The organism is Caulobacter sp. LjRoot300, from assembly GCF_964253875.1.
Lineage (GTDB): Bacteria > Pseudomonadota > Alphaproteobacteria > Caulobacterales > Caulobacteraceae > Caulobacter.
The window spans coordinates 853,647-910,589 of record NZ_CAXUSA020000003.1; the positions used below are offsets into that span (position 1 = coordinate 853,647).

The 56,943-nt window shown below is 69.1% G+C and carries 45 protein-coding genes (2 of these 45 running past the window's edge); 30 read left to right on the plus strand and 15 right to left on the minus strand.

The window, feature by feature from the left end:
* From ACSQ2G_RS14005 to ACSQ2G_RS14015, 3 genes are all read right to left on the minus strand, one after another.
* On the minus strand, positions 1–116 hold the beginning of the coding sequence (locus ACSQ2G_RS14005; RefSeq protein WP_436031777.1) for a MipA/OmpV family protein. It extends 685 nt beyond the left edge of the window; only the first 116 of its 801 coding nucleotides appear in the window; the start codon lies at positions 114–116; the stop codon falls past the left edge of the window.
* A gap of 175 nt (positions 117–291) precedes the next feature.
* A complete protein-coding gene (locus tag ACSQ2G_RS14010; protein ID WP_310080592.1) occupies positions 292–912 on the minus strand; it encodes a thioesterase domain-containing protein in 621 nt (206 codons plus the stop codon).
* A 205-nt stretch (positions 913–1,117) separates the two neighbouring features.
* The gene (locus ACSQ2G_RS14015; RefSeq protein ID WP_436031779.1) at positions 1,118–2,350 is read right to left on the minus strand and encodes a peptidoglycan DD-metalloendopeptidase family protein; all 1,233 of its coding nucleotides are present in this window, start codon (positions 2,348–2,350) and stop codon (positions 1,118–1,120) included.
* A 249-nt stretch (positions 2,351–2,599) separates the two neighbouring features.
* Here ACSQ2G_RS14015 and tssK point away from each other — a divergent pair, with 249 nt between their 5' ends.
* From tssK to ACSQ2G_RS14040, 5 genes are read left to right on the plus strand one after another with little or no spacing between them, the layout of a single operon-like run.
* A complete protein-coding gene (tssK, locus tag ACSQ2G_RS14020; RefSeq protein ID WP_436031781.1) occupies positions 2,600–3,943 on the plus strand; it encodes a type VI secretion system baseplate subunit TssK in 1,344 nt (447 codons plus the stop codon).
* Positions 3,940–5,331: a type IVB secretion system protein IcmH/DotU gene (icmH, locus tag ACSQ2G_RS14025; RefSeq protein WP_436031783.1), complete on the plus strand. Its 1,392-nt coding sequence runs from the start codon at positions 3,940–3,942 to the stop codon at positions 5,329–5,331. Before tssK ends, icmH begins: the two co-directional genes overlap by 4 nt.
* A 7-nt stretch (positions 5,332–5,338) precedes the next feature.
* Positions 5,339–8,782: a type VI secretion system membrane subunit TssM gene (tssM, locus tag ACSQ2G_RS14030; protein ID WP_436031785.1), complete on the plus strand. Its 3,444-nt coding sequence runs from the start codon at positions 5,339–5,341 to the stop codon at positions 8,780–8,782.
* Complete coding sequence (gene tagF / locus ACSQ2G_RS14035) at positions 8,764–9,315, plus strand: type VI secretion system-associated protein TagF (RefSeq protein WP_436031787.1); 552 nt, start codon at positions 8,764–8,766, stop codon at positions 9,313–9,315. Before tssM ends, tagF begins: the two co-directional genes overlap by 19 nt.
* 9 nt (positions 9,316–9,324) lie before the next feature.
* Entirely contained in the window at positions 9,325–10,065 is a 741-nt protein-coding gene (locus ACSQ2G_RS14040; RefSeq protein WP_436031789.1) for a PP2C family protein-serine/threonine phosphatase, read from the plus strand.
* Between the two features lie 31 nt (positions 10,066–10,096).
* On the opposite strand, the gene tagH is transcribed toward ACSQ2G_RS14040, so the two are convergent.
* The 3 genes from tagH to ACSQ2G_RS14055 are packed head-to-tail and all read right to left on the minus strand — an operon-like array spanning position 10,097 to position 13,991.
* On the minus strand, positions 10,097–11,467 hold the full coding sequence (gene tagH, locus ACSQ2G_RS14045) for a type VI secretion system-associated FHA domain protein TagH (RefSeq protein ID WP_436031791.1): 1,371 nt from the start codon (positions 11,465–11,467) through the stop codon (positions 10,097–10,099).
* Positions 11,464–12,018 carry a DUF6931 family protein gene (locus ACSQ2G_RS14050; protein WP_436031793.1) on the minus strand — a complete coding sequence of 185 codons (555 nt, stop codon included), beginning with the start codon at positions 12,016–12,018 and terminating at the stop codon, positions 11,464–11,466. Before ACSQ2G_RS14050 ends, tagH begins: the two co-directional genes overlap by 4 nt.
* A gap of 8 nt (positions 12,019–12,026) precedes the next feature.
* Positions 12,027–13,991 carry a type VI secretion system Vgr family protein gene (locus ACSQ2G_RS14055; protein ID WP_436031795.1) on the minus strand — a complete coding sequence of 655 codons (1,965 nt, stop codon included), beginning with the start codon at positions 13,989–13,991 and terminating at the stop codon, positions 12,027–12,029.
* Between the two features lie 202 nt (positions 13,992–14,193).
* Here ACSQ2G_RS14055 and ACSQ2G_RS14060 point away from each other — a divergent pair, with 202 nt between their 5' ends.
* The 10 genes from ACSQ2G_RS14060 (at position 14,194) to ACSQ2G_RS14105 (ending at position 27,729) form a co-directional block, all read left to right on the plus strand.
* The gene (locus tag ACSQ2G_RS14060; RefSeq protein ID WP_436031797.1) at positions 14,194–15,210 is read left to right on the plus strand and encodes an ImpA family type VI secretion system protein; all 1,017 of its coding nucleotides are present in this window, start codon (positions 14,194–14,196) and stop codon (positions 15,208–15,210) included.
* Between the two features lie 85 nt (positions 15,211–15,295).
* Positions 15,296–15,805 carry a type VI secretion system contractile sheath small subunit gene (gene tssB / locus ACSQ2G_RS14065; protein WP_436031799.1) on the plus strand — a complete coding sequence of 170 codons (510 nt, stop codon included), beginning with the start codon at positions 15,296–15,298 and terminating at the stop codon, positions 15,803–15,805.
* Positions 15,806–15,861: 56 nt separating this feature from the next.
* Positions 15,862–17,355, plus strand: coding sequence for a type VI secretion system contractile sheath large subunit (gene tssC, locus ACSQ2G_RS14070; protein ID WP_310080573.1), 1,494 nt, complete (start codon positions 15,862–15,864; stop codon positions 17,353–17,355).
* Positions 17,356–17,392: 37 nt separating this feature from the next.
* On the plus strand, positions 17,393–17,875 hold the full coding sequence (locus ACSQ2G_RS14075; protein WP_028041017.1) for a type VI secretion system tube protein Hcp: 483 nt from the start codon (positions 17,393–17,395) through the stop codon (positions 17,873–17,875).
* Between the two features lie 142 nt (positions 17,876–18,017).
* The gene (locus ACSQ2G_RS14080) at positions 18,018–18,704 is read left to right on the plus strand and encodes a type VI secretion system accessory protein TagJ (protein WP_436031802.1); all 687 of its coding nucleotides are present in this window, start codon (positions 18,018–18,020) and stop codon (positions 18,702–18,704) included.
* A 4-nt stretch (positions 18,705–18,708) separates the two neighbouring features.
* Positions 18,709–19,239 carry a type VI secretion system baseplate subunit TssE gene (gene tssE / locus ACSQ2G_RS14085; RefSeq protein WP_436031804.1) on the plus strand — a complete coding sequence of 177 codons (531 nt, stop codon included), beginning with the start codon at positions 18,709–18,711 and terminating at the stop codon, positions 19,237–19,239.
* A 4-nt stretch (positions 19,240–19,243) separates the two neighbouring features.
* Positions 19,244–21,109, plus strand: a complete 1,866-nt coding sequence (tssF, locus tag ACSQ2G_RS14090) for a type VI secretion system baseplate subunit TssF (protein WP_436031806.1) — start codon at positions 19,244–19,246, stop codon at positions 21,107–21,109.
* Positions 21,073–22,116, plus strand: coding sequence for a type VI secretion system baseplate subunit TssG (gene tssG / locus ACSQ2G_RS14095; protein WP_436031808.1), 1,044 nt, complete (start codon positions 21,073–21,075; stop codon positions 22,114–22,116). The genes tssF and tssG overlap by 37 nt, the downstream gene beginning before the upstream one ends.
* Positions 22,113–24,809, plus strand: coding sequence for a type VI secretion system ATPase TssH (gene tssH / locus ACSQ2G_RS14100; protein WP_436031810.1), 2,697 nt, complete (start codon positions 22,113–22,115; stop codon positions 24,807–24,809). The genes tssG and tssH overlap by 4 nt, the downstream gene beginning before the upstream one ends.
* An 82-nt stretch (positions 24,810–24,891) precedes the next feature.
* Positions 24,892–27,729: a protein kinase domain-containing protein gene (locus ACSQ2G_RS14105; protein WP_436031812.1), complete on the plus strand. Its 2,838-nt coding sequence runs from the start codon at positions 24,892–24,894 to the stop codon at positions 27,727–27,729.
* Positions 27,730–27,913: 184 nt separating this feature from the next.
* Here ACSQ2G_RS14105 and ACSQ2G_RS14110 read toward each other — a convergent pair whose 3' ends face one another.
* From ACSQ2G_RS14110 to ACSQ2G_RS14130, 5 genes are all read right to left on the minus strand, one after another.
* The gene (locus ACSQ2G_RS14110) at positions 27,914–28,282 is read right to left on the minus strand and encodes a hypothetical protein (RefSeq protein ID WP_436031814.1); all 369 of its coding nucleotides are present in this window, start codon (positions 28,280–28,282) and stop codon (positions 27,914–27,916) included.
* Entirely contained in the window at positions 28,269–28,490 is a 222-nt protein-coding gene (locus ACSQ2G_RS14115; RefSeq protein ID WP_436031816.1) for a hypothetical protein, read from the minus strand. The genes ACSQ2G_RS14110 and ACSQ2G_RS14115 overlap by 14 nt, the downstream gene beginning before the upstream one ends.
* Before the next feature lie 318 nt (positions 28,491–28,808).
* A complete protein-coding gene (locus ACSQ2G_RS14120; RefSeq protein ID WP_436031980.1) occupies positions 28,809–30,587 on the minus strand; it encodes a tetratricopeptide repeat-containing protein in 1,779 nt (592 codons plus the stop codon).
* Positions 30,584–30,982: a hypothetical protein gene (locus tag ACSQ2G_RS14125; RefSeq protein WP_436031818.1), complete on the minus strand. Its 399-nt coding sequence runs from the start codon at positions 30,980–30,982 to the stop codon at positions 30,584–30,586. The genes ACSQ2G_RS14120 and ACSQ2G_RS14125 overlap by 4 nt, the downstream gene beginning before the upstream one ends.
* A complete protein-coding gene (locus tag ACSQ2G_RS14130; protein WP_436031820.1) occupies positions 30,979–33,042 on the minus strand; it encodes a TIR domain-containing protein in 2,064 nt (687 codons plus the stop codon). Before ACSQ2G_RS14130 ends, ACSQ2G_RS14125 begins: the two co-directional genes overlap by 4 nt.
* A gap of 37 nt (positions 33,043–33,079) precedes the next feature.
* On the opposite strand from ACSQ2G_RS14130, the gene ACSQ2G_RS14135 reads away from it, so the two are divergent.
* The 4 genes from ACSQ2G_RS14135 (at position 33,080) to ACSQ2G_RS14150 (ending at position 37,553) form a co-directional block, all read left to right on the plus strand.
* Positions 33,080–33,829, plus strand: coding sequence for a Crp/Fnr family transcriptional regulator (locus ACSQ2G_RS14135; RefSeq protein WP_436031822.1), 750 nt, complete (start codon positions 33,080–33,082; stop codon positions 33,827–33,829).
* Between the two features lie 159 nt (positions 33,830–33,988).
* Entirely contained in the window at positions 33,989–34,912 is a 924-nt protein-coding gene (gene kdgD / locus ACSQ2G_RS14140) for a 5-dehydro-4-deoxyglucarate dehydratase (protein ID WP_436031824.1), read from the plus strand.
* Positions 34,913–35,039: 127 nt separating this feature from the next.
* Positions 35,040–35,951: a LysR substrate-binding domain-containing protein gene (locus tag ACSQ2G_RS14145; RefSeq protein WP_436031826.1), complete on the plus strand. Its 912-nt coding sequence runs from the start codon at positions 35,040–35,042 to the stop codon at positions 35,949–35,951.
* Positions 35,952–35,972: 21 nt separating this feature from the next.
* Positions 35,973–37,553, plus strand: a complete 1,581-nt coding sequence (locus tag ACSQ2G_RS14150) for a carboxylesterase/lipase family protein (protein WP_436031828.1) — start codon at positions 35,973–35,975, stop codon at positions 37,551–37,553.
* Positions 37,554–38,443: 890 nt separating this feature from the next.
* On the opposite strand, the gene ACSQ2G_RS14155 is transcribed toward ACSQ2G_RS14150, so the two are convergent.
* Complete coding sequence (locus ACSQ2G_RS14155) at positions 38,444–40,294, minus strand: hypothetical protein (protein WP_436031829.1); 1,851 nt, start codon at positions 40,292–40,294, stop codon at positions 38,444–38,446.
* A 16-nt stretch (positions 40,295–40,310) separates the two neighbouring features.
* Positions 40,311–41,645 carry an MFS transporter gene (locus ACSQ2G_RS14160; protein WP_436031831.1) on the minus strand — a complete coding sequence of 445 codons (1,335 nt, stop codon included), beginning with the start codon at positions 41,643–41,645 and terminating at the stop codon, positions 40,311–40,313.
* A gap of 383 nt (positions 41,646–42,028) precedes the next feature.
* On the opposite strand from ACSQ2G_RS14160, the gene ACSQ2G_RS14165 reads away from it, so the two are divergent.
* The gene (locus tag ACSQ2G_RS14165) at positions 42,029–44,857 is read left to right on the plus strand and encodes a TonB-dependent receptor (RefSeq protein ID WP_436031832.1); all 2,829 of its coding nucleotides are present in this window, start codon (positions 42,029–42,031) and stop codon (positions 44,855–44,857) included.
* An 89-nt stretch (positions 44,858–44,946) separates the two neighbouring features.
* Here ACSQ2G_RS14165 and ACSQ2G_RS14170 read toward each other — a convergent pair whose 3' ends face one another.
* Positions 44,947–45,561 carry a TetR/AcrR family transcriptional regulator C-terminal domain-containing protein gene (locus tag ACSQ2G_RS14170; RefSeq protein ID WP_436031834.1) on the minus strand — a complete coding sequence of 205 codons (615 nt, stop codon included), beginning with the start codon at positions 45,559–45,561 and terminating at the stop codon, positions 44,947–44,949.
* A 144-nt stretch (positions 45,562–45,705) separates the two neighbouring features.
* On the opposite strand from ACSQ2G_RS14170, the gene ACSQ2G_RS14175 reads away from it, so the two are divergent.
* The 5 genes from ACSQ2G_RS14175 (at position 45,706) to ACSQ2G_RS14195 (ending at position 52,002) form a co-directional block, all read left to right on the plus strand.
* Positions 45,706–47,103, plus strand: coding sequence for an efflux transporter outer membrane subunit (locus ACSQ2G_RS14175; RefSeq protein WP_436031836.1), 1,398 nt, complete (start codon positions 45,706–45,708; stop codon positions 47,101–47,103).
* Positions 47,104–47,132: 29 nt separating this feature from the next.
* Entirely contained in the window at positions 47,133–48,308 is a 1,176-nt protein-coding gene (locus tag ACSQ2G_RS14180) for an HlyD family secretion protein (protein ID WP_436031838.1), read from the plus strand.
* A 42-nt stretch (positions 48,309–48,350) separates the two neighbouring features.
* The gene (locus ACSQ2G_RS14185; protein WP_436031840.1) at positions 48,351–49,898 is read left to right on the plus strand and encodes a DHA2 family efflux MFS transporter permease subunit; all 1,548 of its coding nucleotides are present in this window, start codon (positions 48,351–48,353) and stop codon (positions 49,896–49,898) included.
* A gap of 26 nt (positions 49,899–49,924) precedes the next feature.
* Positions 49,925–50,533 carry a TetR/AcrR family transcriptional regulator gene (locus ACSQ2G_RS14190; protein ID WP_436031841.1) on the plus strand — a complete coding sequence of 203 codons (609 nt, stop codon included), beginning with the start codon at positions 49,925–49,927 and terminating at the stop codon, positions 50,531–50,533.
* Positions 50,534–50,631: 98 nt separating this feature from the next.
* Positions 50,632–52,002, plus strand: coding sequence for an FAD/NAD(P)-binding protein (locus ACSQ2G_RS14195; protein ID WP_436031843.1), 1,371 nt, complete (start codon positions 50,632–50,634; stop codon positions 52,000–52,002).
* Here ACSQ2G_RS14195 and ACSQ2G_RS14200 read toward each other — a convergent pair.
* Positions 51,974–52,807: a LysR substrate-binding domain-containing protein gene (locus ACSQ2G_RS14200; RefSeq protein WP_310080525.1), complete on the minus strand. Its 834-nt coding sequence runs from the start codon at positions 52,805–52,807 to the stop codon at positions 51,974–51,976. The genes ACSQ2G_RS14195 and ACSQ2G_RS14200 overlap by 29 nt on opposite strands.
* Before the next feature lie 213 nt (positions 52,808–53,020).
* On the opposite strand from ACSQ2G_RS14200, the gene ACSQ2G_RS14205 reads away from it, so the two are divergent.
* The 5 genes in view from ACSQ2G_RS14205 to ACSQ2G_RS14225 are tightly spaced (at most 12 nt apart) and all read left to right on the plus strand, a layout consistent with a single transcriptional unit that may run on beyond the window.
* Complete coding sequence (locus ACSQ2G_RS14205) at positions 53,021–53,746, plus strand: ABC transporter permease (protein ID WP_436031846.1); 726 nt, start codon at positions 53,021–53,023, stop codon at positions 53,744–53,746.
* Entirely contained in the window at positions 53,743–54,588 is an 846-nt protein-coding gene (locus ACSQ2G_RS14210; RefSeq protein ID WP_436031848.1) for an ABC transporter ATP-binding protein, read from the plus strand. Before ACSQ2G_RS14205 ends, ACSQ2G_RS14210 begins: the two co-directional genes overlap by 4 nt.
* Positions 54,585–55,763, plus strand: a complete 1,179-nt coding sequence (locus ACSQ2G_RS14215) for an acyl-CoA dehydrogenase family protein (protein WP_436031850.1) — start codon at positions 54,585–54,587, stop codon at positions 55,761–55,763. Before ACSQ2G_RS14210 ends, ACSQ2G_RS14215 begins: the two co-directional genes overlap by 4 nt.
* Positions 55,760–56,722: a D-isomer specific 2-hydroxyacid dehydrogenase family protein gene (locus ACSQ2G_RS14220; protein ID WP_436031852.1), complete on the plus strand. Its 963-nt coding sequence runs from the start codon at positions 55,760–55,762 to the stop codon at positions 56,720–56,722. Before ACSQ2G_RS14215 ends, ACSQ2G_RS14220 begins: the two co-directional genes overlap by 4 nt.
* 12 nt (positions 56,723–56,734) lie before the next feature.
* Positions 56,735–56,943, plus strand: partial view of a class II aldolase/adducin family protein gene (locus ACSQ2G_RS14225; RefSeq protein WP_436031854.1) — the 5' portion only. 634 nt of this gene lie beyond the right edge of the window; only the first 209 of its 843 coding nucleotides appear in the window; it begins with the start codon at positions 56,735–56,737; its stop codon lies off the right edge, out of view.

A 56,943-nucleotide genomic window follows, 5' to 3' on the forward strand; every position in this document is an offset into this window, starting at 1 on the left:
CCCGCCGCCCCGAGCGACAGGTGCAGGCCGTCGCGCGCGCCGTCCTCGGCCCAGGCGGCGCCGCCGGCGGCCAGGACAGGCGCTGTGAGACAAACGGTCAGGAGATGCGATTTCATGTCGGTCAGGTCCGGCGACACCGCCTTGGCGCGGTGATTGGCCTATGCGAGCCCAAGCTTGCGCGGACCTTTCGGCAGGTCGGCCCCGTGACCGACGAAGCCGACTAGCCGCTTTCCGTCGAGGCTCGAGAACCGCCGCTCGGCCTTTGACGACCGAGACAGCAGGACTCTCGCCTCAGGCCTTCAGGGTCACGTCGACGCCGTTGGCCTTGAGCTGCCCGGTCATCCAGTCCGCCACCGCCAGGGAGCATGCCCGGTCGCCCACCACATCGGCCCACGGCACGCCGCCGGCCGCGCCGTGGGTGCCGGTGAACTTCTTTTCCTCGAGGACGCCGTCGCCGTCGAGCCAGCGTCCGGTGTTGTAGAAATAGAAGCGCGACTTGACCGGATTGCGGATCCAGAAGGCCAGGTCGCGCGCGGTCCGGGCGTGAGCGACGAAATCGACATTGTCGGGAATGGTCTGCGAAAGGCCCAGTTCGCTGGTCTGCATGTCGACCGCGTCGAACAGAAACATGGCCTTGACCCGCTTGCCCTGGGCCTTGAGCCGCTTGGCCGCGATGATCGCGGTGCACCCGCCGCGGCTGTAGCCCACCAGGATCACCGGTCCGGATCCGCCTTGGGCGGCGCCGACCGCGCGGTCGGCGATGCTGGAAACTTCCTTGCCCGTCAGCGAGGGGCCCCGAAAATAGGTGCTGCCGACGACTTGCTTGGCGATCTGGCTGGGGAACGAGTTCCCCATCTCCTTGGCGTACTCCTGGTCGTTGTCAGGTCCGGTCCCATCGATGATGACGATCATACTCTTTCTCGCTGGCCTGAATTGCGTGGGAGCCTAGCGTTGGCGCACAGCTTACTCAATACAGCCTTGCCACCTTTTGTTGTAATTTGAAAAATCCTCTTGCAAGTCAATCGGATACGTTCCGTCAGGCCATGTAAAACGCCCACGATGCCGAGCAACGTGACACAAGTATATGACTGTGTAAGCTTGGGAACCTTTTCCACCTTCATCCGTTCTGCGCGGCCCTGAGAGCATCTAACCTGTCGCGCGCCTTGCAGAAGGCCACCAAAGCTTCACCATTGAGGCTGCGGCGGCTGGTGGTCTGGAAGGCCATGGGGTCGACCTGCACGTCGCGGACGATCACCTCGTAGTGCAGGTGCGGTCCCGACGAGAGGCCGGTATTGCCCGAAAGGCCGATGGCCTGGCCTTGCCGAACGGCCGCGCCCACGACCACCCCGGACGCGTAGCCGGACAGGTGCGCGTAGGCGGTCTGGAGTTCCGGCGAATGCCGGATCCGGATGAAGTTGCCGTGGCCGCCGTGCGGCCCCACGAAATCCACCACCCCGTCGCCCGACGCATAGACGGTCGTTCCCACGGGAACGGCGAAATCGGTCCCCTTGTGGACCCGGGTATATCCCAGCACGGGATGCACCCGGGGGCCGAAGCTGGAGGTGATGCGGGCGCCTTCGACGGGCGTACGCATCAACCCCCGCGCGACGCTGGCGCCGTTGCCGTCGAACCAGCTGGGCTTGGTGTCGCCCGGCGGCTGGAACAGATAGAGCGCGCGCGACTTGGTCTGGGTCTGCAGCGAGGCGTACACCAGCCGCTCCGCCCCCACGACATCGCCCCGGCCGTCGACCTTCTGCTCGAACGCGGCCTCGAAAATGTCGCCGGGCCGGATCTCGCGTTGGAAGTCGAAGTCGAAGGCGAAGGCCCCGGCGAAGTCGCTGACGAGCGAGTCCACGACGCCGGCCGCCACCGCCGAGGAATAGAAGCTGTTGGCGTCCATCTCGCCGCGCACCACCTTGATCCGGACCTGAAGATCCGAAGCCAGGTCTTCGGCGACTAGGCGGCCGTTGTGGTCGGGGTGAATGACGAAGCCGGAGCCGTCCGGACGCCGCAGTTCGATCCTCTCGACATCGTCCGCCTTGCCGTTCGGAAAGGTCAATGAAACGCGCAGTTCGCCCGGCGCGCCCTCGAGCTTCTGGTTGGCGGCGAGTCCGAAGCGCAGCGCCCGGTCCGTCGCGACGCCTTCGGCGGTCAACGCGCCCGCCAGATCCTGGATTCGCGCGATCACCAGCGTACGATGAAACCCGTTGGAGGCCGCGGGCGCCTTGGACGCGGCGGCGGGACGGGCGGGCGCGGACGGGCGATGCCAGACGCTCCACCCGACCGCCACGAGGATCGCCAGAATCGCCGCGGCCGCCACGGCCGACAGCACTGGTCTTCTTATGCTCAAGCTTGTTTCAGACGAGCGTGGCTTATCCGCGCCCGCGGCGTCCGGCGCGTCAGGTTTCCGTCGCCAGCTGCGAGGATCGAACGACGGTTCGTCTTCCCGTGAGCCCCGCATCCATCTCTCGTTGCTTGCCTTTCGCCAAGCATAACCGCAAGGCGCGGGAGAACCAGGGCCGCAGATGGCAAATGCGTCTTCCGCAGCTCTGCCGACTAGTGTTTAAGTGGTATTTCTAGAGTCCGTTGAGGGAAGCGTATGCAGAGCGACAGCCGCGTCGCATGGCGCGAGGGCCTATTCCTTCGACAACAGCATTTTCAGCAGCAGGATCGGTATCTGGAGGCCTTGGTCGCGGCGCGCGCCAACGGGCTGCGCCCCTATCCGTGGGGCCTGTCGGAGCTGAAGATCAACGCTGACCTCGCGGCCCTGGGCAAGTTCGCGATCGAATCGATGACCGGCGTCCTGCCCGACGGCCTACCCTTCTCGATTCCCGGCGACCTGCCGCCGCCGCCGCCGCTGGACATGCCGCCGGACGCCCGCGACGTGATCGTCCACCTCACCCTTCCCGCCCGCCAGAGCGGCGCGGTGGAGTTCAAGAGCCGCGGCGAGCGGGGCGGCGCGACCGTGCGCTACGTGGTCGACGAGGAGGATGTCGCGGACTCCTTTTCCGACGAACGCGGCCAAGAGCCGATCGAGGTGGCCCGACCCAACCTGGCGTTCGGCGTCACCCAGGACCAGACCTACGGACGGGTGCTGCTGGGGCTGGCGCGCGTGCGCGAGCTGCACAACGGCGCGGTGGTGTTCGACGACCGCTACATTCCGCCCACCCTGGACATCCGGGCCAGCCCGCGGCTGTCGGGCTTTCTGACCGACATCATCGGCCGGGCTTCCCAGCGTGTCGACGAACTGGCCCTGAGAGCGGTCGAGGCCACGGACGGCGGCGCGGAAACCTTCGCCAGCTTCCTGCTCCTGCAGGCGCTCAACCGGTGGGTCAGCCAGCTGCGGCACCTGGCCGCCCTGCCCGCCGTACATCCCGAGCGCCTGTATGAAGCCTTCCTGGGCATGGCTGGCGAACTGGCGACGCTGACCCGTCCCGACCGGCGGCCGCCGCCGTTTCCCAACTACGTCCACGAGCAGCTGCAGCTGACGTTCGAGCCGGTGTTCGAGGTGCTGCAGGCCGCGCTCTCGGCGGTGTTCGACCGTTCGGCGATCCAGCTGCCGTTGCAGGTGGCGGGGCCGGGCGCCTACACGTCCCGGATCACCGATCACAATCTCTACAAGACCGGTTATTTCTATCTGGCCGTCAACGCCCGCGCCTCGCTGGACGACATCCGCGGCCGCTTCCCGGCCATCGCCAAGATCGGCGCGGTGCAGAAGATGCGCGAGATCGTCGACTCCGCCCTGCCAGGCGTGCCCCTGAGGCATACACCGACCCCGCCGCCGCAACTGCGCGTCATTCCCGGCTACGTCTATTTCGAACTCGACCGCTCCGTCCCCGATTGGCGCGACTTCGCCAACGCCGCGGCTCTGGGCCTGCATGTCGCTGGCGAATGGCCCGACCTCAAGCTCGAGCTCTGGTGCGTCAAGGGGACCGGGCGATGACCGGCGACGACGAGGAGAAGAACCCGAACAAGACGGTCTTTCGGCCGTCGCCGCTGCAGAACCTGCGCAGATCCGGCGCCCCCTCCCCGTCACCCGCGCCGGCCTTCGCGTCCGGCGAACCGGCGTCGTTCGCATCCTCGTCCTTCAACCCAGTACCTCCGCCGCGTCGCGCCATTGGCCGCGACGACGACATTCCGGCGGCTCCGCCGGCCGCGCGCGCGCGAAACCCGATGATGATGGCGGCCGCGCCGGTGCTGTCGCTGATCGTCGGCGTCCGGTCCGGCCGTGTCCGCCTGAGCCTACCCGAGCTGCACCAGAGAGCGTCGGCCGCCGTCGCAACCTTCGACCAGGCGCTCCAGGCCGCCGGCTATGACACCGAGACCCGCCAACGGGCGCGCTATGCGGTGTGCGCCACGGTCGACGACATCGCCCAGAACCTTCCCGGCCAGGCGGCCGACGGCGCGGAATGGGCGCGCCGCAGCCTGGTGGTGCAGGTCTTCAACGAGAACATCGGCGGCGACCGTTTCTGGCGCCTGCTCGACGACATGCTGGCCAAGCCGGCGGAGTTCGCCAACCTGATCGAACTCTACCACGCCTGCCTCGCCGCCGGGTTCGAGGGCCGCTATCGCGTCGCGCCCGACGGCAAGCGCCGCCTGCACGAGATCATGGCCAGCGTCTACGCGGCCCTCGACCATGTCCGCACTCTATCGCAAACCGAACTGTCGCCCCGTTGGCGCGGCCAGCCCACGCCGGCCGCCCGTGTCAGTTTCTGGGCGACCCTGGCCCTAGCCGGCGCCGTCGCCCTGGCCGTCCTGCTGGCCCTGTTCATCCTTTTGCGCGTGATCCTGAGCCAGACGGGCCAGCCCTCGCTGAACGCCCTGAGGGCGATCAACCCGGACCAGCCGCTGCGGATGTCGCGCGTCGCGCCCGCGCCGCCTGTCCCGACCAGCACCCAGTTGCAACGCATCCAGGGCTTCCTGGCGCCCGAGATCGCCCAGCATCTGGTGGCCGTCGAGCAGGACAGCCAATCCATCCGCGTGCGCACGACCGTCGGCCAGCTGTTCAGGTCGGGGTCGGACAAGCTGGAACCCGGCCGCGAGGCGCTGTTCGCCCGGATCGGCGCGGCCATCGAGGCCGAGCGCGGCGCGGTTCGGGTGGAGGGTCACGCCGACGCGGATCACCTAGTCAGCGTCACTTTTCCGGACAATTTCGCCCTGTCCAAGGCGCGGGCGGACGCCGCCGCCAAAATCCTGCGCGGCAAGATCACCGACGCCAGCCGCGTCAGCACCGAGGGGTTCGGCGACAGCCAGCCGATCGCGTCGAACTCCACCGCGAACGGCAAGGCGCTGAACCGCCGGGTCGAAATCGTCATTCCGCGCGCTGAATAGGGCCACGATGAAGCGCTTCTTCCTGAACTGGTGGCTGCTGACCGGCCTCGCGGCGATCCTGGTCGCGGTGCTGCTGGTCTTCGTCCTTCCGCTGGTCGCGCCATTCCTGAGACCGTGGTGGGTCAAGACCCTGCTCGCCGTGCTGGTCGCGCTCGTTTGGGGCGTCTTCGCCACCCTGCGGATCCTCAAGGCCCGCAGGGCCGCCGCCGAGATCGCCAAACAACTGGCCGCCGCCTCGCCGGGCGACGTCGAGGCCGAGGCGCTGGCGGGCCGCATGCGCTCGGCGTTGGCCAAGCTGAAGACCGCCACGGGCGACAAGCGCGACTATCTTTACGCCCGCCCCTGGTACGTGATCATCGGCCCGCCCGGGGCCGGCAAGACCACCGCCCTGCTGAAGTCCGGCGTCCAGTTTCCGTTCGCGGATTCGGCGCTCAAGGGCGTGGGCGGAACCCGCAACCTCGACTTCTGGTTCGCCGACGACGCCGTGTTGATCGACACCGCCGGTCGATACACCACCCAGACCTCCGACGCCGCCGTCGACCACAAGGGCTGGGACAGTTTCCTTAAGCTGCTTCGCCGCACCCGCCCCCTGCAGCCGATCAACGGGGTCCTGGTCGCGATCGGCCTGGACGAACTTCTCAATTGCGACCGGGCGGGACTGGACGACCACGCCGCGGCGGTGCGGCGTCGCCTGCTGGAACTGCGCCGGGCGCTGGAGGTCTCGGCGCCGGTCTATGTGCTCTTCACCAAGGCCGATCTGCTGGCGGGCTTCGGCGAGTTCTTCGACGACCTCGATGTCGAGGGGCGACGCGCCATTCTCGGCGCGACCTTGCCGCTGGAAGCGTCGACCAGCCTTGAGGCCGTGCTGGCCGAGTTCGACGGCGTGGTCCAGGCGCTGGCCGATCGCGTCGCCAAGCGCCTGCAGGAAGAGACCGACCCGCATCGTCGCAGCCTGATCCTGGGCTTCCCCTCGCAGGTGGCCTCGCTGCGGGCCAGGCTCAGCCGGTTCCTCGACGGGGCCCTGCTGGCCGAAAAGGACGCGCCGCCGCTGTTCCGTGGCTTCTATCTGACCAGCGGCGTCCAGGAAGGCGCGCCGCTGGACCGGATCCTGGGCGACGTGGCCGCCGTCTACGATGCGCCCGCGTTTTCATCCGGTTCGGGCGGCCAGGGCGGAAGGGCCTATTTCCTCAACCGGTTGCTCAAGGAAGTGGTCTTCGCGGAGGCGGGGCTCGTCCAGAGCGATCCGGCGGCCCGCGCCCGACGGCGCACGGCGCTGATCGCCGGCGTCGCCGGCGTCGCCGCCCTGTCCTTGCTGATCGCCCTGCTGTGGGGCGTCAGCTTCACCAGGAACAGGGCGCTGCAGGACCAGCTCCTGGTCGGCGCCCAGAACGTCAGCGCGGAGGTGCGCGAGACCGGCGTCGACCTGGTCGAGGTGCGCGAGGGCGATCCGGACCTGGAGCAGGCGCTGTCGCTGATCCGGGCCCTGCGCGACCTGCCGCGCGGCCACGGAGACCAGGCCAAGGGCGGGCCGCCCCTGCTGATGCGGTTCGGCCTGTTCCAGGGCGGCCACGCCAAGGCCGCCGACCAGGCCTATCGCGAAGCGCTCCAGCGCATCCTCCTGCCGCGCATCCTGCTGCGCCTGGAACGCTACATGCAGGATCACGTCCAGGAGCCGCTGAAGGTCTACGAACCGCTCAAGGTCTATCTGATGCTGGGCGGCCAGGGTCCGTTGGACCCAAAGGCGGTCAAGGCGTGGGTGACCGACGACTGGGCCGAGAACGCTCTGCCCGGCGCGGATCGCGCCGAGGTTCGCGAAGAGCTGGCCAAGCACCTGGACGTCCTGCTGGCCGACCCGCAACTGGGCCGCGTCTGGCCGGGCCGCGAGGCGCCGCTCGACGGTGCGCTGATCGAGTCGACGCGGGCGGCGGTGCAGACCCTGTCCCTGGCCGACCGCGCCTATGCGATCCTCCGCCAGAAGGCGGCCGCGGCCGACCAGCCGGACTGGCGCGCCGACAGCGTTCTGGCCAGCGGCGATCGCCAGGCCTTCCTGAACGGCGATGTGGTCCTCGAGGCCAGTGTGCCGTACTTCTTCACCCGCGCGGGTTTCGAGCGCGCCTATCAGCCGGGGCTGCAGACCGTCGCCTCGGACCTGGAAAAGGACCTGTGGGTCATGGGCCAGGACGCCGACAAGGCGGCGATCCGGGGACAGATCGCCCAGGTCAAGCCAGGCGTCGCGGCGCTGTACGCCAAGGAATATATCGCGGCCTGGGACGGCGTGGTCCAAGGGCTGAAACCGGCCGACTACTTCACCAACCCCGCCGCCCTCGGCGCCTTCACCCGCACGCCGTCGCCGCTGAAGGTGCTGCTGCTGGAGGTTCGCAAGAACACCACCTTCGGCAAGCCGCCGGCGATCCGGGCGCCCAGCAAGCTCAAGACCGCCGCGCGCGTCGTCGGCGGGGCCGTGCTGGACTCCGGCGGCGTCGACGCCGGCAAGACCATCACCGACTATTTCCGGCCGCTTGCGACCTATGTCGGCGACGGCAAGGGCGCCGCGCCGGTCGACGAGTTCCTGGCGGCCGTGAAACAGGCCGCCTCGGCTAACATGGCCGCCGGGATCGCAGGCGGCGGGTTGGGCGGCGTCGCGGCGCAGGGCGAACTGGCCTCGGCGCTCGGACAGGTCGCCACCACCAGCGTCGTGGCCCCGCCGCAGCTCCAGGGCTTCGTCGCCCAGGCCACCCAGAGCGGTCGCGGCGCCGTGGTGTCCTCGGCCCAGAACGCCATCGGGCAGGAGTATGCAACCAATCTGGCCGGCGCATGCCGTAGCGTCAGCGACAATCGCTACCCGTTCTACGGCGCGGCGCAGAACGACGCGACGGCGGCGGACATGATGCGGGTTCTGGGCTTGAACGGCCAGTTCGACAGCATGATGCGCGACCGTCTGCAGCCGTTGCTGCTGACCTCCGGTCCCGTCTGGCGCTGGCGTTCGGACGATCCTGTGGCCGCGGCCTTCGACCCGGCCAGCGCCGAGCAGTTCCAGAAGGCCGCCCAGATCCGCGACCTGCTCACCTCGGGTCTGCCGATCCGGGTGGAAGCGGCGGGCTTCGGCGGCGCGGTCACCGCGGCCGAGTTCTCGGCCGGCGGCGCGACCTATCGCTTCGAGCCCAACAGCGTCGGCGCCAAGCCCGTGATGTGGGCGATCTCCGGCCTGCCCGAGGCCCACCTCATCCTCTACGCCGGCGCCAAGGAGGTGCGGCGTTACGATGGCCAGGGCGTGTGGGCGCTCTTCCGCCTGATGGACGCCGCCCAGAAGGAAAACGCCGGTCCCAACGCGATCAAAGCCACCTTCGGCCAAGGCGCGCAGTACTTCACGCTCAAGGTCAACCTGCCGTCCGACAAGAACCCGTTCGGCCGCGGCGGCCTATGGTCATTCCGATGCCCGGCCAAGCTTTGACGCCGCCGCGCGCCTTCGCGTTCGGCAAGCTGCCGGCCCACGGCGACTTCGTGGCCCGCGGCCTTTCCGGCCCCGAGCGGGACGCCTGGGACGCCTGGGCGAGCGCCGGACTGGCGCGGGCGCGAACGGTCCTGGGTTCGGATTTCGAGGGCCGGCACGACACGGCCCCGCCGCTGCGCTTCTCGTTCGGACCGGGACCGTTCGGCGAGGGCTGGCGGACGGGGGCGCTTGCGCCGTCCATCGACGCGGCGGGACGCCGCTTCATCATCGTTCTTGGCGGCCGCACCGAACAGGCGCCGGCGACGCCGGCGGTCGACCGCATCGCCACGGCGGCGGAGGACGAGATCCACCGCGCGTTCGAAGACGCCGCCGACATCGACGCGATGGTGGCCAGCGCGCAAAATATCTTTCAAACTCTGGAATCAGAGGGCGGAGCCGAAGCGCATGGCCGCTTCTGGTTGCCGGACTCGCCGTTCGATCTGATTGCCAGCCAACCACCCGCCGACCTGATGACCCAGGTTCTGACGACATAGGAGCTGTCCATGGATGACGGGAGTTTGCGGTTTCACGACGCCACCCTGACCCATCCCGGGAAGGTGCGGCGCGACAACGAAGACCAGGTGCTGGCGCGCCCGGACCAGGGCCTGTGGGCTGTCGCCGACGGCATGGGCGGCCACGCCAATGGCCAATGGTCGTCCAAGACCATCACCACTACCCTGGAAGCGGCCGTCCTGCCGGCCAATTTCGACGACGCCGCCTCGGCCGTCGCAGCGGCGGTGCACGAAGCCAACGAGCGGATCTGGACCAAGTCGGTGGGCCAGCCCATGGGCTCCACGGTCGTGGCCCTGCTCCTGCGCGACCGCAGGTTCGTCGTACTGTGGGCCGGCGACAGCCGCTGTTACCTGCTGCGGGGCGGCGAACTCTACCAGCTGACCGTCGACCACTCCCAGGTCCAGGACATGGTGATGTCGGGGCGGCTCACGCCGGAGGAAGCCGAGAACCATCCCATGTCGCACGTGCTATCGCGGGCCGTGGGCGTCGCGCCTCGGCTCGAACTGGACGCGGTCTCCGACGAGGCCAGGGTGGGCGACGTCTTCCTGGTCTGCAGCGACGGTCTGACCCGCACGATCCCCGATGCCGAGCTGGCCACGATCCTGGCCCAAGGCAATCCAGCCGCGGCCGCCGACGAGTTGGTGAAGATCTGCCTGGACCGTGGCGCGCCGGACAATGTCAGCGTCGTCGTGGTCAATTGCGACGAGACCACCCTGCTCGCCCTGTCCTGATCGCTGGAGCCGTAGCAAGCGGCGGCAGGCTTTACGGCCTGCGCTTGGCCTTCATGTCGGCGGCGATGCGCTCGTAGGCGTCGCGGAACTCCTTGGCGAAGACCTCCATGAAGGCTTCGTCCGATCCCCGCGTGACCCCCTCGAACTCCCGTTCATAGGCCTGCCAGAGCGCCGCGGCGCGCGCGCCCGGCAGGATCTTGGCCAGCAGCCCGCGCGTCTCGGCTCGGCCGCGAATGGCCGAGGGCGAGAAGCGGTCGAGCGTGGCGGCCAGGGCGCCCTGCATGGCCGTCAAGGTGGCCAGTTGGTGGGCCTGCAGGTCGCGGAAGGCGTCCTCCACGGCGAGGTCGGCCGGCATGAAGCCGCGATCGGGCCGATTGAGCATCTGCGCCATGGCCTTGTCGGCCGACCGCGTGAACTTCAGCGGATTGTTGCCGTCGAATTCCAGGCTGGTGTTCTGCGCGCCGAGCTGCGCCTTCGCCCTGGCCCGCGCCTCCATCATCACGACCATGCCGCCCAGGAGCCGCCGCAGGACGCCGCCCGCGGTCGACAGCACCTCCAGGGGCGAGCTGCTGAAGTCCTCGGACTTGAGGCCTGCGCCCTGCAGGAAGGCGCGCCATTCGGCGCCGTCGCTGGCCGCGGGCGCCGGGCGCGCCTTTCGCGCAGGCTCTGGCGCCGGCGCGGGGGTTTGGCCCCAAGGCGCCGTGGAGGGCGGGGCCAAGGATGGCGCGTCGAACGCCGGCGTGGCGGGACCGCCGAAACCTCGGGCCCAATCCACTTCGTTGGTGGCCGCCAGCTGCCCCCAGACGTCGACCGCCGAAGGCGTGGCCTGGGCCGGCGGGTCGCTGGACCAGGCGGACGGCGGCGGCGCTTCCGGTCGAGCCGGGCTCCAGGCCGAGGCGGGTTGGGGCGCGGGGTCCATGCGCGGCGGCGCCCAGGCTCCGGACACCGAACCCTGGCCAGTGACGGCCGCCCGTGGCGGCGGCTGGTCCCACCGCGCTGGGTCGTCGGCGACCTCGCGCGCTCCATGGCTATCCCAGCCGCCCCAGGCGCCGACGGACGCCGGCTCTTCGACGTTTGCCCCGCGGCCCTGCTCCAGCCTGGCCTCGATCTCGTAGTGGCCGATCAGGATCACGTCGCCGTCGACGATCTGGTGCGGGGCCGTCAGCCGTGACGTCGCGCGGTTCACGAAGGTGCCGTTGGTGCTGCGGTCGACGAGCAGATAGGCGCCGTCGCGATACTGGATTTCGCAGTGGGCCGAGGAGATGTAGCTGCGAGGATCCGGCAGGCACCAGTCCATGTGGGGCGATCGTCCGATGCGCGCGCCGTGGCGGTCGAGCTTCAGACGCGCGGCCTCCCCGTTGTCGAGACGATCCAGCGCCTTGATGGTCAGGACAAGGGTCATGGGCGCGCGGCTTCGCGGCCACTGGCGAGCGCGTCGCCGAGCGTTAGCGCCGAGCGAAGACCTTCCGCTCTGCGCCCGCTCTCGGCCGCGGCTGTGAGCACGGCGCCCGAGGCGAAGGCGCCGGCCACATCCTTGGGCGGCAGGACGGGTTCGACATCCGTCGACGTGATCGAGCCGCCCGAATAGAACACCGCCAGGGCGCACATCCTCTGCGGGCTGGCCCCTCGCGAGTGTTCGGCGATCTCGGACGCCGCACGACGCCGGGCGTCGCTGGGCTCCTGCAGCCACAGCAAAGTCGCCTTGAGCGCTTCGGCGTCTTGGACGCCGGAGGTCGGGGACAGGTCCTGGACGGTCCGGGCCGCCCAGGCGACCGCTTCGAAGCGGGGCAAGGCCTGGCCGAGGAACAGGGCGGCGTCGTCTACACGCCCCTCCTCGATCAGACGATCGAAAAAGATTTCGGGCGGATCGGCGTCATGATCCGACTTCGGCCATCCGAGAATCGCGGTGATCTGGCCTGCTTCGGCCCACCTAACCTGCTTCCAGCGTCCCATTCGCGGTCCTAGTTGATCTTGACGACGCCGCCCGTAATCGTCGTTCCGCCTGTCCCGTGAACCTCGGTCTGCGGACCGTTCACGATGTTCAACACATGCGCGTTGCTGAGGATCGTCAGGGCGTCCAGCGTGATTTGGGAAGGGGTCATCACGATCGAACTCTTCCCCACCCTGAGCGTGATGCTCTGCGCGGCTTCGATCGTCACCGTCCCCTTGTCCACCTTCAAGCTATAGCTGCCAGAGCGCACGGTGGTTCCATCGTCAAGCTCGATCGTGGTCGTGCGCTTGCCCTTGCTGACCTCGTGGGTCTCGTCACCGGTCTCGATCGTGGTGGTTTCGTTCCGCTTGACCGCGGTCTTGCGGTCGCGGCCCACTCGTGTGGCGCGGTCGCGCTGGACGGTCAGGGTGTCGTCGAGCAGCACGTCGCGCACCATCTCGCGCTGGGCGTGGATATAGATCTCCTCCGCGCCGCCCTTGTCCTCCAGCCGGATCTCGTTGAAGCCCGCGCTGTTGGGCGGCGGCGTCTTCTCGGCCCCGGCATAGTCGCCCGAGCGCCCGATCGTCTGGGTGCGCCACAGCGAGCGGGTCTTCTGGGCCGGCAGGTCGTAGGCGTGCTTGCGCTGGCCGTTATAGACCCGCCCGGTGATGATCGGCCGATCCGGATCGCCGTTCAGGAAATCGACAATGACCTCCTGTCCCACGCGCGGCAGGTCGACATTGCCGAAACCCGCGCCCGCCGAGTGGTGGGAGACACGCATCCAGCACGACGTCTTGCCGGGCTGGTCGGGCGAGCGATCCCAGTGGAAGCGCACCTTCACACGGCCCCATTCGTCGACATAGACCACTTCGCCGGCCGGTCCGGTCACCGTGGCGGTCTCGACGCCGCTGGAGATCGGCTTGGTGGCGACCAGCGGCGGGCGGAACAGCGTGTCGCTGGGGATCGCCACGACATTGACGCGCCGGGCCTGGCGGTCGTCGCCGCTGCGATGGCTTTCGGCCTCGACGACATGGTTGAGGCCGATGATCAGATATTCCTGGTTGAAGCGGTCGACCCCCGCTTCGGTCAGGGTGAACAGACTGCCGCAAGCCAAGCCCAGGACGTCGCCGCCGCCGCTGTAAAGACGCCGGGGCGCACGGCTGGCCGCCAGACGCGCCTGGCCACGGGCCTCGCCCTCGCTCTTGTCGGTGAAGTCGCCGAGATATTCGTAGACCTCCAGCGCGTCGCCGGGATGTTGGCCAGCGCCCTGGCTGACCGCTTCGACGGGGTTCTGCGGCTTGGTGAAGTCGAAACTGCGTAGGGTCACACTGGCCTGGCTGACCGAACTGATCCGCTCGTTCCAGTCGGAGAGGGTGTCGGGCGTGCTCGTCTCGTCGCCGGCGACCGGAAGAAAGCGGATGCTCTCATAGCCCTGCTCCGGCTTGTGGGCCGACTTTCCATCGCAGAGGACCAGCTTGTGCGCGGCTTCTTCATGCCGGAAATAGTAGTAGATGCCCTCGTCTTCGAACAGGCGCGAGACGAAGTTGAAGTCGCTTTCCTTGTACTGGACGCAATATTCGCGCGGCTTGTAGCTGCCGGTCAGCCGGTCGAACTCGACGTCCTTCATGCCGGCGTCGGAGAACACCTGCTTGGCGATATCGACGACGCTCTTGTCCTGGAAGATCCGGTAATTTCGGTTCTGGTCCAGAAGCGACAGCCAGGGCCTGACGGTCAGCCGGTAGTGCGCGCCGTTGATGTCGACCTTGATCAGGGCGGCCTCGGTCAACAACCCATGGAAGAAGCGGACGTGGTCCATCTCGTCGCCGGCGTCCAGCGAAACCGGCTTGCCGAGGTGCGGCAGAAAATCGATCTCGTCGGCGGAAAACCCTTCCACAACAATCACAAACGGCTCGCTCAAGCGCTCAATGGACTCGAAACGCTCAAGGTGAAGCTTAGCCGCACCAAGAGCGACAGATATCGTAGCCTGCCGATCCATTAATCGCTCCCGTTACTGTGCCTGAAACCTACGGCCCGCGGCTCGCATTGCATAGGTGTAGCGATCAATTTCAACATCTCAACCAGACACACTTGCCAAAACGATTTCTTGGGCCACACTCCGCGCCCGCCCCCACCGTCGATTTTCGCGGGTTCGAGAAAAAAGGCGTGGGCGCTGCATCAACGTTGAGGCGAACGCGAACATGGCGCTTGATCCGAGTCGATTGTTGGCGCCGGTTTCCGACGACGACCCGACCGGCCCTGACCTCGCCTACGATCCGCAGCGCTACGAAATCGAGCAGGCCTTCGAGACCGAGGTGTCGATCGACGCGTCCGGCGTCGAGGCCCAGGCCTCCGACGTCGATTGGCGGGCGATCATCGCCAAGATCGGCGAGCAGAGCGCGCGCACCAAGGACATCTGGCTGCCCATCTATCTTTGCCGCGCCGGCGCCCGCGCGGGCGACCTGGAAACCGTCGAGGTCGGCGCCCAGTACCTGGCGGGCCTGCTGGAGGCCTATTGGCCGAGCCTGCATCCCCGGCTCGAGGAGTATGGCTTCCAGGGGCGCAAGGGCCCGTGCGATTCCCTGATCGGGAGCTCGCAGTTCATCCAGCCCCTGCGCAGGATCACGCTGATCCGCCATCCTCGCCTCGGTGACTATTCGATCGACGACTTCGAACGCTTCCGCTTGGGAGGTGAAACCGAGGAAGGCTACGGAATGTTCCGGGCCGCGCTCGAAGATGTGAGCCAGGACGGCCTCGCGGAGATCGTCCAGCGGCTGAATACGATCGAGGACAGCCTTCGCCGCGTGGATCTGACGCTGACCGCCAACGCCGACGACGGCGGTTCCACGAATTTTCGGCCGACTTACGAAGCGCTCGGCCAGATGCGGCGCGCGGTGCAGGCGTTCGTTCTAAATCCTACCGCGCCAGAAAACGGGGAACCAACCGCGGAACCGGACGTTGCATCGCCAAGCTTCTCGAACTCCACGCCTGGCTTGGGCGCGCGGATCGAGACCCGGGACGATGTCGTCCGCGCCCTCGAGGCGTTGGGCGACTACTACCGGCGCAGGGAACCGGGGCATCCGATCCTGACGTTGCTGCAGCGTGCGCGTGAATGGGTTGGATTGGACTTCATGGCAATTCTCGAAGATATCGCGCCCGGCAGCGTGGACGAAGCTCGCAACGTTCTGCAATCACGAAAACATCGCGAACAAGCTTGAGCTATCGGTTGAACAGCGCCATTATGTAGATCTATGATGGTGGTGATTATAGCGGCACATAACGTCTAATTGCGGGTGGATAGCCATGGCGTCAAACAAAGGTGGGCAGCGTTTCATCAAGGAGAATCGCGCGCCTCGTGTTCATATCGAATACGAAGTGGAAACTTTTGGTTCCCGCCAGAAGATCGAAATTCCATTCGTAGTCGGAGTTATGTCTGACCTGTCCGGCAAGTCGAACGTCGAGAAGAAACCGCTCGACAAGCGCGACTTTGTCGAGTTCGACATGGACAACTTCGAACAGAAGATGGAAGCGATCGCGCCCCGCGCCGCTTTCACGGTCGAGAACACCTTGACCGGAGACGGCAAGATCGGCGTCGACATGACCTTCAAGTCGATGGAAGACTTCTCGCCGGGCCAGGTCGCCAAGAATGTGCCGGCCCTGGCCAAGTTGCTGGAAGCTCGGCAGCAACTGAACGACCTGATGCTTTACATGGACGGCAAGGACGGCGCCCAGGACCTGCTCGACAAGGTCCTGAAGGATCCCGAGCTGATGAAGGCCCTCGCGGCCGCCAAGCCGCCCGCCGATAACGCCTAGACAATCTACGGTAGATCTACGATGCTTTCCCCTACCCTGCCCGTTGGGAGACCTTGATGGCGCAAGAAACGCTTCAGCAGACTGGCGCCCCCGCCGCGGAAACCGTCACCGTCGATGATTTCGCCTCGCTGCTGCAAAGGGAGTTCAAGCCCAACACCGACGCCAAGCAGGCGCGGATCGAAGAGGCGGTGAAGACCCTGGCGCAGCAGGCGCTCGAGGACACCCAGGTCATCGGGGCCGACGTCTTCTCGACCGTGGACGCCCTGAAGGCCGCGATCGACCGCAAGCTGACCGAGCAGGTCAACAAGATCATCCACCACAAGGACTTCCAGACCCTGGAATCGGCCTGGCGCGGGCTTTGGTACCTCGTCGGCAACACCCCGACCGGCAAGGACCTGAAGGTTCGCGTCCTGAACGTCTCCAAGGACGAGACCCGCAAGATGCTGCGGCAGTTCCGCGACGCGGCCTGGGACCAGAGCCCCCTGTTCAAGAAGATCTATGAGGCCGAGTTCGGCCAACTGGGCGGGCAGCCCTATGGCGCCTTCATCTGCGACTACGCCTTCGACCACACCGCGCCTGACATCGAGGTGATGAAGGGTCTGTCGAAGATCGGCGCGGCGGCGCACGCCCCGTTCATCGCGGCGGCGGACTCCCAGCTGCTCGGCATGGAAAGCTGGCAGGAACTGGCCAACCCGCGCGACATCGCCAAGCAGTTCGACGCCACCGACTACATGGCTTGGCGCTCATTCCGGGCCTCGAACGACAGCCGCTACATGGCGCTCACCCTGCCCCGCTTCCTGGGACGCCCGCTCTATGGCGCCAACAGCGAACCGGTCGAGGAGTTCGCGTTCGAGGAGGACACCGACGGCGGTCAGCACGACAACTATCTTTGGCTGAACGCCTCCTACGCCCTGGGCGTGCGCATCACCGAAGCCTTCAAGACCTATGGCTGGTGCACGCGCATTCGCGGCGTGGAGTCGGGCGGCACCGTCGAAGACCTGCCGACCGCGATGTTCCCCACCGACGACGGGGCGATGGACGCCAAGTGTCCGACGGAGATCGCTATTTCCGATCGCCGCGAAGCCGAGCTGTCCAAGGCCGGGCTGATGGCCCTGGTGCATCGCAAGAACACCGACCAAGCCACCTTCATCGGCGCCCAAACCCTGCACGCCCCGAAGGCCTATGAGGACGCCGACGCCACCGCCAGCGCCAATCTGTCGGCGCGCCTGCCCTACATCTTCGCCAGCTGCCGCTTCGCCCACTATCTGAAGTGCATGGTGCGCGACTGGATCGGCAGCAGCCGCGAGGCCCCGGTCCTGGCCAGTGATCTGCAGTCCTGGATCATGCAGTACGTGGACATGCAGCCGGACTTCTCGACCGAAGAAGACAAGGCTCGCAAGCCCCTGAAATCCGCTTCGGTGGATGTCATCCCCGACCCCGAGAACCCCGGCTACTACCGCGGCGTCTTCCGCATGGTGCCGCACTACCAACTCGAAGGGATGGACGTGTCGCTCAGCATGGTCTCGCGCCTGCCCAAGGGGCCGAACTAGCTGTCAGTAAAATCATTTTTCGTGAGGAGAACGCCTTATGGCCGTTGATATGTTCCTGAAACTTGAAGGCATCAGTGGTGAGTCCAAGGACACCAGCCACAAGGGTGAGATCGACGTTCTGGCCTGGAGCTGGGGCATGACCAACTCGGGCACCGCCCACGTTGGCGGCGGCGCCGGCGCCGGCAAGGTGAACGTCCAGGACCTGTCCTTCACCAAGTACGTCGACCTGGCGTCCTCGCCGTTGATGCTGGCCGCCGCCAACGGCAAGCACATCAGCAAGGCCACGCTGGTGGTGCGCAAGGCCGGCGAGACGCCGCTGGAATACATCACCATCACCATGACCGACTGTCTGGTCAGCTCGGTGTCCACCGGCGGCAGCGGCGGCGAGGATCGCCTGACCGAAAACGTCTCGCTCAACTTCGCCAAGGTCGAGGTCGCGTACAAGGAACAGAGCTCGGCCGGCAAGGCGGCCGGGACGGGCGACTTCAAGTGGGACATCGCCGGCAACGCCAAGTTCTAGGCGAGCCGCGCCGGTCTTCGGCCAATCATAGAAGCGAAGAATGCCTAACGCCGACGACCTCCTACGCGCTGGCGATCTGGACGGCGCGCGCCAAGCCCTTGTCGAAAGGGTCAAGCGCGCGCCGGACGATCAGCCTAGCCGCATGTTTCTGTTCCAGCTGTTCTGCATCCTGGGGGAATGGGACAAGGCCAAGGCGCAGCTGAAGGTGCTGACCCAGCTGTCTCCCGAAGCCCAGATGCTGGCCGTGGCCTACAACCTGGCCATCGAGGCCGAGATCCAGCGCGAGAAGACCTTCGCGGGAGAGGTTCCGCCGGCCCTGCTGGTCAATACCAGCCCGTGGGCGGGCGATCTCGCGGTCGCTCTCGGCGCGGGTTTGCAGGGGCGTGCGGACGACGCCGAGGCCGCCCGGTCGCGAGCTTTCGACGCCGCGCCCGATACGCCCGGCCGTTTCAACGACCAGGACTTCGACTGGATCGCCGACGCGGACCCCCGCTTCGGTCCGGCCTTCGAGGCCGTCATTCATGGGCGCTGGGGGCTTGTCCCCTTCGACGCGGTGCGCAAGATCACCAGCGACGGGCCGCGGGACCTGCGCGACCTGGTCTGGCTGCCCGTGGAAATCGAGTTCAAGACCGGACAGGGCGTGGCGGCGATCCTGCCGGCCCGCTATCCCGGGACCCAGACCTCGACGGACGCCAACCTGCTGTTGGCCCGCGCCACCGACTGGCGCGAGGGCCCGAAGGGCGCCGAAGGCCTGGGCCAGAAGCTCTGGTCGTTGGGAGACGGTGAAGAGGCGGGCGTCCTGGCGCTTCGCCATCTGGCCTTCGCCTGACGCCATGCCAGCCCGGATCAATCCGACCCTGTTCGACAAGCTCGTCGCCGATCTCGACTTCGACGACGTCCGGGACGATCCGAAGGTCGAGGGCCAGGTCAGCCGCGCGGCGACGCGGCGGCTCTATCCGATTCTCAAGATCGAACGCTTCAACGAGGCCGCGCTGCGGGCCACGGTCCTGCGCGAGCTGAACTGGATCCTGAACACCACCCAGTTCGGCGCGGCCCAGAACCTGAAGCCCTATCCCGAGGTGGCGACCTCGGTCCTGAACTACGGCGTGCCCGACATGGCCGGCAAGCTGCTGCAGCGGCGGGCGGTCGAGAACCGGGCGCGCGAGATCAAGCAGGCCATCCGGCGCTTCGAGCCGCGCATCGCCCCCCAGCGCCTCGACGTCACCGCCACCGCCAAGGACGCCAAGCCCAACGCCGTGACCTTCGTCATCCGGGCCGACGTCACCAGCGCCGTCATGGCGCTGCCCGTCGAGTTCAAGACCGACGTCGAGATCGACACGGGCGCGGCGACCCTCCGGGAGTAGACGGATGGATCCTCGCCTCCTCAGAGCCTATAATGAGGAACTGCTCTATCTTCGCGAGACCGCGCGCGAGTTCGGCGAGGAATACGAGACGGTCGCGGGGCGGCTGGGCCTCAACGCCCCCTCCGACACCGACCCTTATGTCGAGCGGCTCCTGGAAGGCGTGGCCTTCCTCGGGGCCCGCGTGAAGCTGAAGCTGCAGGACCAGTTTCCCGATTTCACCCAACACCTGCTCAACGCCATCCAGCCGCACTACCTGGCGCCGACCCCGTCGATGTGCGTGGTGACCCTCGAACCCCAGGACAGCGACCACGCGATCGCCGCCGGGTTCGTGGTCCCTCGTCTGACCGAGATGTCCGCCACCTCGGGCGACGAAGCCGCCACGCCGGTGATCTTCCGGACCGGACAGGACGTCACGCTCTGGCCGCTGAAGATCAGCGAAGCCGAATACCTGCCGACCCGGGCGGCCGTCGCCGCCTATGCCGGGGCCGCGGGGGTGCGCGCCGAGGCGGGACTGCGCCTGAAGTTCAGCGCCTTGGGCGGAGTCCCCCTGTCGGCGATCGCGCCGGACGCCTTGCCGATCTATCTGGACGGCTCGGAAGTGGCGCCGGGCGAGCTCTACCGGCAACTGATCGGCGACGCCGTGGCGACCGTGGCCCGCTCGGTGGACTCCGCGGCCGGCGCCGCGGCCTGGGTCAAGCTGCCGGCGGCCGAGCAGCATGGGTTCGAGGAGAACTGCGCCCTTCTGCCGACGGGCCGGCGGTCGTTCCGGGGCTATCGTCTGTTGTCGGAATATTTCGCCTGCCCGGAACGCTTCCTGTTCGTCCGCCTGCGCGAGCTGGCCCAGGTCTTCGCCAAGTGCCGGACCGAATGCGAGGTGGTCTTCCTGTTCGACCGGGCGTCTACGGCCCTGGCGGGCGCCGCGTCGCCGGCGAACTTCAAGCTGTTCGCGACGCCGGCGATCAATCTGTTCGAGAAGCAGATCGACCGCGTGGCGATCAGCGAGTTCGACCACGAACACCAGTTGATCGCCGACCGTACCCGGCCGCTGGACTTCGAGATCTTCCGCCCGCTGGAAGTGACGGCCCATTCGCAGAAGAACGGCGACGCCCGGCCGGTCGCGCCGCTGCACGCCTTCGGCAGCCTGCTCTACGACTGGACCGAGGCACTGTTCTACGTCACCCGCCTGCGGCACCGTCGCCTGTCCACCAAGGAGCAGCGCCTCCGGCGCCGGACCGACTATCTGGGCACGGAAACCTGGATCAGCCTGGCCGCCCCTGGGGAGCCCCGGCGGCTGGAGGGGATCTACGAACTGGCCATTCGCGCGCTGGTCACCAACCGCGAACTGGCCGAGACCCTGCGCACCGGCGGCGCGACGGACTTTCGGATCAGCGGCGTCCCTGTCCGCGCCGTGACGATCGTGCGCGCCCCGACCAAGCCCCGGCCGCCGATGGGCATCAGCGACGGCGCCTGGAGGGTCATCGGCCATCTGACGCCCAACTACGCGTCCTTCGCCCTGGGTGACGACGACGACCCCTCGGTCCTGCGCGATCACCTGGCGCTCTACGGCCGGATCGACGATCCGGCCTTGCGGCGTCAGATCGACGGCGTGCTGGCCATCCGCTCCGAACCGGTGACGCGGCGGGTGTCGGGCCCGGGACGCAGCGCCTTCGCCCGCGGCCAACGCCTGCGCCTCAAGCTGGACGACGCTCCGTTCGAGAACGGCCGGATGTTCCTGTTCTCGGCCGTCCTGGAGCGGTTCCTTGGCGAGTTCGCGACCGTGAACGCCTTCACCGAATGCATCTTCGAAAGTCCCCAGGAAGGAACCTTCGCGCAATGGCCGCCGAGAATGGGCGAACATCGCAACATCTAGAGTTTCTTCGCCAGGCGGCGGGGAATGCGAAGCGGTACGGCCTGTTCGGCCTGCTGCGCGCCGCGGAGGCGCGCGCGCCGGATTTGCCGCGCATCGGCGACGCCCGCCTTCCCGCGCAGAACCTGGTCGACCTGGCCCAGCTTCCCGCCCTGGGCTTTCCGGGCTCGACGCTGGAGGCGATCACCGTCAAGGGCGGGCGCGCCAAGGTCGAGGGCTACTGGTTCGGGCTGACCGGGCCGATGGGCCCCTTGCCTCTGCACCTCAGCGAGTTCGCCCATTTCGAGCGCCGTTACGCCAAGGGCCGTCCGTTCGGGCACTTCCTCGACATGCTGGCCGGACGGATGCTGCAGTTCTTCTACCGCGCCTGGGCCGAATCCAATCCGGCGGCCAACGCCGACCGTCCCGGCGACGACCGTTTCGCCGGCTATCTGGGCGCCCTGACCGGCGCGACCGCCGGGGTTCCCGAGAACGCGGCCTTTCCCGCGCGAGCCCGCCTCTACTATGCGGGCCTCTATGCGTCGCGACGCAGCGCGGCGGGCATCGAGGACGCCGTCGCCGACCTGGTGGGCGCGCCAGTGCGGCTGAGGGAATACCGTCCGGTCTGGCGCGACATCGAGCCGGCGGACCAGACCCGCCTGGGCGGCGCCTACAGCCGCCTGGGCGGCGACGCGGTCTGCGGGCGGCGCACCAGCACCGTTTCGGACGCCTTTCGCATCGCCGTGAAGGTCGACACGTTCCAGGATTACGAGAACCTGCTGCCGGGCGGGCCGCGCTTCGCGGTCGTCGCAGAGGCGCTGGACTCCTTCGCCCCGTCCCATCTGGAATGGGACCTCGAGATCGAGGCCAGCGAAGCCGCGCGGCGTCCCGCGTCCCTGGACGGCCGCGCCCGGCTGGGCTGGACCAGCTGGATCAATCCGCCGGCCGGCAGCGGTCCGCGTGCCGAGACCCGTCTTGGCCCGAGCTCGCGTCGCGTGGCTCGAGCCGCCGCCAAGAGAGATGCCGCATGACCGAGATCAACCGCTCCGCCCTGTTCGGCCGCCTCAGCCCGACCGGCCTGAAGAGCATCGAAACCGCGACCGGCTTCTGCAAGATGCGCGGCAATCCCTATGTCGAGCTGGTGCACTGGATCCATATCCTGCTGCAGGATCCGCAGAACGACCTGGCCGCGATCCGCACGCGGTTCGCCCTGGACGACACCAAGCTGGCCCGCGACGTCGTAGCCGCCCTCGACGGCCTGCCTCGCGGCGCGACGGCGATCTCGGACTTCTCGCCGCAGATCGAGGAGGCCATAGAGAAGGGGTGGCTCTATGCGTCGCTGATGTTCCAGGCCGGCCGCGTGCGCACCGGCCACCTGGTCTTCGGCATGCTCAAGACCCCAATCCTGCGCAACGCCCTGTTCGCCATCTCGCCGGAGTTCCGCAAGGTCTCGGCCGACGCCCTGGGCGACGAGTTCGCCCAGATCGTCGCCAGCTCGGCCGAGGTCGGCGGCGCCCCGGTGATCGACGGCCCCTCGGACCAGGCCGGAACGGCCGGCGCGCCGTTCGCCGGCGGCTCGGGCGAAACGCTGGCCAAATATTCCGTCGACCTGACCGAGCGCGCCAGGACGGGCGAGATCGATCCGATCGTCGGTCGCGACGCCGAGATCCGTCAGGTGATCGACATCCTGCTGCGCCGTCGCCAGAACAACCCGATCCTGGCCGGCGAGGCGGGGGTCGGCAAGACGGCGGTCGTCGAGGGCCTGGCGCGCCGGATCATCGACGGCGACGTTCCGCCCGCGCTCAAGGACGTCACCCTCCGCGCGCTGGACATCGGGCTGCTGCAGGCCGGCGCCGGCGTGAAGGGCGAATTCGAGAAGCGGCTGCGGGAGGTGATCGACGAGATCGAATCCTCGCCCAAGCCGATCATCCTGTTCATCGACGAGGCCCACACCCTGATCGGGGCCGGCGGCCAGGCCGGCACCGGCGACGCCGCCAACCTGCTCAAGCCCGCCCTGGCGCGCGGCCGGTTGCGGACCATCGCCGCCACCACCTGGTCGGAATATCGTCAGTACTTCGAAAAGGACCCCGCCCTCACCCGCCGGTTCCAGACGGTCAATGTCGGAGAACCGGACACCGGGGTGGCGATCGCCATGCTGCGGTCGGTGGCCTCGGCCATGGAGAAGCACCATAAGGTGGTGATCCTCGACGAGGCGGTGGAGGCGGCCGTCAAGCTGTCCCAGCGCTATGTGCCGGCCCGGCAGCTCCCCGACAAGGCCGTCAGTCTGCTCGACACCGCCGGGGCCCGGGTGGCCGTGTCGCAGCACGCGACCCCCGCGCCGGTCGAAAGCCGCCGTCGCCGCGTCGAGCTCCTGAACGTCGAGCTGGAGATCGCCACCCGCGAGGCCGAGGGCCAGTACGCCGGCGTGGAGCGCATCGAAAAGCTGAAGGAGGCGATCGAGGAGGCGCAGGTCGCGCTCGATGCCGTGGAAGCCAAGTGGGCGGCCGAGAAAGACGCGATCGCCAAGGCCTACGAAACCCGCCAGGCCGTGGCCGCCGCGGCGGCCGCCAACACCGACGACGTCTCCGCCCTGAAGGCCGCGCTCGACGCCGCCCTGCTGGCGGTCGCGCAGGCCCATGGAGACGATCCGATGGTGTTCGGCGAGGTCGACGCCGACGCGGTGGCCACGGTCGTCGGCGACTGGACCGGCATCCCGGTCGGCCGCATGGTCAAGGACGAGATCGCCTCGGTCCTGACCATCGCCGACCAGTTGAAGAAGCGCGTGGTGGGGCAGAACCACGCGATGGACGCCGTGGCCAAGCGCATCCAAACCAGCCGCGCCAAGCTCGACAACCCTAACAAGCCGGTCGGCGTGTTCATGCTGTGCGGTCCGTCCGGCGTGGGCAAGACCGAGACCGCCCACGCCCTGTCCGAACTGCTCTATTCCGGCGACGACAGCCTGATCGTCATCAATATGAGCGAGTTCCAGGAGGCCCACACCGTCTCGACCCTGAAGGGCGCGCCGGCGGGCTATGTCGGCTATGGCCAGGGCGGCGTCCTGACCGAGGCCGTGCGCCGCCGCCCCTATTCCGTGGTGCTGCTCGACGAGGTCGAGAAAGCCCACCCGGACGTCCACGAGATGTTCTTCCAGGTGTTCGACAAGGGCTACATGGACGACTCCGAAGGGCGTCACATCGACTTCAAGAACACGCTGATCCTGCTGACCTCGAATGTCGGCTCCGACCTGATCGCCTCGCTGTCGGAGGACGAGGAGATGAAGCCGGAGGCCGAGGTCCTGGCCCAGTCGCTGCGGCCGGAATTGCTGAAAGTGTTCCCGCCCGCCCTGCTGGGCCGGCTGATCGTCCTGCCCTACTATCCGCTGTCGCCGGACATGTTGCAGGGCATCGTCCGCCTGCAGATGGACCGCGTGAAGAATCGCGTCGCCGAGAACCATGGCATCGTCTTCAGCTACGATCAGGCGGTCGTCGAACTGATCGTCTCCCGTTGCACCGAGGTCGCCTCGGGCGGGCGGATGATCGACGCCATCCTGACCAACACCATGCTGCCCGAACTGTCGATCGCCCTGCTGGAACGCCAGATGGCCGGCGAGGAAGTGGCCAGGATCACGGTGGGAGTCGCGCACTCGATCTTCACCTACGCGTTCGAAGGAAACGAAGCGTCACCGCAGGCGCAGGCGCCCTCGATCCCGGAAGCCGCGGCCTGATGCTCGAAGCCTCGCATAACTGCTTGCAACCGACGCGCGTCCGAGGCGAGGTTGTGGCCGGAGTTGGAAAGAGACCTCCCCAGTGAGCATACCCGACGATCCCTCCGACGAAGACGTCGCGTCCGTCACGAGCCCGCCCGCCGGCTCCTGGAGCAAGCGCGGTCCGCGCAAGCCCGCCCAGCCCCGCGGCATCCTGCCCGTCGGCTTCGTTCTGAACGGCATCTACGAGATCAAGCGCTTCATCGCCCGCGGCGGCATGGGCGAGGTCTACGAAGGCGCCAACGTCAACGCCGAGGAGCGGGTGGCGGTCAAGGTCATCCTTCCGCACCTGGCCGCCGATCCCAAGGTCCAGGCGCTGTTCCGCAAGGAGGCCAAGACCCTCACCAGCCTGGCCCATCCGGCCCTGGTGCAGTACCGCGTCCTGGCGCGCGAACCGCGCAAGGACCTGCTGTACATCGTCACCGACTTCATCGACGGCGAGCCGCTGACCAATCTGATCGGCCGCCAGTCGCCGACCACGGGCGAACTGGTCATGCTGACCCGTCGCTTGGCCGAGGGCCTGCACGCGGCGCACAGCCATGGCGCCATCCACCGCGACATCTCGCCCGAAAACGTCCTGCTGCCGGATGGCGTGCTCAGCCGCGCCAAGATCATCGACTTCGGCATCGCCAAGAGCATGGAGATCGGCGCCCAGACCGTCGTCGGCGACGGCTTCGCCGGAAAGCTCGGCTATGTCGCGCCGGAACAGTTCGGCGACTTCGACCGACGCATTGGTCCATGGACCGACATCTACAGCCTGGCCCTGGTGGTGCTGGCCCTGGCCGGTGGACGGGCGCCGGACATGGGCACGACGCTGGTCGAAGCGATCGACCGCCGCCGGGCGGGCGCCGACATCACCGCCGTCCCGCCGCTGCTGCAGCCGCTGTTCGCCCGGATGCTCAGCCCGGATCCTCGGGGGCGCCCCCAGACCATGGCCGAGGTGATCTCGGCGCTGGATGCGCTGGACGTTCCGTTCGAGCCGCCCTCAACGCGATCCTGGACGCCGGACCTCGGCGACGCGACCTTGGGGGAGATCGGGCCCGATCTCGAGCGAACGGTGATCCATCTGGGGTCCGAACCACCCTCCTGGCAGAGCGCCGAGCCGCGCGGAGAAGATAGCGTTCCGCCTTCGCCGGCCGCTGCCTCAAGCGATGAGATCGCGCCCGAGGGGCGGACGATCTTCGCGCCCAGCGAGCCCGTCGATCTGGCGGCGACCGCATCGAAGCCGACGGGCGGGCCGATTGTCGATGACGCCTCGCGGCCGATCGCGGATCCGGCGCCGTTGTCCGCATCGACCCTTCCGCCGGTCGCCGCGACATCGTCGCTTCCTCCGCTTGTCGCCGCGCCAGAGGACGAGGAGGTCGTCACTTCCGAGGCCACGATCTTCGAACCCAGCGTCGAGCCTTCCCGGGATCCTGATGTTGATCCGCCCTCGGGCGCGGTCGAGGTCGAGGCGCGGAACGCTCCCTTGCCGCAGGCCGCTCTGATCTCGGTCAGGCCGGGCAAGGAGGACGAAACCGCGTCGCCCATCCCGCCGACCATGGACGTGGCATACAAGTCTCCCAGAAAGTCTCCCAGCAAGGCCCCGGGCCTTGTCCAAGCCGAGGCGGAACGCGAAGCCCAGGACGCCGCGGCGCCCGCGCGCGCTCCCTTCAAGGGCAAGGGCGTGGCCGTCGGCGTGATTGGGGCGGTCGTCCTGGTCGGCGTCGGTTTCGCCGTGCTGTCGTCCCAGAAGAAGGCCGCCTTGCCCGCCTTGGCGCCGACCACGACCAGCAGCGCGCCGCCGCCGGTCGCCAGTCGGGCCGACGAACTGATCGCCGCGGCGCTGCCGAACGTTCCGTGCTCCTGGCTGACCCTGAGCCACGGCCAGAACGCCGACGGCTCGGCCAGCCTCAAGATTTCCGGCGCGGCCGGAGATCCGGCCGGCGCCAACCGGGCGGTGGCGAGCGCCGCGCGCGCCGCTGGCGCGGCCGGACTGCAGGTCGACACCACCGAGATCCTGCCCGCCGACCAGGGGTCCTGTCCGCTGCTCGACACGGCCAACCGGTTCCGCGGCCAGGCCGGCGCCGTTCCCAGCCTCGTCGCCCAGCAGGCGCGCTTCGAAATCGACCGCGGCATCCAGGGTTGCCCCAAGGGCCTCTGGTCGCAATCGATGATCAATGTCGCGCCCGATCCCGCCAAGGGCTTCAGCCTCATCGCCATACAACCCTCCGGCCGGCTGCAGCAGTTCACGACCAATCGCGAACAATTCGCGGCCCTGGCGGCCCGTAATCCCGACCTCTACAAGGATCTCGGCGGCGGCCGCTATCGGGTGTCCATGTGCCAGAACGCCACCGGACTGGCCGGGGTCCTGATGATCGAGGGCGACGGGCCGTTCGACATCGGCCTGCGCCCCGGCGCTATCGAACGGCCGACGCGGGACTTCCCGGCCCACCTGGCGCAACTGGCCCAGGCCCGCGGCTGGACGATGCAGATGGCCTGGTTCCAGCTGGCCAACGACCAGCCGGACCTGCCCGAGCAGGCCAGCATGGACGAAGCCGAGCGCCATCGCCGGGCCATGGCCGAAGCGGCCAAGACCGCCGCGACCGCCGAAGCCGCCAAGGCGGCGGAGCCGGCCGAGGTCGCTATCCCGGCCGCCGAGCCTCAAAAGCTGCCCGCCGACTACGTCGCCTGTCGCCGGTTCGTCGGCGGGGCCTGGGAGGAGCTGGGCTATGCGCCGCGCGCCGCCTGCGTGGAAAAGGTCTTCGCCGGCCGCTGCGACGTGCTCACCGGTCAGTCAGGCGATATCGCCCTGCGGCGCTACAATGATCGACTGCAAGCCAAGACCGGGCGCGGCTTCAAGAAGTGGGACAATGTCGGCAAGTCCGAATGCGCCAAATAAGTCCGATTGCGCCAAATAGAAGCGCCGAGGCCGCTTCGAGATTTTAGTCGGATGAGCGTCGGTCATTCGCTGATCTGACGGCGAAGCGCCGACGCCCATCCGACCGCCCTCCCCCAAGGGCGAGGCGTGGCGGTCGACAGCTGTCGAACCACCCCGCCTGAACCTTATCGCCAAAGGGCGAAGATCATGATTTCTCCGCGTCCAGGGCCTCGGTGATCACCCGCTTGGCGGTCTCGCATCGGCTCTCGGCGAACTGGACTTCCGGGATCGGCGGAGCCTTGGCGTTGACTTCGCGAGCGATCACCTCGGCGGCGGCCTGATCGATCGCACGCCGCAGTTCGGCCAGTCGCCTGTCGGCGGCGGCCATGCAGGCCCAGAAGCTCTTGTCCTGCGGCGTCGACGCCCACCCGCCGCGCGCTTCCGATCTTGGCGCGAACAGCGGATCCTCCGCCATCGCCGACGCGGCGGTCGTCTCGCGGCCGGCGATCAGGTTTTTGGCGTGAGTCAGAATCGCGCCCGGGATCCTGAATCGCGGCAGGCTAGGCGACGACATGGATCTTGCGCTCGCAATCGCGGATCGCCGACTTGGCGAAGCTCACCACCATCTCGGTCACGCGGCAGATGTCGTTTTCGGCGACGCCATGGTCGCGAGCCCAGATCTTCACGGCGTGCTTGAGAATGCTCGCGGCGGGATCGGAGGCCAGCGCGCCGCGGACCGTGTCGTCCGTGGGTTCCTTGAGGACAGCTGCGTCGAGAGACATGGCGAGGTTCCTGATGCAACGTGAGCGCCGCGCCAGGGTGTTGGCGCGGCTTCGATGGGCGGTCGGCAAGTCGGACCCGACCGATGGGGATGGCCGGGCCCGAAAGGCCGCGTGATCGGCCCGCGGTGACAGGCCAAGTGCGGTGCAGGTCGTGGCGGCGCTCCCGGCGATGGCGATCGACGGAGACGTTCCGCGGCCGCCTGGACCGAGGTCGTCGCGACCTACGAGTCGAAACATGTGAGAGGGATCGGCGCGCGCACTGTGCGGATCTGCACACCGCCGGAAATAAAGGTTTCTGATCACCCTCGAGGGAGACGGTCAGGCCCGGGTCAGGTTGAAGATCGGCGTGGCCGGGAAGCCCTTGCGCCCCTGGGTGCGTCCGACATAGCCGCACCGCACGCGGTCGCCATGGAAGGTGGCCAGAGCTCCGGCCAGGGCTTCGCTGACGCAGGCCGAGCCCGGGGCGACGTCGGGCTCGATGCGAGCCGCGACCACCACGTGAGCGCCGACCACGGCCGGGGCCCTGGTCAGCGGATTGGCGCCCAGGTGCACGGGTCCATAGTGGCCGCCGATCCGCAGGCCCAGGCCGCGTGGCAGGCCCAGGGCCCGAAGATCCAGAGCGCGGTGGGCCTCCTGCAAGGCCAGCGCCGCGAGGGCGGCGTCGATCGGCTGGTCGAACACCAGGAACAGGCCGTCGCCCCAGGTCTCGACGTGTCGCGGGCCGGCGTCCAGCCCCGCGAGAACGCCGGCCATCTGGCCCATCACCGTCGCGAAGAAGGCCGGAATCTGGTCATCGCGCAGGGAGCCGAAGCCCTTCACGTCGGCGAACAGCATGGCCTTCATGGCGCGCGAGCTGGAGGCGCCCGCGCTCGGCGGCGGCGGTGCGCGGCGCGGCGGCGGGCGGCGCACTGGAATGACCACCTGTCGACGGCCGCCTTTCGCCCAATAGGTCAGGTCCACCGCTGCGCCGGCGAGTCCCGCCGAAGCGTGACCGTCCCAGACCGCCACCTGGATCGCTTCGGTCGCCAGGGTCTGGGCGCGCAGCACCGCGCAGCCCATGGCGATCTGGCTGGCATAGGCGAAAACCTGCTCATCACCGACATAGGGGTCTTGCGAGGCGTAGCGCACCGACGCGGCGCGGGCGAAACAGCGCTCGAAGCGCTCGGTCCAGTCGGTCCCGAAGGGCGCGACCGACACGGCGACGAAGGAGGCCAAACTCACGGGCAAGACCAGATGCAGTTCGGCGCCGGCCTCCAGCAAGGCTTCGGCGAAGACGATGTCGGCGCCGGCGGCCAGGCCGCCATAGGCGAAGCCGATCCTCTGCTCCCGCACCACGCGGTCCGCTTCCGCGCGCAGGTCGCCGTCCGCTCCGTCGTTCAGGGCGCCTTCGCGCGTCGCGTCGAGGATGTGGCCGGTAAAGTGGGCGCAGGCCGGCGGTCGGAAGGCGGACAGCCAGGCGGGATCGAGGCCAGTCTCGCGGCACAGCATCTCCAATTGGCGCAGGGTCGAGGCGTGGGCCGCGAAAGCTCCTGGCGCGTGGCTCAGGGCCTGGGACATCGTCGCGTGCGCGGCGTCCAGCTCGCCGGTCAGAAACCGCGCCTCAGCCCGGCTGGCGGCTTCGTAATAGGCAGCCTCCCCCGCCAATCCCGGCGGCGGCGCGATTTTCAGAGCGGCCGCCGCCAGTGCCCACCCCTCCGCCCGATCGCCCGCGACGAGGGTCATGGTCGCGGCGTTGACCGCGCCATAGAGGCCGCCGAACCGCTCGAAGAGGGCCCGGTAGCGGCGCGTGGAGGCCTTGGCGAAAGCTGTCCGGCGGAGGCCGTGCGCCGCCAGGGCGACATCCTTCAGGAGGCGCGCGCCCAAGGCGATGGCGTCGGGATCGTCGTCGATCCGGTCCAGCCCCAGGCGGACATATTCGGCGCGCGCGAAATCGACGGCGCCGGCCCGCGCCAGGCAGAGCACGGCCAGATAGGTGATCTTGTGCGAGATCTCGCCCGCTTCCAACGCGGCGCGGGCGAGATCGTAGGCGGCGAGAATCTCGCCGCGCTGGATCAGCGCGGCGATCTTGTTCTCGCTGAAGGTCGCGGCCTCGATCAGGGAACGTGACCCGCGCCGTTTTCGATCTTTGGATCCAGAATGATGTTCTGTTTGTGCGAGTCCATCATGTACAGGCTGTAGATGTATTCGCCGACCCGTTTGTCTTCATAATCGATCATGAAGCACGTGAAGGGCTTTTGCGGCACGCCGTAAAGCATTTCGATCCAGGTGTAGCTGGAGAAGTTGATCCCGAAGTCGTCGGTAAAGACGATCGGGCGTTTCTGGAACGTCCAGTCGACGCCGATGAGGGCGTCGCTCAGCCGAAAGACCAGACGGCTCGGTGCGTCAAGTTTCAGCGACAGCGGAACCGGGTTCTCCGGATCCAGAACGTTCATGAAGTTGACGTTGTCGGCGATGCCGACGACCAATTGGATGATCGGTAGTAACTCTGTCATGTGGAACCCCCTTTGACGGTGGCGCCAGCTAGAGGCGAATCTCGCCAAAATGCAAGGAAGCCGGGATGAGCATAGCCATTCTTCCTCAAGTTGCGAACGATCGGATCGGCCAGATCTCCCCGTCCTTGAGCCAGATAAGCGCGGGCTAGGACATCGCGGCCAGCCGGAGAAAGCGATCCACGCCGAGGCGACAAGGCCAGGACAGCCTCCGCCAGCTGCCCGGCCCCCAGCCGCGCCACGCCATTGAGCACCGCCCGCTCGGCCACGGCTTCGCGAGAGCCGGGGGCAAGGCGCAGGCGCTCCAGCTGGGCCAGCGCCAGACCGCGTGCCTGCGCCGGATCGCCGCCAAGCTGGGCCAGCAGAACCCCCTGCTGGTCCAGGCGGCCGTCGAGGTCCGCGCGCCAAGCCTTGGCCTCGTCGCCGGTGCGCAGCTTGGCCAGGGTGGCGGCGGCCTGGGCGTGGGCGGCGCGGGCCTCCGGCAGGCGGCTCGACCAAGCGGCGAAGTCGACAGCGTCCATCTGCCCGACCAGCAGATATTCCAGCCATCGGGCGTTGGTCGGGTCGAGGGTCACCAGCTTGCGCAACCCCTCCATGGCCTTGTCCGACCGCACGCGGGCCTGGGCCATCCGGCCCAGGTCCAGCTCCAGCCGCGCCAGAGCCAGTTGGGCGGCCAGGTTACGGGCGACCAGCGGCTTGTCGGCGGGCGTTCTCGCCGAAGCCTCGGCCAGCAGGTTCGCCGCGCCCTCGCGCTCGGCATAGGCTTCGCGCGGACGCCCCAGCCTGACCAGGGAGTCGGCCACCCAGGCGTGGGCGTCCACCGCGTCGACCAGCCGGTCCTGGTCGTCCGGCGCCCGAGCGCGCTCGGCCTCGAAGGCGGCCAGGGCGGCGCGAAAGGTGGCCAGCGCCTCCTCCGCCCGTCCTTGTTCCAGCAGCAGGGTGCCAAGGTTGCTCTTGGCGTAGGCGACCTCCAGCCGCCAGTCGGCACGGGTCGGATCCAGTTTGACGAGCCTCTGGGCCAGCTCGCCATAACGCTTGAAGCCCCGCTCAGCGGCAGCGGTGTCGCCCTGGCGCCATTCCATGTAGGCCAACCAATAGACGTTCTGGGCCTCGTCGAAGAGCCGCTCGCCGTTGCCGGGCGCGCGGGCCGCCAGTTCATGAGTGGTGGACGCGGCTTGGCCGAAGGCGTCGCGGGCGCCGGCTAGGTCGCCGCGCTGTTCCCGGATCGTGCCCAGCAGGGTCTGGGCCTTGGCGCGCTGGGCCAGGGCCCGGTCGTCCAGCCGGTCGGTGCGCGCCTTTCCATAATAGGCCAGCACCTTGGCGCTGACGCCGTCCAGGACGTCCAGCCGTCCCACGGGCTCCAGCTGTTCGCGCAGGTCGCCCAGCATGTAGGCCACCAGGGCCTCGGTCTCGTCGCGCTGGTCGCGGGCGATCTGGCGAGACTTCAGCGTGGTCACGGTCATCGCGCCCATGGCCAGGGTCACGACCAGGGCCAGGGCGGTGAAGGCCGCCATCACCCGCATGCCGCGGCGGGCGTCGCGCTGGACCAGTTGGTCGAGGCTGACGTCGAGCAGCCGGGCGGCGATCTTCAACCGCGTCAGGCGCGGTCCGTCGGCGTCGCGCCGCGGATCCACGGCCAGGGGCTCGACGCCCGTCGGCAAGGCCGCCCGTAGGGCCGGCGGCAACAGCTCGGCCAGGGGCGCGGCCTTCGGCGTGGAGGGCGAGATCACGCAGATGATCTGGCCAAGACCGTGGTCCTTCAGGAAGTGGGCGGCTTCCTGGTCCACCCAGCGCGAGGCCGCGGAGGCCGGGGAGCAAAGTACGATCAGCGCGTCGGAGCGGTCCAGGGCGTCACGGATCACGCCGCCCAGATCCGGCGAGGCGCTCAGGTCGTCCCGGTCGCGGAAGATCGGCGTCAACCGCCGAGTCGACACCTCGCCGCCAGTGGTGGCCAGGCGACGCGGCGCGCGGTAGGTCTCCAGGGCGCGATGCAGCCATTCGGCGGCTTTGCGGTCCTGGTGGCTATAGCTGATAAAGGCCCGGTAGCGCGGTCGGCTGTCCATTCGTCGTCCCCGGATCGACTGTGCAGGAGCGTTTTCGATGGCCGTGCCCCCTCCCTCGTCCCCGCTCGCCCCGAGCCATGCGCCCATCGCGTCGCCGCTCGAAGGCGACTTCCGCGCCAATCGGCTGTTCCGGCACATGGCGCGCGACGAGATCGAGGCCCTGTCGTCGCAGATCGAGCACCTTCACTATGGCAAGGGCGAGCTGATCGTCCAGCGGTTGGATGACAGCGGCGGCATCCATCTGCTGCTGAAGGGCGCGCTGCTGGCCAACCAGTACGCCCGGTCGGGCCGCGAGGTCGGCTATCGACGCATCTCGGCGGGCGGCTATTTCGGCGAGATCTCGGCCATCGACGGCTTGCCGCGCTCGGTGAACATCGTGGCGCTGGAGGATGTGCGCGTCGCCCGCTTGCCCCAGACCCTCGTCCAGGACCTGTTCGAGCGATCGCCGCGCTTCATGCGGGCGATCCTGGAAGACCTGGCCAACCTGACGCGCGCCCTCACCGATCGGTTGTTCGAATTGAACGCCGTCTCGGTGGCCTGTCGGGTCGACATCGAGCTGTTGCGCATGGCGGCGTCGATGGGGGGAGACGGCCACGAAGCCGTCATCCAGCCCTGCCCCACCCATGCCGAACTGGCGGTGCTGGTGGGCAGCCAGCGCGAGCCGGTGACGCGGGAGCTGAATCGCCTGGCCGGGCTCGGCATCGTCTCCCAGTCCGGCCGCACCCTACGGATCCTGAACCTGCCGGCCCTGGCCGACGAGATCGAGCGCATCGGCGGCGAAGTCTAGCCTCGTCCTCTATCAAGCCAAAACCCGCATCGGTCGATAGCGCCTTTGGCTTAGACCCTGGGGGCGGCGCCCCCTAGCCTTTGCTGGAACGAACGGTCACGCGGCCAGGACGACGCGACGCCTCCCCGGCGAGAAGGACCGACGACGAGCGAGGACTTGATGAGCAGGATGACGCCGACCGAGATGGCCCGGCAGATCGGCGGAGGGCTGCTGTCGTTCCCCGTCACCCCTTTCGACGCCCAGCACCAGTTCGCCGAGGCCTCGTATCGCGAGCATTGCGCCTGGATGCTGCAACATGAGCTGGCCGGCCTGTTCGCGGCGGGCGGCACCGGCGAGTTCTTCTCGCTGACCCCGCCGGAAGTGGCCCGGGTGGTCAAGGCCGCGGTCGAGGAGACGGCCGGCAAGATCCCCGTCGTCGCCGGCTGCGGCTACGGCACGGCCATCGCCGTCGACCTGGCCAAGGCCGCCCACGCGGCCGGAGCCGACGGCCTGCTGCTGCTGCCGCCCTATCTGATGAACTCCACCCAGGAGGGCCTGGCCGCCCATGTCGAGGCGGTGTGCAAGGCCACGCCCCTGGGGGTGATCGTCTACAACCGCGATAACGCCATCCTGACCGAGGACACGCTCGAGAGGCTGTGCGACCGCAATCCCAACCTGGTCGGCTTCAAGGACGGGGTGGGCGACATCGAGCTGATGATGCGGGTCTACGCCCGGATGGGCGACCGGCTGACCTATGTCGGCGGCCTGCCCACGGCCGAGACCTTCGCCCTGCCCTATCTGGAAATGGGGGTGACGACCTATTCTTCGGCGATCTTCAACTTCATGCCGGAATGGGCGCTGGCCTTCTACAAGGCCGTGCGGGCCCAGGACCGGACGGCCGTGATGGCCGGCCTGCGCGACTTTGTCCTGCCCTACATCGCGCTGCGCAACCGCGGCCGCGGCTATGCGGTGTCGATCGTCAAGGCCGGCATGAAGGTGGTCGGCCGCGACGCCGGCCCGGTCCGCACGCCCCTGACCGACCTGACCTCGGCCGAGATGGCCGAGCTGGAGACGCTGATCCGCCGCGCCCAGGGCAAGGCGTAGGGAGGTGCCGCCCGCCGCGCGCCTGGCCGTCGGCGGCTCGCGGGCCAGGGTCCTGGCGACGGCTACCGCTTCACCGCCCAAGCGCCTAACCTCGCCGGCCCACGGGATCACGAGCGGGCGCTATCCGATGTTCGAACTGAGTCAGCTGCGCTGTTTCGTGGCCACGGCCGAGGAGCTGCATTTCGGTCGCGCCGCCCAGCGGCTGAACATGACCCAGCCGCCGCTCAGCCGGCAGGTCCAGCTGTTGGAGCGCATCCTCGGCGTCACCCTGCTGGACCGCACCAGCCGCTCGGTGCGGCTGACCCCCGCCGGCCGCGCCTTCCTGCTGGAGGCCCGCCGGATCCTACGGCTGGCCGAGAGCGCGGCCCTGGCCACTCGCCGCATCGCCGTGGGCGACGCCGGCCAGATCGCCATCGGCTTCACCGCCGCCTCCGGCTACAATTTCCTGCCCAGCCTGGTGATCCTGTCGCGGGCCCGGCTGCCCAACGCCGACCTGACCCTGCGCGAAATGGTCACCCGCGAGCAGGTCGAGGCCCTGCTGACCGGCCGCATCGACATCGGCCTGGTGCGCCCGCCGATGGAGCGCGCCGAGTTCGCCACCGCCCGCGTGCTGACCGAGCCTCTGGTCGCCGCCCTGCCGACCGGCGACCCGCGCCTGGCCAAGGCGTCGCTGGCCCTGGCCGACTTCGACGACGCGCCGCTGATCATGTATTCGGCCGAGGGCGCGGGCTATTTCCATAACATGCTGACCACGCTGTTCGACGCCAACGGCGTGACGCCGCACTACGTCCAGCACGTCACCCAGATCCACTCGATGCTGGCCCTGGTCCATGCCGGCCTCGGCGCGGCCCTGGTGCCCGAGGCGGCCATGAGCCTGCATTTCGACGACGTGCAGTTTCGCCCGGTCGAGACCACGCCGGACCGCCCGGTCGAGCTCTACATGGCCTGGCGCAAGGATAATGACAGCCCGATCCTGCAGTCGTTCATCGACCTGTGCATGGCCGAGGCCTCGCCCGCCGAGGCCCTGGTCGACGGATAGGCCAACGTCCTGGGAGGGACCATGAGCACCGATCGCCGCGCCGTGCTGGCCGGGGCCGCCGCCGCGACTCTGACCGCCTTCACCAACGGCGCCGCCCGCGCTCAAGCCGCGCCCAGCGGCCCGATCGCGACCACCCGGTACGGCAAGGTTCGCGGCGCCGAGGTCGACGAGATCAAGGTGTTCAAGGGCGTGCGCTACGGCGCCGACACCGCGCCGCGCCGCTTCAGGCCCGCCCTGCCGCCCGAGCCGTGGACGGAGGTGGCCGACGCCCTGGCCTACGGCCCGGCCAGCCCCCAGACCAAGATCCAGGAAAGCACCAGCGAGGACTGCCTGTTCCTCAATGTCTGGACCCCAGGGCTGGACGGCAAGAAGCGGCCGGTGATGGTCTATGTCCACGGCGGGGCCCACGCCAGCGGCTCGGGCTCGGACCCGCTCTATGATGGCGTAAGACTGGCCCGGCGCGGCGACGTGGTGGTGGTGACGGTCAATCACCGGCTCAACGTGTTCGGCTACAGCTACCTGGCCGAACTGGGGGGGCCGGACCTGGCCGACAGCGGCAATGTCGGCAATCTCGACCTGGTGATGGCCCTGGAATGGGTGCGCGACAACATCGCCGCGTTCGGGGGCGACCCCGGCAACGTCACCGCCTTCGGCCAGTCGGGCGGCGGGGCCAAGGTGGTGACCCTGATGGCCATGCCGGTCGCCAAGGACCTGTTCCACAAGGCCGCGACCATGAGCGGCCAGCACGTGACCGCCATGGGCCCGATCCACGCGACCATCCGCGCCAGGACGTTCATGGAGGCGCTCGGCCTGCGTCCCGACCAGGTCGACCTCCTGCGCGCCCTGCCGGCCGAGCGGCTGGTCGCCGCCTTGAAGACGCCCGACCCGCTGGAGCGCAAGGGCGCGATCATCTTCTGGTCGGTGATGGACGGCGGGGTGCTGCCGCGCCATCCGTTCTATCCGGACGCGCCCCGGCAAAGCGCCCACATCCCGATGATCATCGGCAACACCCACGACGAGACCCGCGCCTTCCTCGGCGGCGATCCGAGGAACTTCGCCCTGACCTGGGAGGACCTGCCGCAGCGCCTGGCGCCGGAACTGGTGCTGGACGTCGCGCCCCGCCGGGTGATCGCCCGCTATCGCGAACTCTACCCGCAATACACGCCGTCCGAGGTGTTCTTCGCCGCCACCACGGCCGGGCGCTCGTGGCCGGGCCACCTGATCCAGGCCGAGCAGCGGGCGAAGATCGGCGCGCCGGCCTGGATGTACCAGCTGGACTTCGGCTCGCCGCTCGACGGCGGCAAGCTGCGGGCGTTCCACAGCTTCGACATCGCCCTGGTGTTCGACAATCTGAGCGCGCCGGGCTCCAAGACCGGCACCGGGCCGGCCGCCCGCGCCGTGGCCCGCCAGATGAGCGAGGCCTTCCTGGCCTTCGCCCGGACCGGCGATCCCAACTGCGCGGCGATCCCGGCGTGGGGCAAGTACGCGCTGCCGAAGCGGGCGACGATGGTGTTCGACGCGACCTCCAGGATGGTCGACGACCCGCGCAAGGAAGAACGCGAGCTGTTCTCGGCGGCGCCGTTCCTGAAGGAAGGGACGTAGATCAAGACCCTCCCCCTGTGGGGGAGGCGATCGCGCAGCGATCGGTGGGGGGAGTTGTGGGATCGTTGATCCGGGTCGTGGCCATCGGCCGATCACTCCCCCCTCCGTCGGCTTCGCCGACACCTCCCCCACAGGGGGAGGATCTGGGAGGCGGAAGGGGACAGGCGCATGCGCCTGTCCCCAGTCATGAGGCGGCGACCTCGGCCTTTCGCGGCCGAGTTGATGGGAAGGGTGCGAAGCGCCCGGGCCTCGCCCGGAGTAGCTTTGATGTTTTGTACCGTTTCGACGAAGACGAGCGCTTCGCGCGGCCGTTATCCGGAAGCCTTCGGGTCGCGGATTTTTAACCCGCTCCGATGGAGGCCCCCGACGGGCAGGACGTTGGCTCCGTCCTGGACCGCACGGGCGATTTCAGCCCATGCCTGCCGCGCTTGCCGATCCCTCGCCGCCTGGGTTTCGTCCTGTGTTGCAAGGAACCTGCCCAGGACCGTCGCGAAAGGTTGTCACCCAAGACCACCAACAAACGCTTCCCGCTCGACCACCCCCGAAAGCCGCATCGGTCGCCGTACGTGCGCCCTCCCCATGCCTTCAGGTGCAAACAGAATACGGGCGGTCTGAAGGGGTGAGGATCAAATCGGGTCGAGAAAGTTTAGGGCGTTGAAATCGCTAAACTCTTCTTCCTGAGCGCCGAGCACAAACCCCTTCCCTCCCCCTCGTGGGGAGGGTGGCCCTGGCAGCGCCAGGGTCGGGTGGGGGGCTGCTGAGTCAGCAAGCAAACCCATCAGACGCCCTGCACCGCTCCCCACCCGACCCGCTACGCGGGCCACCCTCCCCGCAAGGGGGAGGGAAAGAACGGTGGGCGTTGGGACGATATTCTGCCCCCCAACCGCGGATCAGGCCCGATCCCACGGGAAGCTCAGGGTCGGCGGGTTCACGTGCCGCTTCATCGTCAGCACCAGCCGCGCCCCCGCCCCGGCCGCCAGCCGCACGGTGAAGGCCGAGGCGTCGACCGCCACCGGCGCCGCGCCGTCGACCGCCACGCTCAGCACCCGGTGCTCGCCATAGGCGCCGCCCTGCACGGTCACCGTCCGGGCCTGAACCAGGTTGGTGTTGACCAGGGTCACGGTCGCCCCGTCGTCGCTCAGGGCCTCGACCAGAGCGGCGACGTCCTCGGGGACGCCGGCGCGTCGGCGTTCGGGGTCGAAATAGCGCAGGCGGGCGTAGAGCAGCGCTCCGCCCTGGGCCGGCGAGGTCGGCGACCAGGGCGGCCGGGCGATGTGGATCCCGCCCTGCATCAGGTGGATCAGGGCGTTGGCGCTGGCCGGATTGATGTCCAGGGCCGCGTCGGCCAGGCGGGTGTCGGGCGTGGAGCGGTCGTCGCGCTGGGCCTGGGCCCGGGCCCGCACCTGCTCCAGGTCCTTGCGCAGGATCTTCACCGGGAAGTCCGGGTCCTTGCCGTCCAGGAACGCCAGCCACGGATGCTCGGCGGCCCGAGCCCGGTCCGAGGCCTTCATGGAGAGATACCAGATCTCCAGGCCGTTGACCCGATAGTCGCCGGGCGCATAGCCGTACCAGCCCTTGTCGCCGTACATGCGCGGCGTGTGGACCTTGCCGTCGATGGTCTTGCGCTGGGCGTTGATCACGTCGGCCTGCCGGCGCCAGACCTCCAGGTACTTGTCGTCACCGGTCAGCAGGTAGGCGTTCATGAACCCGACGATGGCGCGCGGCACGCGGTTGCGGTCCTCGCGCTTGCCAGTCTGGGGCACGACCGGGCTGAAGCCCCAGCCATAGACCCCGCCCCACCACTTGCCGTCCGGCCCGCCGATCCTGCCGTCCAGGCCGACATGGCTGGGCAAAACCCCGCCGCTGGCCTGGGCCCGCTCGACCCAGGCGTCGACATAGGAGAGCAGCCAGTCGCGGTACTTGGGCTCGTGGTCCAGCATGTAGGCGTTCAGCACCAGGCTGGTGACCTGCAAGTTCAACGGTCCGTCGCCGATCACGTCGGTGTATTCGTCGTAGTGGCGCAGGGTTTCCGCGTAGGTCCGCTCGCCGTGCTCCATGAAGAAGTCGCCGACCTCGAACGGGTCGCCGGCCCAGTCCAGGGGCGTGGCCATGCGCAGCATCGGGCCGCGGCTGCCCGTGATCATGCTGCGGATGATCCGGTGCTCGGGATCGTAGTTCGGCGCGCCCGGATCCTCGTTCATGTAGAAGCCGGAGAACCGCCTGACCCGGTCGCGATAGCGGGCGTCGTAGGGGTCCGACAGCCCCAGCAGGTTGAACACCGACAGCCCCTCGGACAGGTGCTGCCAGTCGGTCATGACCGAGAACTCCTTGTAGTACATGCCCTCGCGCGCGAACGGCACGTCCTTGGTCTTGGCCAGGGTGTACTGGCGGACATTGCCTTCGTAGGCTTTCTTGGACAGCTCCAGCAGCCGGTCGCTGGCGCCCAGGGCGTGCAGGTGCGGCCAGTCGTTGACGTTCTCGATGGCGTCGTCGGGACCGTCATTGGCGCCCCAGCGCTCGACCGCCAGCAGGAAGCCGCGCTCGTCGAAATAGCGGGCGAAGAAGGCTTCGCAGGCCTCGGCGTTGGCCTTCAGCAGCTCACGTTCCAGCAGCGCCCATTCGGGCGGGGCCATCAGCGTGCGGATCTCCAGGGTGGTCGCGGGCACGGCCATCGCCGGCGTGGCGGCGGTCGCCAGCAGCAGGGCCGAGGCGTTGCGCAGGAAGCGGCGGCGGCTGGTCATCGAGGCCCTCTCCCGCTCACGCCGCCGGCTTCAGCACGAGACGCTGGATCTTGCCGACGATGAGGAAATAGGCGGCGATGGTGATCAGGCAGTGGACGCCCACGAAGATCAGCGCCCCGTCGAACGAGCCGGTGCCCTTGACGATGTAGCCGATGACGATCGGCGTCACGATGCCGGCGATGTTGCCGAACGTGTTGAAGATCCCGCCCGTCACCCCCGCCATCTCCTTGGGCGAGGTGTCGGCCACCACGGCCCAGCCCAGCGAGGCCACGCCCTTGCCGAAGAAGGCGACGGCCATGATCACGATGACCAGCCATTCCTGTTCGACATAGTTGCAGCCGATGATCAGCGAGGCCAGCAGCATGCCCACCAGCAGCGGCGTCTTGCGGGCGATGTCCAGCGAGCCGGTCCTCTTCAGCAGCCGGTCGGAGATGATCCCGCCCAGCAGCCCGCCGACGAAGCCGCACAGGGCGGGCGCCGCGGCGGTGAAGCCGGCCTGCAGGATCGACAATCCGCGCTCCTTGACCAGGTAGATCGGAAACCAGGTGACGAAGAAATAGGTCAGCACGTTGATGCAGTACTGGCCCAGATAGACCCCCAGCAGCATGCGGCTGGTCAGCACCTGGCGCACGTTGGGCCAGGTGAAGGCCGCGCCGTTGCTGGCGGCCTTGTCCTCCATGCGGACCAGGCCGCCGCCGGCCTCGATATAGTCGAACTCGGCCTTGTCGATGGCCGGGTGCTCGGTCGGGGCGTGGACGAACTTGACGAACACCACGGCGGCCACCAGGCCGACCGCGCCCATCACGAAGAACACCGAATGCCAGCCGAACTGGTGGACCAGCCAGCCCATCAGCGGCGCGAAGGCGACCAGGGCGAAATACTGGGCGGCGTTGAAGATCGCCGAGGCCGTTCCCCGCTCCGAGCCCGGGAACCAGGCGGCGACGATGCGGGAATTGGCGGGGAACGACGGCGCCTCGGCGACGCCCACCATGAAGCGCATGGCGAACAGCGCCACGGCCGCGGCCAGGCCGGTGAAGATCCCCGCCAGCCCCTGCAGGGCGGTGAAGAACGACCAGGTCACCAGGGCGATGGTGTAGATCTTCTTGGAGCCGAAACGGTCGAGCAGGATCCCGCCGGGGATCTGGCCCAGCACATAGGCCCAGGCGAAGGCCGACAGGATGTAGCCCATGGCCACCGGGTCCAGGCCCAGCTCCTTGGAGGCCGACTGGCCGGCGATCGAGAAGGTGGCGCGGTCGGCGTAGTTGATCGTGGTGATGATGAACAGCAGCAGGATGATCAGCCAGCGGACGCGAGTCCTCTTGGCGGCGCCGTCGGCGTTCTGCGCGGTCATCGCGTTCCTTCCCGGTCTTATCGTCGCGGCTCTTGGCAAGTCGCGCGGAGCCCGTTCGCGGTCTCCATGGGTCGGAAGCTAGAGGCGCGATGCGGCGGGGTCTAAGTCAAATCGCCTATCGACCGATCCAACCCCAACATCGATGACGACGGCCAGGCCAGGGTCCCGCCGCTTTGGACGCCTTGTTTCGTCGGGGTTTCCCGTCAGAAGGGGCGGATCGCGGGCGCGTCGCGGCCGCATCGGTGCAGATCCTGCATCGGTCCATGCCCGATTGGGATTGGCCGCCGTCGCGACGCCGCCCCTATCCTTTTCGACACACCAGAGGCTGGCGCAGACCGGCCTCGACAAAAAGAAGACCCGCGATCGCGGGCTTGGGAGGGAACATGACGTCCACGGACACGTCGAATCTTCGCACCATCCTGCGCTGCGGCGCCTCAAGCCTGGCCGTCAGCCTGGCCGTCGCAACCGGCGCCGCCCACGCCCAGGACGCCGCTTCGCCGGCCCAGGCGGTCGAGCCCGACAACGCCGTCGAGGAGGTGGTCGTCACCGGCTTCCGCGCCAGCCTGGCCAGCGCCATCAACGTCAAGCGCAACGCCTCGGGCGTGGTCGACGCCATCAAGGCCGAGGACATCGCCCAGTTCCCCGACCTGAACCTGGCCGAGTCGCTGCAGCGCATTCCCGGCGTCGCGATCTCGCGGATCAACGGCGAGGGCCGGCAGATCTCGGTGCGCGGCCTCGGCTCGGAATATACCCGCGTGCGGATCAACGGCATGGAGGCGATCACCACCACCGGCGGCACCGCCAACAGCGGCGGGACCAACCGCGGCCGCGGCTTCGACTTCAACATCTTCGCCTCGGACCTGTTCAACGGCATCGCCGTGCGCAAGACCGCCTCGGCCGACGTCGAGGAAGGCTCGCTGGGCGCGACCGTCGACCTCAACACCGCCCGCCCGTTCGACTCCGGCAAGCCCCAGCTCGTGCTGTCGGCCCAGGCCAGCTACAACGACCTGGCGCGCAAGGCCGGCCCCCGCCTGTCGGCCCTGGCCAGCCGGACCTGGCGCGACGGCACGATCGGCGCCCTGGTCTCGGTGGCCTACGAGGACCGCCGCCTGCTCGAGGAAGGCGCCAACATCACGCGCTGGACCTATGGCGGCAGCAACGGCGGCTTCAACGCCGCCTCCACCCTGCCCGGCTACACCCTGGCCCAGATCAACTACACGCCGACCAGCGCGGCCACCGCCGGCAACGCGATCTACCACCCGCGCATTCCGGCCTATGTCAGCTACGACATCGAATCCAAGCGCTTCGGGGCCAGCGGCTCGCTGCAGTGGAAGCCCGCCGACAACACCACAGTCTCGCTGGACGCGCTCTATTCCTACCTGGCCGGTACCCGCAAGGAGGCCCAGCTGCAGGCGATCGGCCTGTCGCGCTCGGGCACGGGCAAGCCGCAGACCATCATCCGCGACGGCGTGGTCGACGCCAACAACAACCTGGTCTACGCCAAGCTCGACAATGTCGACCTGCGCACCCAGTCGGCCTATGACGAGCTGAACACCGAGTTCAAGCAGTTCACCCTGTCGGCCGAGCACCGGTTCACCGACCGGTTCAAGGTCAGCGCCCTGGTCGGCTACGCGGACTCGACCTTCACCCAGCCGGTGTCGACGATCATCACCTTCGACCGGGCCAACAGCCAGGGCTATTCCTACGACTTCCGCGGCGACCGCCTGCCGACCATCCTGCTGGGCTTCGACCCGACCAGTCCGGCCAACTGGAGCGCCATCAACGGCACGTCCGAGGTGCGCCTGCGGCCGCAGTTCGTCGAGAACCAGTTCACCACCGGCAAGCTGTTCGGCGAGTACGAGTTCAACGAGCACCTGACCCTCAAGGCCGGGATCGACTTCCGCAAGTTCGAGTACGACAGCTACGGCCAGTACCGGACCAGCGAGACCGTCTCGCAGACCCTGACCCCGGCCCAGCTGGCGGCGGTGTCCAAGGTCTATTCCGGCTTTGGCCGCAACCTGGGCCTGCCGGAAGGCAACGCCACGGCCTGGCTGGTGCCCGACATCGACGCCTACGCCAAGGCCTACGGCATCTACAGCAACAGCGGCATCTACGCCCTGACCAACACCAACAACAGCTCGGCCCGCGGCCAGTACGGCACGGTCGAGGAGAAGGACGCCGGCGTCTACGCCGAGGCCGAGTTCAAGTTCGACGCCTTCGGCCTGCCCTTCCGCGGCGACGCCGGCCTGCGTCAGGTCAACACCCAGCAGGAGTCCGGCGGCTACGCCGTGGTCAACGGCGCGGTGCGGCTGGTCAATGTCCGGCGCGACTACAACCTGACCCTGCCGTCGTTCAACCTGGCCGCCGACCTGACCGACACCGTGGTGGCCCGGATCAGCGCGGCCAAGACCATCGCCCGTCCCGGCATCGGCTCGCTGTCGCCCGGCGGCGACGTCAGCGTCCAGGGCGCCAACCGGACCTTCTCGTCGGGCAATCCGGACCTGGACCCCACGCAGTCCAAGAACCTGGACCTGTCGCTGGAATGGTACCCGACCCAGGGCGCGATCCTGGCCGGCGGCTTCTTCTACAAGAAGATCGACACCTTCGTGGCCACGCTGCGCACCCAGGTCCCCTACAACACCCTGGGCCTGCCGGACTCGCTGATCGCCGGCACCAGCGCCTCGTCCACCGACATCTTCGACGTCACCCAGCCGGTCAATTCCAACGGCGGCAGTCTGAAGGGCTTCGAGCTGAACTGGCAGCAGCCGCTGACCTTCCTGCCCGGCGCCTGGCGGCACTTCGGCTACATCCTCAACTACACCTATGTCAGCTCCAACGTGGAGTATCTGACCTCGACCGCGGCCGGCGCGCCGACGGTCAGCGCCGCCCTGGTCGGCCTGTCCAAGAACGCCGCCAACGCCACGCTCTATTACGAAACCGACCGCTGGAGCGTCCGCGGCTCGGTCGCCTATCGCGCCGGCTACCTGGCCCAGGTGCCCGGCAACGACTTCAACTCGGTGCACGGCACCAATTCGACCCTGAACGTCGACGCCCAGGCCAGCTTCAACATCCGCCCGAACCTCAAACTGAGCGTCGAGGGCGTCAACCTGACCGACGAGTTCAACGACCAGTACGTCGGCGCCAGCGACCGGTTGAACGTCAACACCCACAGCGGCCGGACCTTCTTCGTCGGGCTTCGCTACAACTTCTAGGGCGCGTCCTTCCTCCCGAAAGCGCCCTGGTCACGGCGTCGGCCTCCTCCGGTCGACGCCGTTCTTCGTGGAGCGGTCCGTGTCGCGGCTCAGCCGGTGGGCGACGTCAAATCATAGGCGCGAACGAAGACGTCGACCGCCGCATCGGCGGTACGGACCAGATCCGCCTCCGAGATCGACGCCGCCGCCCCCTCCATGAGCCTCTGGACGGGGCCGGCCTCGCACAGGGCGAAGAAGTGCGCCACGGCCTGCCAGGGATCGGCCTGGCGCATGCGCCCCTCGTCCATGGCGCGGCGGAAGTCGGCCGCCATGCGCGTCCAACCGCGTTTGGGGCCGTTCTCGAAGAAAAGTTGGCCCAGGTCGGACTTGGCGCCCTCGGCATAGATGATCCGACGGAACGCGACGATCTCCGGATCGCTGATGAACCTCATGAACTGGACCGCGAACTCGCCCAGGCCGGCGGGAAGATCGCGATTGTCGTGGAAGCGGTTGAACAGCGGATCGATCATCCGCGCCCCCTTCTCCAGCATGACCGCGACCAGAAGATCCTCTTTGGACGCGAAGTAGCTGTAGAGCGTCTGCTTGGATCCCCCGACCCGGGCGGCGACCTCGGACATGCTGGCGGCCACGTAGCCGCGCTCGAGAAACACGCCCTTGGCGGCCTCCAGGATGGCCCGTCGTTTTTCCTCGGTCTTGACCCGCATGCGGCGTCTCTCGGCCTCCTGATCTTTTCTGGACCAACCCGTACACTTTTCGCTTGACCCGGTCACGTGGAAATATAAATGGACCATACGGTACGGTTTGAGAAAGACCCCTGAATGTCCACCCCCGCCTCCCGACGCGTCCTGATGGCGTGCCTCCTGTCGGCCAGCTGCCTTTGCGCCTGCGCCGCCGTTCCGAAACTTCCGCCGGCCCAGGCGATCAAGGCGCCGGAGGCCTACGCCGCCACGGCCAGCCTGGCCGCCCCGGCCGCCGACTGGCCTTCGGACCGCTGGTGGACCACCTATGGCGACCCGCAGCTGGACGCCCTGATCGACGAAGCCCTGAGCGGCTCGCCCGACCTCGCCGCCGCCCGGGCGCGCGTCGCCAAGGCCCAGGCGCTGGCCGGCCAGGCCCGGGCCGCCACCCTGCCCAGCCTCACGGCCAACGGCTCCTACGCCTCGGTCAAGCAGAGCTACAACAACGGCGTCCCGCCCGCCTTCGTGCCGCAGGGCTATAATGACAGCGGCCGCGTCAGCCTCGACTTCGCCTACGAGCTCGACTTCTTCGGCAAGAACCGCGCGGCCCTGGCGGCGGCGACTTCGGAGGCGCAGGCCTCGAAAGCCGAGGCGGCGCAGGCGCGTCTGACCCTGTCGACCAGCGTGGCGGCCGCCTATGCGGACCTCGCCCAGCAGTTCTCCGACCGCGACGCGGCCCAGGACGCGGTGCGCACCCGCGAACAGACCGCCCAGCTGACCGCCGACCGGCGCGAAAACGGCCTGGAGAACCAGGGCGCGTCCGAACAGGCCAAGGCCAACCTGGCCTCGGCCCGCGCCAGCCTGGCGGCCGCCGACGAGGCCCTGGGCCTGACCCGCAACCGCCTGGCGGCGCTGCTCGGCGCCGGACCCGACCGGGGCCTGGCGATCGAGCGTCCCAAGGTCGGCGCCCTGAAGGCCTTCGGCCTTCCCGCCAACCTCCAGGCCGACCTGATCGGCCGCCGCCCCGACGTCATCGCCGCCCGCCTGCGCGCCGAGGCCGGCGCCCAGCGCATCCGCCAGGCCAAGGCCCAGTTCTATCCGGACATCGACCTGTCGGCCTATCTGGGCCAGCAGTCTCTGGGCCTGGACCTGCTGACCAAGGCCGGTTCGCGCATCGGGTCGATCGGCCCCGCTGTGAGCCTGCCGATCTTCCAGGGCGGCGCCCTGCGCGCCAACTATCGCGGCGCGGCGGCCGACTACGACGCCGCCGTGGCCAGCTATAACGGGACCCTGACCCAGGCGCTGCAGGACGTGGCCGACGCCGCGGTCAGCGCCCGCGCCCTGGACGCCCGCCTGTCGGAAAGCCGCAACGCCTTCGAGGCCTCCCGCAACGCCCACGACATCGCCCTGCAGCGCTATCGCGGCGGCCTGTCGACCTATCTCGACGTGCTGACCGCCGAGGACGCGATGATCACCAACCAGCGGACGGTCGCCGACCTCGAAGCCCGCGCCTTCACCCTCGACGTGGCGCTGGTGCGCGCGCTCGGCGGCGGCTTCCACGCCGCCTGATCCTCATTCCCCTCCCCGGAGCTCCTCCCATGTTCGACTCTCAAGACACGCCCGAGGCCGAGGCCCTGACCGCGCCTGCGCCCGCCGCGCCCGCCGCGCCCGCGCCCGAGGCCAAGACCAACGGCAAGCGCAAGACGCTGTTCGCCGGCCTCGGCGCCGTCGTCGTGCTCGGCGCGGCGGCGTTCGGCGGCTATTATGTCCTGGTCGGCTCGCACCACGTCGAGACCGACAACGCCTATGTCGGCGCCTATGTCGCCCAGGTCACGCCGCTGATCGGCGGACCCGTGCGCAGCGTCGCGGTCAACGACACCCAGGCCGTCAAGCAGGGCCAGGTGCTGGTCGTGCTCGACGACACCGACGCCCGCATCGCCCTGGCCTCGGCCCAGGCCGACCTGGCCAGCGCCCAGCGCAAGGTCCGCGGCTACCTGGCCACCGACCAGAGCCTGTCGGCCCAGATCGCCGCTCGCGACGCCGACCAGGCCCGCGCCGCCGCCACCCTGGCCTCGGCCCGCTCCGACCTCGACCGCGCCCGGGTCGACCTCGACCGCCGCAAGGCCCTGGCCGTCACCGGCGCGGTCTCGGGCGACGAGCTGACCCGCGCCCAGAACGCCCTGGCCAACGCCCAGGCCGCCTACGACTCCGCCAAGGCCGCCCAGGTCCAGGCGGCCGCCAACCGCGCCGCCGCCGTCGGTTCGCTGGCCGCCAACACCACCCTGACCGACGGGACCAGCCTCGACACCAACCCCGAGGTCGCCACGGCCCGCGCTCGCGTCGACCAGGCGTCGGTGGACCTGGCCCGAACCGTGATCCGCGCCCCGATCGACGGCGTCGTGACCCGTCGCAACGTCCAGGTCGGCCAGAGGGTCGCCGCCGGCGCGGTCCTGATGCAGGTGGTTCCCGTGCAGCAGGCCTATGTCGACGCCAACTTCAAGGAAGGCCAGCTGCGCAAGGTCCGGATCGGCCAGCCGGTCGAGCTGGAGGCCGACCTCTACGGCGGTTCGGTCAAGTACCACGGCACGGTGACCGGACTGTCGGGCGGCACGGGCTCGGCCTTCGCCCTGATCCCCGCCCAGAACGCCACCGGCAACTGGATCAAGGTCGTCCAGCGCCTGCCCGTCCGCGTGGCCATCGATCCGGCCGACCTGAAGGCCAACCCGTTGCGCGTGGGCCTGTCGATGAAGGCGACCATCGACACCGCTTCCTGATCGCCCTCGTCCAGCCCCTTCCTACAGCCAAGGACCGCCGTCATGGCCAAGGCCCCTGCCGCCGCTACGGCGACTCTCCCCCCGCCCCTCACCGGACCGGCGATGATCTTCGCCGGCCTGGTCCTGGCGGCCGCCAACTTCCTGGTGGTGCTCGACACCACCATCGCCAATGTCTCGGTGTCGAACATCTCCGGCGCCCTGGCCGTCTCGCCCAGCCAGGGCACCTGGGTGATCACCTCCTACGCCGTGGCCGAGGCCGTGGTCGTGCCGCTGACCGGCTGGTTGTCGGCGCGGTTCGGGGCCGTGAAGGTCTTCGTGCTGGGCATGATCGGGTTCGGCTTCTTCTCGTTCCTCTGCGGCCTGGCCCCCTCGCTGAGCCTGCTGGTGCTGTTCCGGGTGCTGCAAGGCGCCTGCGGCGGCCCGCTGATGCCGCTGTCCCAGACCCTGCTGCTGCGGGTCTTTCCCAAGAAGTACGCCGCGGCCGCCACGGGGCTGTGGGCCATGACCACCCTGATCGCGCCCATTCTCGGGCCGATCCTGGGCGGCACGCTCTGCGACAATGTCGGCTGGGCCTTCATCTTCTGGATCAACGTGCCGGTGGCGGCGATCTGCAGCTGGTTCGCCTGGCGGCTGCTGCGCAATCACGAGACGCCGCTGGCCAGGGCGCGGGTCGACCTGGTGGGCCTGGGCCTGCTGGTCGTCTGGGTCGGCGCCCTGCAGGTCATGCTGGACCTGGGCAAGGAGCACGACTGGTTCGCCTCGCCGATGATCACGGGCCTGGCCGTCGTCGCCGCGCTCGGCTTCGTGGCGTTCCTGATCTGGGAGCTGACCGACGCCAATCCGATCGTCGACCTGCGCGTCTTCCGCCATCGCGGCTTCACCGCCAGCGTCATCACCCTCAGCGTCGCGTTCGGGGCCTTCTTCGGGATCAACGTCCTGACCCCGCTGTGGCTGCAGCAGAACATGGGCTACACGGCCACCTGGGCCGGCTACGTCTCGGCCCTGCTGGGCGTGACGGCCGTGCTGGTCGCTCCGCTCGCGGCGGGCCTGTCGACCAAGGTCGACCCGCGGCGGCTGGTGTTCCTGGGCGTGATCTGGCTGGGGGCGATCACCTTCATGCGCAGCCAGGCCAATTCCGACATGGGCTATTTCGACATCGCCCACTGGCTGCTGTTGCAGGGGTTCGGCATGCCGTTCTTCTTCGTGCCGGTGACCGCCCTGGCCCTGGCCAGCGTCACCGAACCCGAGACCGCCAGCGCCGCCGGCCTGATGAACTTCTGCCGCACGCTGTCAGGGGCGTTCGCCACCTCGATGGTCAGCACCGCGTGGGCCGACAGCGCCAGCCGCAATCGCAGCGAACTGTCCGGTCTGCTGAACGGCGCGCAGGACACCATGGATCAGATGACGGCCAGCGGCCTGTCGCCCGAGCAGGCGCGAGGCAACCTCGAACAGATGGTGCAGGGCCAGGGCGTGATGCTGGCCACCAACCAGGTGTTCCTGGCCATGGCGGCGCTGTTCGTCGTCGCCGCCTTCATCATCTGGCTGGCCCCGCGTCCCACCCGCGTCGCCGACACTTCGGCCGCGCACTAGGCCCTCTCCTCTCAAGGATCTGGATTGTGAAGACCAAGGCCCAGACACCCGACCTGGCCCCTCGACCGGCGTCCGACCGGCTGATCGATGCGGCGACGGAACTCTTCTACCAGCACGGCTTCCGGGCGATCGGCGTCGACGACATCGCCGCCCGAAGCGGCGTCACCAAGACGACCTTGTACCGATATTTCGAGTCCAAGGACGAACTGGCCGCCGCCTGCCTGACCAGGCTGGCCCTGGAGGATCTGGATGAACTCGTGGCGATCGCCAAGCGGCTCCCCGACGATCCCGTGGCGCAGATCCGCGCGGTCGTGGCGGCCGCCGCCGCCAAGGTGGCTCGACCCGGTTATCGCGGCTGGCTCCTGTCCAACCTGGAGGCCGAGATCAGCGACCAGGACCATCCGATCCGCCGGGTCGGCAAGCTCTACAAGACCCGGCTGCGCGATCATCTGGTCGAGACGGCCCGGCACGCCGGCTTTGCCGCGCCCGCCTCGCTCGCCGACGGCCTGCTTCTGTTGGTCGAAGGCGTCGGCGCCAGTTGGCACAGTCTGGGCGCCGTCGGCCCGGCCGCCAATCTGACGCTGAACTGCGAGCTGCTGATGCAGGGACATCGCGCCGTGGCGCACGCCGCGTAGAGACGCAGGCGGCCGGTTCGGTCGCCGCCGTCCATCGCGCCGCTTGCCCGCGGTTCGACGCCGGGCGATAAATCCGATGAATTCTGTAGGATTTAACCTTGCCCACGTCCCCACCAGTCCTGGCTGTCATCGGCGCGGGCTTCAGCGGCGTGATGACGGCGCTGCACCTGCTGCGCCAGCCTCGGCCGGTCAAGGTGGTGCTGGTCGAGCGGCGCAGTCCGATCGGCCTGGGCGCGGCCTACGCCACCGACGATCCCGCCCATCGGCTCAACGTCCGAGCCGGCAACATGAGCGCCTGGCCCGACCGGCCCGACGATTTCGTCGCCTGGCTGAAGGCCCGCGGCCTCGACCTCGGCCCCGGCGGCTTCGCGACCCGCGGCGACTATGGCCGCTACCTGCAGGGCCTACTGTCGTCGCTGGCCGAAGGCCCGGACGCCGCCGGGCGGTTGCTGATCGTTCCGGACGAGATCACCGCCATCGGGTCGGCCGGCCAGGGCTGGACCTTGACCTGCGGCATGGGCCGGACCCTCGCGGCCGACGTCGTGGTGCTGGCGCTGGGCAACCCGCCGCCCCGCGCGCCGGAGCCGGTGAGCCCGCAGCTCGAGGCCTCCGACGCCTATGTCGCCGACCCCTGGCGCTGGGACCCGAGCGCCTTGGCCGAGGGCCAGGGGCCGATCCTGCTGCTGGGCAGCGGCCTGACCATGGTCGACGCGGCGCTGTCGCTGGACCGCGTCGCACCCGGGCGGCCGCTGGTGGCCCTGTCGCGCCGGGGCCTGACGCCGCGAGAGCACCAGGGCGCCCCGCCCTGGCCCCTGCCCGCCCCGCCGCCGGCGTCGCTGTCGCCGGTCCAGGCCCTGGCCTGGCTGCGCGAGGCGGCCGCGCTCCACGGCTGGCGCACCGCCATCGACGCCCTGCGGCCGGCCACCCAGGACCTGTGGCGCGGCTGGAGCCTGGAGCGGCGCGCCGCCTTCCTGCGCCACGCCCGCGCCTTCTGGGACGTCCACCGCCACCGGCTCTCGCCGCAGGTCGCCGAGCGGCTGGCGCGGATGCGGGCCGAGGGCCGGCTGCGGGTCCTGGCCGGCAAGCTGGAACGAGCCGACGTCCTGGAAGGCGGACGGGCCGGACTGGTCTGGCGGCCGCGCGGCGAGACCGACACCTGGCGCCTGGACGCGGACCTGGTGGTCAACTGCACCGGGCCCTCGGCGGACGTCGAACGGTCCACCGAGCCGCTGATCGCCGCCCTGGCCGCCCGCGGGCTGATCCGCGCCGATCCACTGCGCCTGGGACTGGACATCGACGCCGAGCACCGCGTCGTCCACGCGGACGGGACGGCGCAGGCCACCCTGTTCGCCGTCGGACCGATCACCCGGGGCGCGCTGTGGGAGATCAACGCGGTGCCGGACATCCGCGTCCAGGCCGCCGAGGTGGCGGCCGCCGCGCTCAGAGCTCTAGCGCCGCCTGGTGGATGAGCTCCGACAGCTTGGCGATCGACGGGTGCGGCGACGGGCCGACGCGACGGACATAGGCCACCTGCGGCATGGCCGGCAGCCCCGCCTCGATCGGCGCGGCGCGGGGTCGGAACAGCGCGGTGCGGCAGGTGACGGCCAGGCCGGCCTCGACCGCCGCCCGCAGCGCCGAGAGGCTGGGCGTCTCCAGGGCGACGCGGAACGGCCGCCCCTCATGTTCCAGCGCCGCCAGGGCCGCGTCGCGGAACCGGCACGGCGGCGCCAGGATGGCCAGCGGCAGGATCGCGGCCCGGGCCAGGTCCGGCTCGCCATGCCAGACCATCGGCGCCACGCGCGCCGCGTGGGGATCGTCGGCCGCGCCCATGCACAGCACCACGTCCAGCCGGTCGCCGTTCAGCAGGTCCAGCAGCTCGGGCGAACCGGCGACCCGCACCTCCAGCTGGACATCGGGATTGAGCTGGCTGAACCGGGCCAGAACGCCCGACAGCAGGGTCTCGGCGAAGTCCTGGACCAGCCCCACCCGCACCGGCCCGACCAGGGCGTCGCCGGTCAGGGCCACCACCGCCCGGTCGTTCAGCGCCAGGATCTCGCGGGCGTGGCCCAGCAGGGCCTGGCCGGCCGGCGTCAGGGTCAGCCGACGCCCGTCGCGGTGGAACAGCGGCGTCAGCACCGTCTCCTCCAGGCGCTTCATCTGCAGGCTCAGCGCCGACTGGGTCACGAACACCCGCTCGGTGGCCTTCAGCATCGATCCGGAGTCGACGATGGCCACGAAGCTTCGCAGCAGTTCGGTCGGCAGGTTGGTGGCCATGACGCTCGCCTATAAGAAACTCTGATATGACCCCTGAGGATAAGTCTATTGATCCGATAGGGTTTCAACGCCTTTCTCTGTGGAGCAAAGGCGCTTGCGCCGCAACGGTTCACGGGACGACGCACCCTCATGTCTTTGGCGGTCACCCTTAGAAATTCTCAAGCACGGCCATGGCGTTGGCCCAGGCTTGCCAACGCCCGCTGGCTGTCGCCGATGGCCCTGCTGCTGCTCTGGGAGGCGGGATCCCGCCTCGGGCTGATCCCGGCCCGGATCCTCGCCGCGCCGTCCACCGTGGCCGAGACCTTCTGGGCGATGACCGTTTCGGGCGAGCTGCCGGCCAATCTGGCGGTGTCGCTGGGCCGGGCCGGCGCCGGCCTGGGCCTGGCCTTGACCATCGCCGTCACCCTGGGCCTGGTGTCGGGCCTGTCGCGCTGGGGCGAGACCCTGGTCGACCCGCTGATGCAGATCAAGCGCACCCTGCCGGTCGTGGCCCTGACCCCGCTGTTCATCGTCTGGTTCGGCATCGGCGAGACGCCGAAGATCGCGCTGATCGCCGTGGCGGCGGTGTTCCCGCTCTATCTGAACCTGTTCGCCGGCATCCGCGGGGTGGACGTGCGGCTGGTCGAGGCGGCCCGCAGCTTCGGCCTCTCCGGGCGCGACCTGATCGCCAATGTCATCCTGCCCGGCGCCCTGCCGTCGTTCTTCGTGGGCCTGCGCTACTCGCTGAGCATCAGCGTGGTGATGCTGGTGATCGCCGAGCAGATCAACGCCCAGGCCGGCCTGGGCCACCTGATCAACAACGCCCGCGACTTCATGCGCACCGACATCATCGTCGTCTGCCTGCTCGTCTACGCCCTGCTCGGCCTCGCCGCCGACGCCCTCGTCCGCACGCTGGAGCGCAAGGCGCTGGCGTGGCGCCCCAGCCTCGTGGAGCAATGACCATGGCCCAACCCCGCGTCCGCGCCGTACCGGCCGCCCCGCCATCCGAAATGCCGCCCCAAACCCCGACCGTCAGGCTGAACGGCTTCACCCGCCGGTTCGGCGACAACGTGGTGATCGACCGCCTGGACCTGGCCATCGCGCCCGGAGAGTTCGTGGCCCTGCTGGGGGCTAGCGGCTCGGGCAAGACCACCCTGCTGCGCACCCTGGCGGGCCTCGACTCCGCCGCCGGCCAGGACGTGACCACGCCCGCCGCCCGCGCCGTGGTGTTCCAGGACGCCCGCCTGCTGCCGTGGAAGAAGGTCTGGCGCAACGTCGCCCTGGGCCTGAAGGACACTCGCAAAGACGGGGGCGATGTCCGCGCCCGCGCCGAGGCGGCGCTGAAGGAGGTCGGGCTGGGTCATCGCCTGGACGCCTGGCCGGCCACCCTGTCCGGCGGCGAGGCCCAGCGCACGGCCCTGGCCCGCGCCCTGGTCCGCGAGCCCGCCCTGCTGCTGCTGGACGAACCGTTCGCGGCGCTGGACGCCCTGACCCGGCTGAAGATGCACGACCTAGTGCTGTCGCTGTGGCGCGAGCACAGGCCCGCCGTGCTGCTGGTCACCCACGACGTCGACGAGGCCATCGCCCTGGCCGACCGGGTGCTGGTGCTGGACAAGGGCAAGATCGCCGTCGAGGAGCGCATCGCCCTGGAGCGTCCGCGCGTTCCCGACGCCCGCTTCCACGCCGTCCGCCGCCGGTTGCTGGCCCACCTGGGCGTCGAGGCCCCCGCCCCGCAACCCGCGCCGGCCCCGGCCCCCAATTCGGCCTTGCTCGCCTTCCCGACCGGCGAGGTCGTGCTGTGATCCGCGCCGCGGCCCTGCGGGTGGCTGAGGCGCCGACCGCCCTGCCCGACCTCGACGCGATCCTGCCCGGCCTGACCGCCGCCTTCGCCGCCACCGCCGCCGTCCACGACCGCGAGGCCAGCTTTCCGAGCGCCAATTTCGAGGCCCTGCGCGAGGCCGGCCTGCTGGCCCTGACCGCGCCGCGCCGCCTGGGCGGACTGGAAGCCGACCTGCCCACCGCCCTGAAGGTGGTCTCCGCCGTCGCGCGGGGCGAGCCGGCCACCGCCCTGGTGTTGGTCATGCAGTACCTGTTCCACGCCTCGGTCGAAGGCCGTTCCGGCTGGCCCGAACACCTCAAGCAGCGGGTGATCGGCGAGGCGATCACCGACGGCGCCCTGATCAACGCCCTGCGCGTCGAGCCGGACCTGGGCACCCCGGCCCGGGGCGGCCTGCCCGCCACCATCGCCCGCCGCACGCCCGAAGGCTGGCGGATCAGCGGCCGCAAGATCTACTCCACCGGCTCGACCGCCCTGACCTGGTTCGTGGTCTGGGCTCGTTCGGACGACGCCGAGCCCTTGGTCGGCGGCTGGCTGGTCCGCGCCGACACGCCAGGCATAACCATCGAAGAGACCTGGGACCATCTGGGCCTGCGGGCCAGCGCCAGCCACGACATCGTCTTCGAGGACGTGCTGGTCCCGCTGGACCACGCCCTGGACCCGCAGCCGGTCGGCGCGCCGCCGCCCTATCCGGCCAGCTTCGCGGCCTGGTCGGCGGTGCTGACGGCGGCGATCTACGACGCCCAGGCCCGCGCCGCCCGCGACTGGCTGGTCGCCTTCCTGGCCGACCGCAAGCCGGCAAACCTGGGCGCGGCCTTGTCCACCCTGCCCCGCTTCCAGGAAGCGGTCGGCGACATCGACGGCCTGCTGCTCTCCAATGATGTGCTGCTGGCTGCGGCCGCGCGCGGCGAGGTCGGCGGGGTCGAGGCCAGCCTGGTCAAGCACCTGGTCACCGAGAACGCCATCAGCGTGGTCGAGAAGGCCCTGAAGCTGACCGGCAATCCGGGCCTGACCCGCCACAACCCGCTGGAGCGCCATCACCGCGACGTGCTGTGCGGCCGGGTCCACACGCCGCAGGGCGACGTCGTGCTGACCAGCGCCGGCAAGGCGGCCTTCGCGGCGCGCGAGGCTGCCCAATGAGCCATTCAGTGAGCCGCCTGGTCGTCGCCAGCCAGCTGCCCGAGCTGTTCAACAGCGTCTTCGCCCAGCATGTCGGCGACGCGGAGATCATCGCCGTGCCGCCGGGCCTGGCCGCGCCGTTGCCCGCCAAGGCCAAGGTCCTGGTCGCCGCCCCGTTCCGCAAGGCCGGCGGCGTGCTGCCGCCCACGCCGCCGAAGGGCTGGCCCTATGACGTGCAGTGGGTGCAGCTGGTCTCGGTCGGCATCGACTTCTATCCCGACTGGCTGTTCGACGGCCCGGTGGTGACCTCGGCGCGCGGCTCTTCTGCGGTCGCGCTCGCCGAGTTCGCCCTGGCCGCGATCCTGGCCGAAGCCAAGCGCCTGCCCGACATCTGGATCGACAAGGCCGAGCGCTGGGCTCCCCAGCCGCTGAAGCTGATCGCCGGCACCACCCTGGGCCTGGTCGGGTTCGGGGCGATCGGCGAGGCCCTGGCCCCGCGCGCCCAGGCCCTGGGCCTGAACGTCATCGCCACCCGCCGCTCGGACAAGCCGATCCCCACCCCGGGCGTCGAGCGGGTGGCCGACCTTGCGACCCTGTTCGCCCGCAGCGACCATGTCGTGCTGGCCGCCCCGGCCACGCCGGAAACCCAGCGCCTGGTCGGTCGCGAGGTCCTGGCCACCGCCAAGCCCGGCCTGCACCTGATCAACATCGCCCGCGGCGCCCTGATCGAAGACCGGGCGCTGCTGGAGGCGCTGGACGACGGCCGCGTGGCCCGCGCCAGCCTCGACGTCACCCATCCCGAGCCGCTGACCGAAGGCCACCCCTTCTACAGCCATCCGCGGGTGCGGCTGTCGCCGCACACCTCGGTCCACACCCCCGACACCCGCATCAACCTGGCGACCCGCTTCGCCGAGAACCTCGCCCGTTTCCGGTCCGGCGCGCCCCTGGCCGACGTCGTCGACCTGTCGCGCGGCTACTGAAGGACACCAACCATGACCGCCATCAGCCCGGCCCGGGCGTTCACGACCCAGGGTCCACACCCCGCCAAGATCGAGACCGTGCTGCCGGAGTTTGGCTCGCGCGAACTGCCGCGCCAGCCGACCCACGAGCAGGAGCGGCTCTATCGCAAACAGCGGTTGGCGGCGTCCTACCGGCTGTTTGGCCGCCACGGCTTCGACATGGGCGGGGCCGGCCACATCAC

What these genes read in the sequence shown, in the direction of transcription:
- ACSQ2G_RS14010 (WP_310080592.1), bottom strand. Translation starts at nt 912, where the DNA reads ATGATCGTCATCATCGATGGGACCGGACCTGACAACGACCAGGAGTAC.
- tssK (WP_436031781.1), top strand. Translation starts at nt 2,600, where the DNA reads ATGCAGAGCGACAGCCGCGTCGCATGGCGCGAGGGCCTATTCCTTCGA.
- icmH (WP_436031783.1), top strand. Translation starts at nt 3,940, where the DNA reads ATGACCGGCGACGACGAGGAGAAGAACCCGAACAAGACGGTCTTTCGG.
- tssM (WP_436031785.1), top strand. Translation starts at nt 5,339, where the DNA reads ATGAAGCGCTTCTTCCTGAACTGGTGGCTGCTGACCGGCCTCGCGGCG.
- tagF (WP_436031787.1), top strand. Translation starts at nt 8,764, where the DNA reads ATGCCCGGCCAAGCTTTGACGCCGCCGCGCGCCTTCGCGTTCGGCAAG.
- ACSQ2G_RS14040 (WP_436031789.1), top strand. Translation starts at nt 9,325, where the DNA reads ATGGATGACGGGAGTTTGCGGTTTCACGACGCCACCCTGACCCATCCC.
- tagH (WP_436031791.1), bottom strand. Translation starts at nt 11,467, where the DNA reads ATGACCCTTGTCCTGACCATCAAGGCGCTGGATCGTCTCGACAACGGG.
- ACSQ2G_RS14050 (WP_436031793.1), bottom strand. Translation starts at nt 12,018, where the DNA reads ATGGGACGCTGGAAGCAGGTTAGGTGGGCCGAAGCAGGCCAGATCACC.
- ACSQ2G_RS14055 (WP_436031795.1), bottom strand. Translation starts at nt 13,991, where the DNA reads ATGGATCGGCAGGCTACGATATCTGTCGCTCTTGGTGCGGCTAAGCTT.
- ACSQ2G_RS14060 (WP_436031797.1), top strand. Translation starts at nt 14,194, where the DNA reads ATGGCGCTTGATCCGAGTCGATTGTTGGCGCCGGTTTCCGACGACGAC.
- tssB (WP_436031799.1), top strand. Translation starts at nt 15,296, where the DNA reads ATGGCGTCAAACAAAGGTGGGCAGCGTTTCATCAAGGAGAATCGCGCG.
- tssC (WP_310080573.1), top strand. Translation starts at nt 15,862, where the DNA reads ATGGCGCAAGAAACGCTTCAGCAGACTGGCGCCCCCGCCGCGGAAACC.
- ACSQ2G_RS14075 (WP_028041017.1), top strand. Translation starts at nt 17,393, where the DNA reads ATGGCCGTTGATATGTTCCTGAAACTTGAAGGCATCAGTGGTGAGTCC.
- ACSQ2G_RS14080 (WP_436031802.1), top strand. Translation starts at nt 18,018, where the DNA reads ATGTTTCTGTTCCAGCTGTTCTGCATCCTGGGGGAATGGGACAAGGCC.
- tssE (WP_436031804.1), top strand. Translation starts at nt 18,709, where the DNA reads ATGCCAGCCCGGATCAATCCGACCCTGTTCGACAAGCTCGTCGCCGAT.
- tssF (WP_436031806.1), top strand. Translation starts at nt 19,244, where the DNA reads ATGGATCCTCGCCTCCTCAGAGCCTATAATGAGGAACTGCTCTATCTT.
- tssG (WP_436031808.1), top strand. Translation starts at nt 21,073, where the DNA reads ATGGCCGCCGAGAATGGGCGAACATCGCAACATCTAGAGTTTCTTCGC.
- tssH (WP_436031810.1), top strand. Translation starts at nt 22,113, where the DNA reads ATGACCGAGATCAACCGCTCCGCCCTGTTCGGCCGCCTCAGCCCGACC.
- ACSQ2G_RS14110 (WP_436031814.1), bottom strand. Translation starts at nt 28,282, where the DNA reads ATGTCGTCGCCTAGCCTGCCGCGATTCAGGATCCCGGGCGCGATTCTG.
- ACSQ2G_RS14115 (WP_436031816.1), bottom strand. Translation starts at nt 28,490, where the DNA reads ATGTCTCTCGACGCAGCTGTCCTCAAGGAACCCACGGACGACACGGTC.
- ACSQ2G_RS14125 (WP_436031818.1), bottom strand. Translation starts at nt 30,982, where the DNA reads ATGACAGAGTTACTACCGATCATCCAATTGGTCGTCGGCATCGCCGAC.
- ACSQ2G_RS14130 (WP_436031820.1), bottom strand. Translation starts at nt 33,042, where the DNA reads ATGGACAGCCGACCGCGCTACCGGGCCTTTATCAGCTATAGCCACCAG.
- ACSQ2G_RS14135 (WP_436031822.1), top strand. Translation starts at nt 33,080, where the DNA reads ATGGCCGTGCCCCCTCCCTCGTCCCCGCTCGCCCCGAGCCATGCGCCC.
- kdgD (WP_436031824.1), top strand. Translation starts at nt 33,989, where the DNA reads ATGAGCAGGATGACGCCGACCGAGATGGCCCGGCAGATCGGCGGAGGG.
- ACSQ2G_RS14145 (WP_436031826.1), top strand. Translation starts at nt 35,040, where the DNA reads ATGTTCGAACTGAGTCAGCTGCGCTGTTTCGTGGCCACGGCCGAGGAG.
- ACSQ2G_RS14150 (WP_436031828.1), top strand. Translation starts at nt 35,973, where the DNA reads ATGAGCACCGATCGCCGCGCCGTGCTGGCCGGGGCCGCCGCCGCGACT.
- ACSQ2G_RS14155 (WP_436031829.1), bottom strand. Translation starts at nt 40,294, where the DNA reads ATGACCAGCCGCCGCCGCTTCCTGCGCAACGCCTCGGCCCTGCTGCTG.
- ACSQ2G_RS14160 (WP_436031831.1), bottom strand. Translation starts at nt 41,645, where the DNA reads ATGACCGCGCAGAACGCCGACGGCGCCGCCAAGAGGACTCGCGTCCGC.
- ACSQ2G_RS14165 (WP_436031832.1), top strand. Translation starts at nt 42,029, where the DNA reads ATGACGTCCACGGACACGTCGAATCTTCGCACCATCCTGCGCTGCGGC.
- ACSQ2G_RS14170 (WP_436031834.1), bottom strand. Translation starts at nt 45,561, where the DNA reads ATGCGGGTCAAGACCGAGGAAAAACGACGGGCCATCCTGGAGGCCGCC.
- ACSQ2G_RS14175 (WP_436031836.1), top strand. Translation starts at nt 45,706, where the DNA reads ATGGCGTGCCTCCTGTCGGCCAGCTGCCTTTGCGCCTGCGCCGCCGTT.
- ACSQ2G_RS14180 (WP_436031838.1), top strand. Translation starts at nt 47,133, where the DNA reads ATGTTCGACTCTCAAGACACGCCCGAGGCCGAGGCCCTGACCGCGCCT.
- ACSQ2G_RS14185 (WP_436031840.1), top strand. Translation starts at nt 48,351, where the DNA reads ATGGCCAAGGCCCCTGCCGCCGCTACGGCGACTCTCCCCCCGCCCCTC.
- ACSQ2G_RS14200 (WP_310080525.1), bottom strand. Translation starts at nt 52,807, where the DNA reads ATGGCCACCAACCTGCCGACCGAACTGCTGCGAAGCTTCGTGGCCATC.
- ACSQ2G_RS14205 (WP_436031846.1), top strand. Translation starts at nt 53,021, where the DNA reads ATGGCCCTGCTGCTGCTCTGGGAGGCGGGATCCCGCCTCGGGCTGATC.
- ACSQ2G_RS14210 (WP_436031848.1), top strand. Translation starts at nt 53,743, where the DNA reads ATGACCATGGCCCAACCCCGCGTCCGCGCCGTACCGGCCGCCCCGCCA.
- ACSQ2G_RS14220 (WP_436031852.1), top strand. Translation starts at nt 55,760, where the DNA reads ATGAGCCATTCAGTGAGCCGCCTGGTCGTCGCCAGCCAGCTGCCCGAG.